Below are 56,705 nucleotides of genomic sequence, written 5' to 3' on the forward strand. Positions count from 1 at the left end.
GTGTCGGGATGCATGGGCCCCGTCCTTGCCACGCTGCATGTCGGCCAATTGGGCCCGAACATCAAGCCCGGCGCAAATCTACTTGCCCCAGCGCCAACGCGGGGGCTCGCCCTTGAGCCAGCAGACCGCAACCAGAACCAGTATCACGCCCCATGTGCTGATCATGAATGCCACAAGATCGGTGGCTGGCGGAAATACGAACCACAAGGAAATCAGAAGGACCAGGGCGACACCGTAAACGAGCCAGCCTTGCCACCTGACAGGCAAGCCCCAACCCCATCCATACGTCTTTGACGGGAACCAGTATTCATCCTTTTGCATGATTCCTCCTTTGGCGCCTGACATCTCAACACGCCACCATCAACCGTGGAAATATCCCTCGGCAATCGCATCGTGCAGTGCGCCCAGCCGCTGCTGGATATCGTCCATGAAGGCCGCCGGATTCTTCTCGGCCAGTGCGGCCGGGTCGGCATTGCGGATCAGGCCCATGATCCGGTTCAGATGACGATCCACCGCCGGTCGCGGCGGCAGCGTGGGCAGCACGCGCTGGGCGCGTACCAGACAGAACTGCACGCTGCGCGGGAATTCGTTGTTCTGCAGCAGGAAGCGCAACGCCAGTTCGGCGGTCACCCGCTGGCGCACGTGGCGGCGGAACATCTGGTAGGCCGCCAGCGAACGCAGCACCGCCATCCACTGCATGTTGCGGAAGGTCTCGCGGTCCTCCTCGTTGCGCGGACGCACCAGGCCGGAAGCGCCGGAGTCCATGATGCGGGTGGTCATGTCCGCCTGCTCCAACGCGGTGCCCAGGCGCAGGAACTGGAAGCCGACATCACGGCTGACGTTGGCGGTCAGCAGCCCGGATACTTTCAGGCAGCCGTCGATCATGCGGTTGAGGAAATCGACCCGGTAACGACGCTGGATGCCGCGCTCGCCGTTGGCGTCGATCTCCAGATGCAGGTCGTTGACCACTTCCCACACTTCCTGCGGCAGGCTGTCGCGGACACTGCGCAGGATCTCGCGCGCGGCATCGACCGAACTGCGCAGCGACGACGGATTGCGCTCGTCCAGCAGCAGGAAGCGGTTGACGTCGGCATCGCTGACGTCGTCGCCGAGCTCGGGGAAATGTTCATCGAACAACTCGCCGGCGCCGACCGTGTCGATCATCGGCCGCCAGGTGAAGCGCACGCTGCGCGGCAGGTCCAGCTGCAGCTGGCTGCCGACGCCGACCAGGCGCGCGGTGTTCTCGGCGCGGCGCACATAGCGGCTGAACCAGTACAGGTTGTCGGCAACGCGCGAAAGCATCAGCCGCCCTCCTCGTCCGCCATGTCCACCACCCAGGTGTCCTTGGCGCCGCCGCCCTGCGAGGAATTGACCACCAACGAGCCCTTCTGCATCGCCACCCGGGTCAGCCCGCCAGTGGTGACGTAGATGTCCTGGCGGGTCAGCACGAACGGGCGCAGGTCCAGGTGTCGCGGCGACGGCCCCTTCTCGGTGATGATCGGCGCGGTCGACAGCGACAAAGTCGGCTGCGCCATGTAGTTGCGCGGGTTGGCCTGGATCAGCTTGTGGAACTTGTCGCGCTGGCGCTTGGTCGCGCGCGGGCCGATCAGCATGCCGTAGCCGCCGGACTCGTTGGCCGGCTTGACCACCAGCTTGTCGAGGTTGGCCAGCACGTAGTCGCGATCCTTCTTGTTGTGGCACAGGTAGCTGGGCACGTTGGGCAGAATGGCCTCCTCGCCCAGGTAGTACTTGATCATCTTCGGCACATAGGCGAAGACCACCTTGTCGTCGGCCACTCCTGCGCCGGGCGCATTGGCCAGCGCTACCTTGCCGGCGCGCCAGCTGCGGATCAGCCCGTGTACGCCCAGCACCGAATCCGGATGGAACACTTCCGGATCAATGTACATATCGTCGACCCGGCGATAGATCACGTCCACCCGCTGCGCGCCGTGGATGGTGCGCATGTAGGTGCAGTCGTCGTCGGCGACGAACAGGTCGCTACCTTCCACCAGCTCGATGCCCATGGCCTGGGCCAGGTAGGCATGTTCGAAATAAGCACTGTTGAACACCCCCGGTGTCAGCAGCGCGATCACCGGCTGGTCACCCGGACGCGGCGACAGCGCGGCCAGGGTGTCGTACAGCTGACTCGGGTATTCGTCCACCGGCAGGATCGAGCTGGTCTCGAACAGTTCCGGGAACACCCGCTTGGCGATCATGCGGTTTTCCAGCATGTACGACACGCCGGAAGGAATACGCAGGTTGTCCTCCAGCGCGTACAGCGTGCCGTCGCCGTCGCGAACCAGGTCCGAACCGCAGATGTGCGCCCACACCCCCAGTGGCGGCTTGATGCCGACGCACTGCGGGCGGAAGTTGACCGAATCCTTCAGCAGCATGGCCGGGAACACCCGGTCCTTGACGATCTTCTGCTTGCCGTAGATGTCGCCGATGAACAGGTTCAGCGCCTGCATGCGCTGCTTCAACCCGGCTTCGGTGTGCTCCCATTCGGTGCGCGGGATGATCCGCGGGATCATGTCGAACGGCAGTGTGCGGTCGACGTTGCGGCCGTCGGAATAGACGGTGAAGGTGACGCCCTGCACCCGTGCCACCACGTCGGCGGCAAGCTGGCGTTCGGCGATCTCGCGGCTGGACAGGCCGGCCAGGTATTCGACCAGACGTTTCGCAGCCGGGCGCGGCTGACCGTCCGCCTGGATCAGCTCGTCGTAGGTCGGGGTTCGGTACTTCGCCCAGTCCATTCCAGCCCTTCTGCTGCCCTGCATTCCAGTCCGCGCAAGGCCTTGCACCGCAACATGCCCGTATCCGCCGGAGGCGTCAAGCGCACTTCGAAGGGGATCGCGGGAAATCGCCGGCTTGCACCAAACGGGTGCTCTTGTGGGCCGGCGATACGTCACAATGCCGCCGAACCCGCGTAAGGATGTGCGCATGAACCCGCAACGCCGCATTGCCCTGGTCACCGGCGGCGCCCGCCGCATCGGCGCGGCCATCGCCCGCCAGCTGCACGCGCAGGGCTATGACCTGGCGCTGCATTACCGCCATTCGGCGCAGGACGCCCGCGCGCTAGCCGCCGAACTGGAAGCTGCCCGCGCCGACAGCGTGCTGCTGCTGCAGGCCGATCTGGACGCCTTCGACCGCCTGCCGGAGCTGGTGGCCGCCACCGTCGGCCGCTACGGCCGCCTCGACGCGCTGGTCAACAACGCTTCGGCCTATTACGCCACCCCGTTCGGCCAGGCCGCGCCGCAGCAGTGGGACGAGCTGTTCGCCTCCAATGCACGCGCGCCGTTCTTCCTGTCGCAGGCCGCCGCGCCGCACCTGCGCGCCAGCCGCGGCGCCATCGTCAGCATCACCGACATCCATGCCGAACGGCCGCTGCCGAACCATTCGATCTACTGCATGGCCAAGGCGGCGCTGGTGATGATGACCAAATCGCTGGCACGCGAACTGGCGCCGGACGTGCGGGTCAACGCCGTCGCCCCAGGCAACATCCTGTGGTCGGACAATCCGGTGAAGGCGGAAACCGCCGAAGTATTGCGCCAGCGCGTGCCGCTGCAGCGGCAGGGCCAGCCCGAGGACATTGCCTCGGCGGTGCTGTGGCTGCTGCAAGGCAACGACTACGTCACCGGCCAGGTGCTGGCGGTCGACGGCGGCCGCTCGGTGTTCATGTAGCGCGCCGGACCTGTTCGGCCAGTTCGCGGAACAGCGGGTGCTCCAGTTTGCCTGGGTTCTCCCACTGCAATTCCCCGTCTGGCCCGCATTCGCCGGCCAGATCGATGTCGATGATGCAGGGGTCGTCCTGCGGCATGCGCCCCAGTTCCTGCTCCAGCGCCTTCAGCCATAGCATGAAGACATCGCGCGGCAGTTCACTGGCGTACAGCAGGGCCTGGTTGACGTAACGGTGCGCATCGCCGGGCACCACGCTGGACGCATGCACCACCTGGCTGCGGGCGAGGATCTCGCCCTGCTGCGCCAGCGCGGCACTGGCGCGGCGCAGGCGCATTTCCTCGTCGGTGCCGCTGCCCAGCAGCAGCACGTAACGGTACGACGTCATTCCGCCGCCGATGCCTGCAACCGCGACATCGACCCCAGCGCGACCCGCATGTCGGCGCCGGCCGGTTCCTGGAACACCCGCAGGCCGAATTCCGGCAGGATCGACAACAGGTGGTCGAAGATGTCGGACTGGATGTTCTCGTAGGCCGTCCACTGCACGGTATTGGTAAAGCAGTAGATCTCCAGCGGCAGGCCGGTGGCGGCCGGCGGCAACTGGCGCACCATCAGCGTCATGCCCTGGTGGATGCCCGGATGCGCACGCAGGTAGCGCTCCACATAGGCGCGGAAGGTGCCGAGGTTGGTCATCCGGCGCTGGTTCACCGGCTCCTCGCGGCGCACGCCGGAACTGCTGTTCCACTCCTCCAGTTCCTGCCGCTTGTGCTGCAGGTACGGCGCCAGCAGATGGAAGCGCGACAGCCGTTCGGCTTCATCGTCGGCGAGGAAGTGCACGCTGTTCTGATCCAGGTACAGGGCGCGCTTGATCCGGCGCCCGCCGGACTCGCTCATTCCGCGCCAGTTGCGGAACGACTCGCTGATGAACTTCTTGGTCGGAACCGCCGAAATGGTCATGTCCCAGTTCTGCACGGTGATCGTGTGCAGGGCGATGTCGCGCACCTCGCCATCGACGCCTTCGCTGGGCATCTCGATCCAGTCGCCGCGGCGCAGGCGGCCGTCGGTGCTGATCTGCACGCTGGCCACGAACGACAGGATGGTGTCCTGGAACACCAGCATCAGCACCGCGGTGGCCGCGCCCAGCCCGGTCACCACGTGCAGGAACTTGACCCCGAACACGGTGGCCGCAATCGACAACCCGGCCAGCACGAAGACGACGATCTTGGCCACCTGCAGGTAACCCTTGATCGGCTTGTTGCGCGCGTCGGCGCGTTTCTCATAGGCCTCGTTGACCAGATCCAGCGCGCGCGAAACCGCCAGTGCCACGGTGAAGATGATGAACACCTCGCACAGCACCTTGACGACCGACACCACGCTCGGTTCCAGGTCCGGCACCACGCTGACGCCGTGGTACAGCACCACCGCCGGCACCACGTTGGCCAGCCGCGGGATCACCCGCAGCTGCACGTTGTTGCCATCGTGCATGTGCGCCACCAGCGGACTGAGCCGGATCAGTTTCCTCAATCCGCGCAGCAAGACCCGTTTGGTCAGCCAGTTAGCCAGCCAGGCCGCCAACAGCAGCACGGCCACCACCAGCGCGGTATAGGCCCAGGGATACGGCGCCATCGCGCGTTGCAGGCTTTCCAGTTGCGGCAGCATGGCATCCATCATGCCGAAGCCTCCCGCGTGCGCTCGATCTGCACGCCGACGCCCTGTGCGGCCCGCACCGCGTCGGGCTTGGTCACCCGCAGCCGCAGCCACTGCACGTCGAAACGCTCCAGCACTTCCGCCGCCAGCTTCTCGGCCAAGGCTTCGACCAGCCGGAATTGCGATTCGGCGCACAGCGCAATCAGCGTTTCGGACACGTTCGCATAGTCGATGGTATCGGCGACATCGTCGCTGGCCGCCGGCACCCGGTTGTCGAAGCCCATTTCCAGGTCCAGGCGCAGCGCCTGCCGCTGCAGGCGCTCCCATTCGTAGACGCCGATGAGGGCGTGCGCCTCGAGGCCCTGGATGAATACGATATCCATGCGTGGATCTTGCAATTCCGGTGAGTTCGGCGGTACAGCCTAACTGCTTGCGGCCTGATTCACATTGGACAGTGTCGCCATGTCCCAGCGTGGCGTGACCTTGACCTGCGCATCGTCGTGCTGACCGGCCTGCAGGCGCAGGGCGCCGGCGAAGGCGATCATGGCGCCGTTGTCGGTGCACAACTCCGGGCGCGGGAAGCAGACCCGTCCGCCGCGCTTTTCGGCCATCTCCTGCAGGCGCGCGCGCAGGCGGCGGTTGGCGCCGACGCCGCCGGCCACCACCAGGGTGTCGCTGCCGGCCGCCTCCAGCGCGCGCGCGCACTTGATCGCCAAGGTGTCGACCACCGCGTCCTCGAAGCCGCGAGCGATGTCGGCACGGGTCTGCTCGCCCTGGTCGCTGTCGCGCCAGGTCAGCAGCACCTGGGTCTTCAAGCCGCTGAAACTGAAATCCAGGCCGGGGCGGTCGGTCATCGGCCGCGAGAACACATAGACACCCGGCCGGCCCTGTTCGGCCAACCGCGCCAGTTGCGGGCCGCCCGGATATGGCAAGCCCATCAGCTTGGCGGTCTTGTCGAAAGCCTCGCCGGCGGCATCGTCCAGGGTTTCGCCAAGCAAGCGGTAGCGGCCGATCGCCTCCACCGCCACCAGCTGGGTGTGGCCGCCGGAGACCAGCAGGGCCACGAACGGGGGTTCGGGAGGGTCGTCCTCCATCAACGGCGCCAGCAGGTGGCCTTCCATGTGGTGCACGCCCACCGCCGGCCGCTCCAGCGCCCAGGCCAGCGCGCGCGCGGTGCCGGCGCCGACCAGCAGGGCGCCGACCAGACCGGGACCGGCCGTGTAAGCCACCCCGTCCAGGTCGGAGGGCGTCAGCCCGGCCTCGGCCAGGGTCTGCCGAACCAGCGGCAGCAGCTTGCGCACGTGGTCGCGGCTGGCCAGCTCGGGCACCACCCCGCCGTACTCGGCGTGCAGGGCGATCTGGCTGTACACCGCATGCGCGCGCAGGCCGGCCGCCCCCGCCAGGGCGGTGTCGTACACGGCCACCCCGGTTTCGTCGCAGCTGGTTTCGATGCCCAGAACACGCATGCAGAGCTATCTCCCTGATCGGGAAGGAAAATCCCGGCTTGCAGAATGACCGGGCGGGCCATTATAATGCGCGGCTCACCGGGCCTACCCCGGTTTTTGTACCCCGGAGATTCCATGCCCAGCGTCAAAGTCCGCGAAAACGAGCCGTTCGAGTTTGCCCTGCGTCGCTTCAAGCGCACCTGCGAGAAGGCCGGCGTGCTGGCCGAAACCCGCAAGCGCGAGTTCTACGAGAAGCCGACCCAGGAGCGCAAGCGCAAGGCCGCCGCCGCGGTGAAGCGCCAGATGCGCCGCAGCTCGCGCGACGTCACCAAGCGTCAGCGCCTGTACTGAGCACGTCCTGAGCGCGCTGCCCGCGCCCCAGGCGCGGCATCGTCGCCGACAGCGGTCAATCGAAGCCGGCACGCGCAAGCGTTGCCGGCTTTTTCCGCTTCTGGCGGTCTCGACACCCCAATCCATCCCGATTCCCGAAAGGTCCCGACGACCATGACCCTGAAAGAACAACTCACCGCCGACATGAAGGCCGCGATGAAGGCCGGCGAAAAGGACCGCCTGAGCGTAATCCGGCTGATCAACGCCGCGATCAAGCAGCGGGAAGTCGACGAGCGCATCGAGCTGGACGACGCTGCGGTGCTGGCCGTGCTGGAAAAGATGGTCAAGCAGCGCAAGGACTCGGTAAGCCAGTACGAAGCCGCCGGCCGCGAGGACCTGGCGGCCGTGGAGCGCGCCGAAATCGCGGTGATCGACAGCTACCTGCCGGCCAAGCTGGGCGAAGCCGAGATCCTGGCCGCGATCGACGCCGCCATTGCCGGCACTGGCGCCACCAGCCCGGCCGACATGGGCAAGCTGATGGGCGTGCTGAAACCGCAGTTGGCCGGACAGGCCGACATGGGCCTGGTGTCGAAGCTGGTGAAGCAGAAGCTGGCCGGCTGAAAGCGCAGACAGCCATCGTCGACAAGCCTCATCGTTTTTGCCCGGAAGGGCTTTGAAGAAGGAGGTGCACCATGAAACGTTTCCTCTCCGATGACTGCTTTCGAGGTCACGAGTAAGCGTCGCAAGGGTTATCCGTCCGAAACCCGCGTCAAGCGAGGGTATCGCGTGGTCGGCACGGACAAGGAATTGCGCGAAAAGCTCGGACGCAATGATCCGTGTCCCTGTGGCTCGACTCGGAGGTTCAAGGAACTGTTGTCTGTCCGACGGCCGTTTTGAGGGCTCCGAGCGCGATCACTACTTTAGAGAGTAACCATCAGCGCCCTCTCCGTTCAGGAGAGGGCGTTTGTGCATAGAATCCACGCACATGAACAATATCGCCCTCCGCCCTGCCATCCGCGAGGACGTGCCACAGATCCTGGCCTTCATCCGCGAGCTGGCCGTCTACGAGAAACTCGAACACGAAGCCGTCGCCGATGCCGGCGACATGACCGAACACCTGTTCGGCCACCCGCGCTATGCCGAGGTGCTGATGGCCGAGGTCGATGGCGAACCGGCGGGGTTTGCGCTGTTCTTCCACAACTACTCCACCTTCCACGGCAAACCGGGTATCTATCTGGAAGACCTGTACGTGCGTCCGGCCTTCCGCGGCCTGGGCGTGGGCAAGCGGCTGATCGCACGGGTGGCAGCGCTGGCAGTCGAGCGCGGCTGCGCCCGCTTCGAATGGTCGGTGCTGGACTGGAACGAACCGGCGATCCGCTTCTACCGCAGCCTCGGCGCGGTCGGCATGCAGGAGTGGACGGTGCAGCGGCTGGATGGCGAAGCGTTGCGGCAACTGGCTGTGCAAGACGCTTGAGCCGCGACCTCAGGTCGGTGCGCTCCAGTCGCGCCGTTTCGAGGTCTGGCCGATGCCGGGATTGAAGCTGTTGCTCGGATCCAGTTCGCGATAGAACGCGACCAGTTCCGGCTTGGCGCGATACAGGTGGCCGACGTTGTGCTCGGCCGGGTACTCGGCGCCGCGCGCATCGAGCAGCTTCCACATCCGGTGTTCGATGGCCAGCGGGTCGGCACCCTTCTTCACGATGTAGTCCTGGTGGAACACGTGACAGAAGAAGTGGCCGTAATACAGCTTGGCCACCAGCGCATCATCCAGATCGCGCGGCAGCGTCTCGACCCAGTCGTGGTCGTCGCGGCGCAGGGCGATGTCCAGCGCCACGATGTCCTGAACCGTGCGGCGATGGGTTTCGCGATAGCGCACTGCGGCGCCGGCCACGGCGAAACGGTGCAGGAAGGCCTTGCGGCCTTCGTCGGCATCGCAAGCGAAGAAGTCGCCTTCGCGAGCGGCAAAGAACTCGCGCAGGAACTCGCCGGTGGCGGCTGCATCCTGCGCCGATACCTTCAGCAGCAGATGGTGCTGGTAGCGATCGCGATATTCGCGCAAGCGCGGCGGCAGGTGGTCGGGCAACAGCGCCATCAGGCCCTGCATGACCTTGCCGACCACCCCGTGCAGGCCGATGCGTTCGAACATGCCATCGATGCGGCTTTTCAGCGCGAACGCCGCCGGCACCTTGTCGGTGCCGAAACGGTCGATCAGCAGGAAGGTGTCCTTGCCGTACTTGTCGCCAATGTCGAAGGCGTCGCGATGGATGTATTCACCCGAGATCGGCAACCGCTCCGAGGTGGCCAGCAGGTGCCGGCGCACGCCGGTCAGGTCGTCCGGGTCGTTGCTGCCGAGGTAGAACACCGCCGCGTCTTCCTTCGGGAAGGTATCCAGGCGCACGGCGAACACGGCCAGCCGCCCGGCGCAGCCGGAGGCTTCGTGCAGGCGTGCCGGGTCGGCGTTGTAGCGCGCCGGCGTCGGCGCATCGATCTTGCGCACGTGCGCCGCGTAACCATGGTCGCAGGCGGCGCGCGCCGGGTTGTGGACGATGTCCGTCGCCGTGTAATCGCCGGCCTGCAAGCGGGTCAGGACGGTTTCCGGGGCGTCGCCCAGTTCGATGCCCAGATGGTTGACCAGTCGCAGCTGGCCATCGGCGCCGCGCTGCGCGTACAGCGCCAGCTCGGTGTAGGCCGGGCCGCGCCGGACCAGGGCGCCGCCGGAGTTGTTGCATACGCCCCCCAGCACCGAAGCGCCGATGCACGAGGAGCCGATCACCGAATGCGGCTCGCGCCCCAGCGGCGCCAACGCCTTCTCCAGCGCGTCCAGGGTGGCGCCGGGCAGGCACACCACTTGGCGGCCGTCGTCGATCAGCTGCACGCCGGTCAGTCGCAGCGTGCTGATCAGGACGATGCCGCGATCGTAGTCGTCGCCGTCGGGCGTCGATCCGCCGGTCAGGCCGGTGTTGGCCGCCTGCATCAGCACGATGCGGCCGGCCGCCAGCACCGCCTGCAATACCCGCCACAGTTCCAGCAGGCTGCCGGGGCGGACCACGGCCAGCACCTGTCCCGTGCCGAAACGGTAGCCGGTGCGGAAGCGGCGGGTGTCGCGCGGACGGGTCTTCACCTGGGCCGTACCCACCGCCTCGCGCAGCGCCGCCAGCAGGGCCGCATCGGTGGTGTCGGCAGCGGACGGCAACGGGCTGGCCATCCGCGCATGGTACCCCGCCCGGCCGATGCGCCCGGCATGGCATCCTATGCGACCCATGGCACGCATCCCCGACGCATTCATCGACGACCTGCTGGCCCGGACGGACATCGTCGAGGTCATCAATCTGCGCGTGCCGCTGAAGCGCCAGGGCAAGGAGTACGCCGCCCGCTGCCCGTTCCACGACGAGCGTTCGGCCAGTTTCACCGTCTCGCCGACCAAGCAGTTCTACCACTGCTTCGGCTGCGGCGCGCACGGCACTGCGATCAGCTTCCTGATGAACTACGACCGGCTGGAATTCCTCGACGCGGTCGAGGAACTGGCCAAGCGGGTCGGGATGGAAGTGCCGCGCGATGCCAGTCCGCGCGGGCAGGACAACGACAGCCGCGACCTGTACGCGGCGCTGGATGCCGCGGCGAAGTTCTTCCAGCGCCAGCTGGCGCACAGCGACAAGGCACGCGCCTATCTCGACGGCCGCGGTGTGGACGGACCGATCCGCGAACAGTTCGCCATCGGTTACGCGCCGGAAGGCTTCAATGCGCTGAAAGACGCACTAGGCACCGACGAGCGGCGGATGAAGTTGCTCGACCGCGCCGGGTTGTTCTCCAAGAACGACAGCGGACGCGTCTACGACAAGTTCCGCGACCGGGTGATGTTCCCGATCCACGACCGTCGCGGCCGGGTGATCGCCTTCGGCGGACGCGTGCTGGAAAAGGACGACGGCCCCAAGTACCTCAACTCGCCGGAAACCGCGCTGTTCCACAAGGGACGCGAACTGTACGGCCTATGGCAGGCGCGCCAGGCCAACCAGAAGCTGGAGCGGCTGATCGTGGTCGAGGGCTACATGGACGTGGTCAGCCTGTTCCAGTTCGGCGTGACCCAGGCGGTGGCCACCCTCGGCACGGCGACCACGCCGGACCATGCCGAACTGCTGTTCCGCAACGCACCGGACGTGTATTTCTGCTTCGATGGCGATGCCGCCGGCCAGCGCGCCGGCTGGCGCGCGCTGGAATCGGTGCTGCCGCGCATGCGCGACGGCCGCCAGGCCTTCTTCCTGTTCCTGCCCGACGGCGAGGACCCCGACACCATTGTCCGCCACGAAGGCGCGGAAGCGTTCGATGCGCGATTGCGGCAGGCCACGCCGTTGTCGCAGTTCTTCTTCGACGAGTTGTCGAAGGAGGTGAATCTGTCCACGCTGGACGGCCGCGCACGGCTGGCCGAACGCGCACGTCCGCTGCTGGCGCAGATCCCCGACGGCGCCTTCGGCGACCTGATGCGGCAGCGGCTGACCGAAGTCACCGGCGTCGGCGCGCAAGCCTCCACGCCCACCAGACCGGCCGGCACGACGCGCCGGCGCGACGACGGCCACAACCGCCCAAGCCTGGTGCGCAGCATCATCGTGCGCCTGCTGCACCAGCCCGCGCTGGCGCTGGAAGTGGAGCCGCCCTACGCCTTCTCCGGCCTGCGCCTGGCCGGGGTCGAATTGCTGATCGAGCTGCTCGGCATCGTGCAGGCGCGTCCGGACATCAGCACCGGTGCCCTGCTCGAGCATTTCAACGAACGCGAGGAACAGGCCGCGCTGCAGAAGCTGGCGATGCAGGAGCTGCCCGGCGAGGAAGCGCACTGGCGCGCCGAATTGCTGGACGCGGTGGCCCAGCTGGGGCGCCAGACCCTGCAGCAACGGCTCGACGAATTGCAGAAAAAGCAGCGCGAGATCGGTCTGGACGAAGCCGACAAATACGAACTGCGTGCCCTGCTGCAGGCGCGGCTGGGCTGATCGGCATCACATGTGGCCACTCGCAACTCTTGATGCACTGATTCTTCTTCCGACTGCCGCTTTGGCTGTGGCAGCCATTGCATTGCCATCCAATCGCCGCCTGCGCATTGTGTCTGTTCTTGCGCTAGTCGCTGTCGCGTTCGGTTACACGATTCTTCGGCCTACTGCGCGATCTGCCTTGGCTTACCATGAGAGCACCGGGGGCGCTTGGTCAAAAGACTGGCTCGCCGGCGTTGAGTCTGTTCTTGCAGTTACTCGCCACCTTCCAACAGTCGTCCTTGTCGCAGCATTGCTACTCGCGGCAATCGCGTTGCGTTCCAAGTAGTCGGGCATCGTCGTGTGATGCCTAACAATTCATTCAAGCCGAACCCGCTTCGCGGGCCGGCTTGATTCAGGCGATCGGCCCCGCTTGCAGACACAACTGCCCCCTCAAGCATTCGTGTAACAATCAGCCCAGCGGTACCACGTCCACCGCCTGACAGGCTTCGTGCTCGCCGGTGGTGCGCAGCACGCCGGCGATCGGCGAGATGTCGCCGTAGTCGCGGCCGTGGCCGAGGGTGATGTGGTCGTCGCCGGCGGGCATGGCGTTGGTCGGGTCGAATTCGCGCCAGCCCATCTGCCGTCCGCACCAGGCGCGCACCCAGGCATGGGTGGCGTCGGCGCCTTCCAGCCGCTTCGCCCCGGCCGGCGGGATGGTGCGCAGGAAGCCGCTGACGTAGCCGGCCGGAATGCCCAGGCCGCGCAGCCCGGCGATCATGATCTGGCTGAAGTCCTGGCAGACCCCGGCGCGCATGTCGAAGGCCTGGCCCAGCGGCGTATCCACGTCGGTCGCTTCCGGGTCGTAGGCGAAGTCGCCGCGCAGGCGCCGGCCCAGGTCCTGCACGATGTCCAGCGCACTGCTGCCCGGACGCACGCTTCTGGCCGCGTAGGCGGTGATGCGCTCGAACAGCGGCACGTGCGGGCTGGGTGGCAGGAAGTGGCACGGTGCGTCGGCCGCCAACAAGCCGGTTTCGGCCACTTCCGCGCGCAGGCCCTGCAGGTCCGGCGAGAGATCCAGTTCCGGCGGTTGGCGTTCGACCTGCACGCGCGCGCGCATCTCCAGCGCCAGCGTCCGGTGCGGCGCGCGCAGCACGATCTCGGTGACGCCGTTGCCGAAGAAGTCGTCGAAGCCGCTGCGTTCCTCCGGCCACGGCTCGATCTTCAGCTTCGCTTCCTGCACCTGCTGTATGCCCGGCAGGGCGCGCGGCATCACCCGCAGCAGATGCCGGGCATCGGCCACCGGATGCTGGTATTCGTAGTTCAGTTGCAGGCGGACGTCGTACTGCATCGCACTCAATCGAAATAGGTCGCAGACAGCTGGTCGTACAGGCGGGCGACGCCGGCCGACAGCGCGAACAACGCATCCGCATCCCAGTTGCCCGCCTCGCGCACGCACAGGTCGGCGTGCAGGTCCATCGCCTGGCGCACGAAATCCGGATGCCGCTGGCGCGCGTCGCGCACCGGCAGGCGGGCGAACTCGGCCTGCAGGACTTCCACCTGGAACAGCACCGAGCGCGGATTCAGCGGGTCCAGCGCCAGCAGGTCGATCACGCTGGCGGTGCCGGCATGCACGCCGTAGCGGTTGCGATGGGTCATCACGCTGTCGCCGATTTCCAGCACTGCCTGCTGCAAGCCGCCCGGCGCTTCGGCCCGCGCCAGCTGCGAGAGCAGTCGCGCAATCTGGACGCCGCGTTCGATGCGGCGGCCGATTTCCAGGAAACGCCAGCCGGTGGAGCGGTACATGTTTTCATGCAACAGGCCGGAGAAGCCGGCCAGCTTGCGCAGCAGCACCGTGACCGCGCGGCTGGCGTCGTCGCCGGCCGAGACCTGTTGGGCGAAACGGCGCGCGGTCTTGGACAGGTCGTGCAGCGCCGCCCAGCCATCCGGCGAGAAGCGGTCGCGGATGCGCGCGGCGCTGGTGCCGGCGCCGTCGATACTGAGCAGCAGGCCATCGGGCACCGGCTGCGCCACGTCGACTTCCAGACCCTGCAGATACTCGGCCAGATCGTGCAGCAGCGGCGTCGGCCGCTCGAGATTTTCGGCCAGGCGCACGTGGTAGGCGCGCAGCACGCGGGCGATGCTCTCGCTGCGCTCGCAATAGCGGCCCAGCCACAACAGGTTCTCGGCGGCACGGCTGGGCAGGGCCGGCGCCGCCATGCGCGGCGCGGCTTCGGTGTCGGGCAGCAGGCTGTCCAGGCTGACCGGCGCATCGCTGACCACCCAGACGTCGGCCGCCTGGCCTCCATGCTGCATGGCGATGGCGCGGGTATCGGCATGCGCGCCGATGCGTGCGAAACCGCCGGGCATCGCCTCCCAACCATCGGCGGTGCGGGCGACGAACACCCGCAGCACGAACGGCCGCGGTTCCAGCCGGCCGTCGACCCAGATCGGCGTGGTCGACAGCGTGACCGCTTCCTGCGCCACCCAGTTGGCGCCTTGCGTGCGCAGCAACTGGCGCAGGCGCGCCGATTCGTCCGGGTCCAGCCGCCCGCCGAGCAGGGTCGCCTGCGGATCCTCGTACGGCAGCCGGGTCGAACCGGCCGGGCCCAGCATCATGTGTTCGAACTGTTCCAGCACTTGTTCGCGCGCCTCGGCCTGGCCGCACCACCAGGTGGCGATCCCCGGCAGTTGCAGCTCGTCCATGCCCAGCGACTCGGCGATACCGGGCAGAAAGGCCTGCAGCGCGCGGGTTTCCAGCAGGCCCGCGCCCAGCGCATTGACCATCGACAGGCTGCCGCGGCGCAAGGCGCCGACGCTGCCGGGGGTGCCGATCCACGAGTCCGGTCGCAGTTCCAGCGGGTCCATGAAGGCCGCGTCCATGCGCCGCCACAACACCCCCAGCGGCTGCAGGCCGGAGACCGTGCGCACCCACAGGCGACCGTCGCGCACGCTCAGGTCCTCGCCTTCCAGCAACAGCGTGCCCAGGTAGCGCGCGATCCAGGCGTGTTCGTAGTAGGTTTCGTTGTTCGGACCAGGGGTCAGGATGGCGATGTCGCCGCCTTCGGCCAGTCCGGCCAGCGCATCGCGGAAGCGGCGGAAGAAGCCGGCCAGCCGGTGCACGCGCAGGCCTTCGTCGAGGTCGGGGAAGGCGCGCAACGTGGCCACCCGGTTTTCCAGCGCGAAACCGGCGCCCGACGGCGCCTGGGTGCGGTCGCCCAGCACCCACCAGCGCCCGTCCGGACCGCGGCCCAGCTCGAAGGCGCAGAAGTGCAGAAAGTGGCCGTCGCGCGGACGCACGCCGGACAGCGGCCGCAGGTATTCCGGACTGGCGGCGATCAGCTCGGCCGGAATCCGTCCCTGCCGCACCAGCTCGCCGGGGCCGTACAGGTCGGCGGCCACCCGTTCCAGCAGTTCCGCGCGCTGCACCAGTCCGGCCGAGATCTGCGCCCATTCGCCGCCGTCGATCAGCACCGGCAGCGGCGACAACGGCCACTCGCGCTCGCTGGCGCCGGCCGGGTCGTAAACCCGGTAATACACGCCGGCATCGCGCATGTACTGGTGCGCGCGGGCGAAACGCACCGACAGCTCCCCGGCCGGCATCGACTCCAGCTCGGCGACGAAGCCCTGCCACGCGGCGCGCAACCGACCGTCGTCGGCCAGCATCTCGTCGACCCCGCCGGACAGCGTGCGGTAACGGGACACCAGCGATTCTCCGGAGGCAGGCATCGACAGCGGCGGAACGGCGGACATGACGGGCAGGTTACACGGGGCGGCGCAGGTCGAGGGTGTGCGGAAACTCCGGCGACGGCCGTTCCGGCTGCAGCGCGTAGCTGCCCGGGGTATGGCCGTCGGCCTGGAAGCGTGCCAGACGGCGCGCTTCGGCTTCGTTGCCGTTGACCGGGAAGGTTTCGTAATTGCGCCCGCCCGGATGCGCCACATGGTAGGTGCAGCCGCCGACCGCACGGCCGCTCCAGCGGTCGTAGACGTCGAAGGTCAGCGGCGCGTCCACCGGCAGCACCGGATGCAGGCCGCTGGCCGGCTGCCAGGCCTTGTAACGCACCCCGGCCACCGCCTGGCCGGCAACGCCGGTGGCGACCAGCGGCAGTTCGCGGCCATTGCAGGCCATCGCATGCCGCTGCAGGTTGACGCCGTCCAGCTTGACCTGCAGCCGTTCGACCGAGGAATCGACATAGCGCACGGTGCCGCCGATGGCGCCCTGCTCGCCCAGCACGTGCCACGGCTCCAGCGCCTGCCGCAGCTCCAGCTGCACGCCGTCGTACTGTACCTGGCCACAGAACGGGAAACGGAATTCCAGCTGCGCCGCGAACCATTCCGGCCGCAGCGGGAAGCCGTGCCGCGACAGGTCGTCCAGCACCTCCAGGAAATCGGCCCAGACGTAATGCGGCAGCATGAAGCGATCGTGCAGCGCGGTGCCCCAGCGCACGCAACCGCCGTCCAGCGGCGCGTTCCAGTAACGCGCGATCAGCGCGCGCACCAGCAATTGCTGGGCCAGGCTCATGCGCGCGTTCGGCGGCATTTCGAAGCCGCGGAACTCGACCAGGCCCAGGCGCCCGGTCGGACCGTCCGGCGAGAACAGCTTGTCGATGCAGATCTCGCTGCGGTGGGTATTGCCGGTGACGTCGACCAGCAGGTTGCGGAACAGGCGATCGACCAGCCACGGCAGCGGCGCTTCGCCTTCACCGGGCAGCGGCACTTGCGCCAGCGCGATCTCCAGTTCGTACAGGCTGTCGTGGCGCGCTTCGTCGATCCGTGGCGCCTGGCTGGTTGGGCCGATGAACATGCCCGAAAACAGGTAGGACATCGACGGATGCCGCTGCCAGTGCAGCAGCAGCGACTTCAGCAGGTCGGGCCGGCGCAGGAACGGGCTGTCCATCGGCGTGGCGCCGCCGACCACCACATGGTTGCCACCGCCGGTGCCGGTGTGGCGGCCGTCGATCATGAACTTGTCGGTACCCAGCCGGGTCTGCCGGGCTTCCTCGTAGATCGCCCCGGTGGTGGCCACGCATTCGCGCCAACTGGCCGCCGGATGGATGTTGACCTCGATCACGCCCGGGTCCGGCGCCACCCGGATCACGTTCAGACGCGGATCGTGCGGCGGCGCATAGCCTTCGATCTGCACCGGCAGGCCCAGCCGGCGCGCCGCGTCCTCGGCCGCGGCGACCAGTTCCAGATAGTCCTCCAGCGCTTCCACCGGCGGCATGAACACGCTCAGGTGGCCGTCGCGCGGTTCCACCGACAACGCGGTGCGGACCACGCCGTCGATGTCGCTGATGACCTGTTCGACCCGTTCCTGCTGCTCGCCGTCGGCGCTGGCGAACGAGGCCACCGCCTGTTCCGGCGTCTGCGCCGGCCGCAATGCGGCATCGTCGGTCTCCGGTACGGCGATCCGCGGGTGCAGGCGCGAGGCCGGCGGCAACGGCGCGCGGTCCACACTGGGATCGACCGGCACCACGTAGGGGTAATCGACCGGCTTGACGTGCGGCAGCGAACCCAGCGGCAGGCGATAACCGACCGGCGAATCACCCGGCACCAGGAACAGCCTGCCGCGGCGGGTCTTCCACTTCTCACTGCGCCAGCGTCCGGCCGGCCGGGACTGGCTGTTCCAGCGCTGCACCGGCAGCACGTAACCGGACGGCTCGGTCAGCCCGCGCTCGAACACCTTGGCCATCCGCGCGCGCGCTTCCGGATCCTGCAGCTCGGAATTGGCCGGGTCGACGTTGTCCGGCAGGTTGCCTTCCTTCAGCAGCCACTCGCCGGGGTCCTCGTAGGCCGGCGACACATAGTCGGTGCCGAGGCCCAGGTCGTCGGCAATGGTCGCCAGCAGGGCCTGCGCATCGCCGGCGGCCAGCGGCCGCGCACTGTCCTCGCGGGCGATCAGGTCCGGGTCCTGCCAGATCGGTTCGCCGTCCTTGCGCCAGTACAGCGAAAACGTCCAGCGCGGCAGCGACTCCCCCGGATACCATTTGCCCTGGCCGTAGTGCAGGAAGCCGCCGGGCGCGAAGCGATCGCGCAGGCGCCGGATCAGCGCATCGGCCTTGGCGCGCTTGGTCGGCCCGACCGCGTCGGTGTTCCACTCGCCGGATTCGAAATCGTCGATCGAGATGAAGGTCGGTTCGCCGCCCATCGTCAGCCGCACGTCCTGCTCGCGTAGCGCGGCGTCGACCGCCTCGCCCAGCGTGTCCAGCGCCTGCCACGATTCGTCGGAGAACGGCCAGGTGATGCGCGGGTGTTCGGCGACCCGACGCACCTGCATGTCGAAGGCGAAGTCGGTCTGGAACGGGCCGTCGGCGCTGATCGTGCCGCTGATCGGCGCGGCATTGCGGTAGTGCGGAGTGGCCGCCAGCGGGATGTGGCTTTCGCCGGTCAGCAGGCCCGAGGTCGGGTCCAGACCGATCCAGCCGGCGCCGGGCAGGTAGACCTCGGCCCAGGCGTGCAGGTCGGTGAAGTCGTGGTCGGTGCCCGGCGGGCCGTCCAGCGACACCAGATCGGGCTTGAGCTGGATCAGGTAGCCGGAGACGAAGCGCGCGGCCAAGCCTAGGTGGCGCAGCGCCTGCACCAGCAGCCACGAGGAATCGCGGCACGAGCCGGACTTGCCGGTCAGCGTTTCCTCCGGCGTCTGCACGCCCGGCTCCATGCGGATGACGTAGCCCACTTCCTGCTGGATGCGCGCGTTCAGCGCGACGATGAAATCGACCGTGTTCTGCGGGCTGCGGTCGAGGCTGTCCAGCAAGGCCAGCAAAGCCTGTCCGGCCGGCTCCGGACGCCGGTAGACCTCCAGGTCCGGGGCGATCTCCTCCGGATACGCGAACGGCCACTGCTCGGCGATCTCCTCGACGAAGAAATCGAACGGGTTGTACACCGTCATGTCGGCGACCAGATCGACCTCGATCTTCAGCTCGGTCACCGGTTCCGGGAACACGAACCGCGCCAGCCAGTTGCCGTAGGGATCCTGCTGCAGGTTGACGAAGTGATTGGACGGGCTGATCCGCAGCGAATGGCTGAGCACCGGGGTGCGCGAATGTGGCGCCGGCTTCAACCGGATGACCTGCGGGTTCAGCCGCACCGGCCGGTCGTAGCGGTAGTGGGTCAGGTGATGGATCGCCGCGTGTATGGCCATGCTGTTCCCGTGGGCCGGCGGGTGGGGTCACCGGCGCCATCGCAGGTTACCCGCTGCGCGGCCGCGCGATCAAACCGTCAGCCCGGGTGGCCGACCGTGGACCAGTATTCCATCACCGGCAGCCACGGCAGCAGCCAGTGGTCCAGCAGCAGGAAGGCGAACAGCGCCATCAGGTAGACCACCGAATAGTGGAACACGCGCATCGCGAAGAACTCGTCGGGCGGGTCGAGCAAGCGCCAGGCGTGCCACAGGAACACCAGCCCCAGCACCAGCGCGCCGCCCAGGTAGAAGCCGCCGCTCATGCCGACCACGTACGGCAGCAGGGTCACCGCCAGCAGCAGCCCGGTGTACAGCAGGATCTGCCAGCGGGTGTACTCCACCCCGTGGGTCACCGGCAGCATCGGCACCAGCGCGCGCGCATAGTCGTCGCGGCGGAAGATCGCCAGCGCCCAGAAGTGCGGCGGCGTCCACACGAAGATGATCAGCACCAGCAGCAAAGCGTGCGCCCAGTCCCACTGCCCGCGCATGCCGGTCACCGCGGCCCAGCCCAGCAGCGGCGGCGCCGCGCCGGCGATCCCGCCGATGACGATGTTCTGCGGCGTGGCGCGCTTCAGGTAGCCGGTATAGACGATGGCGTAACCGATCAGCGAGGCGAAGGTCAGCAGCGCGGTGACCGTGTTGACCAGCCCGACCAGGATCGCCATCGACAGCGCGCCAAGGAAGATGGCGAAGGCCAGCACCTGCGCCGGCTTCAGCGCACCGGTCGCCAGCGGCCGGTCGGCGGTGCGCGCCATCAGCCGGTCGATGCGCTGGTCGATCAGGTGGTTGATCGCCGCCGCCGAAGCCGCCGCCAACCAGATTCCGAGCAGGCCGAACACGGTTTCGCGCAGCGGCGGCAGTCCCGGCACCGCCAGGAACATGCCGACCAGCGCAGTGAACACGATCAGCGCCACCACCCGCGGCTTGGTCAACGCCCAGTACTGGCCGAAGCCTCCCTTCATCGCCCGGTCCTTCAGTCCGGCGCGCGCAGCCGCGCCAGCAGCGAGACCAGCACGAACAGCAACATCGCGGCGCCGGCGTTGTGCAGCACCGCCACCGGCAGCGGCAGTGCCAGCTTGACGTTGAGGATGCCCAGCGACACCTGCGCCAGCAGCAGCACGACCAGCGCCGCCGCCCAGCCGCGCAGACCGGGCGTGCGCAGCAGGCGCGTGGCCAGCCACAGCAGGTAGCCGAACACCGCCAGCGCCATCAGCCGGTGCGCCATCTGGATCGCGATGCGCGAAGCGCCGTCGAGCACGCCGCCTTCGTAGTCCACGCCGATCCCGCGCCACAGTACGAAGCCTTCGCGGAAATCCGCCGGCGGCCACCATTGGCCAACGCACTGCGGTAAGTTCTGCACACCCCAGCTGCCGGCGCCGCAGGATAGCGCCGCGTAGTTGGCGCTGACCCAGCCGCCGAGCGCGATCTGCACCCCCAGCAACAGCAGGCCCAGCAGCACCCAGCGCTTGAGCGTGCCGACCCCGGCCAGGTGGATCGGCAGGTTGGTGGCGCGCCAAGCCATCCACACCAGCAGGGCGAAGGTGGTCAGCCCGCCCAACAGGTGGCCCATCACCACCACCGGCTTCAGCAGCCAGGTCACCGTCCACATGCCCAGCAGGGCCTGGAAGATGATCACCGCCAAGGTCAGCGCCGCCGCGCGCGCCAGGTCCAGGTTCGACCAGCGCAGCGCCGCCGCCAACAGCACAGCCTCACCAAGCACGGCCAGCACCGAGGCCGCCGCGTGTTCGCCCTGCATGTACAGCGGGATGGCCACCCCGACCAGGCCCGCGGCCAGCAGCACCTGGGCCAGGCCCCAGCGGCGCCGACGCGCGGCCAGCAAGGCGATGACCAGCACCAGCACGCCCAGCGTGCCGGCCAGCATGCGATGCACCTGTTCGCGCCAGGCCTTGTGGGTTTCGAACGGGCGGATCGCCGAGGCGGCGTGGTCGCTGACCTCCTGCGCCGCCTGCGGCCAGGTCGCGCGGCCATAGCAAGTCGGCCAGTCGGGACAGCTCAATCCGGCATCGGACAGGCGCACGAAGGCGCCGAACACGATCACGCACAGCGCCAGCAGGGTCGCCAGCCAGGCCAGCCGGTGCAGGTGCCGGTACATCACCGGCGGCTGGACGTTTTCGACGGGTTCGCTCATCGCCGCTCGGGCCTCACATCAGTTTCAGCAGCCGAGCCATGTCGGCCCGCAGGTCGGCCGGATCGAAGCCGGGCGCGTAGCGCAGGATGACGAAGCCATTCGGATCGACGATGTACACCGGCACCCCGGCCGTTTCGCCGGTGCGCGGAAGTTTCTGCAGCCAGTCGGCATCGGCCGGCAGCGAACGCCAGGCCTCCGCCGAAGCGCCGCGCGGGTCCGGCAACGGCCCGGTCCACAGGATGTGCACGCGATCGGCCTCGCGCCCGAACAGTTGCCAGACCTTGTCCAGGTCGGTGGCGGTCGCCCGGCAGCCGGCATCGCAATCGGCCGGGGCCAGCGCGACCAGCCGCCACAACCGCTGCTGCGGCTGCCACGGATACTCGCTGCCATCGGCCAGCCTGGGGGTTTCGGCACGCAGGTCGAGATAGGGCTTCAGCCATTGGCCCTTGTTGCGGGTGCCTTGCGGCGCCATCTGCAACCAGCCCAGCACCATCGCCAGCAGGATCGGACCAAGGAACAGGGCGAGCAGGGCCAGCAGGCCCCAGCGCCCGCGGCGCCGTCCGGCCGCAGCATCGGGAGTCGAAGTCATGGCGGCATTTTCTCATGCCTGCCGCGGCCCCGCAGGCTCAGCAGCAAGGCGGTGACCAGCACCGTCAGCGCCAGCCCGAACCACTGCACCGCATAGCCCAGGTGCCGCTGCGGCGGCAATGTGTTCGGCAATACGTCCAGATCGCGCGCATAGCCCAGCGGCAGCGTTGGATCCAGTCGCAAGACCCGTGGCGGCAGCGCCGGCACGCCCAGCGCGGCCGGCAGGCCGGGCGCCGTCAGGCTGGTGGCCAGCCACTGGCCGCCGGGCTGGGCGTCGGCGACCGCACTGGCGATGCCGGCCGACGGCGGCGGCAACAGCAGGCCCGCCAGCCGCTGCGCACCGGCTGGTCGCGCGATCTCGGGCAGCTGACGGTCGGCCGGCAATGGCAGCCAGCCCAGTTCCACCAAGAGTGGCGTCCCGACATCGGGCACGAACAACCGGTAGGCGCGCACACCGGCGCGGCCTTCGCGCAACTGGTTGTCCAGCAGCACGGCCGGCGCGTCGGCGAAGTGCCCGTTGCCCGCGACCCAGTCGTACTCATGGGCACGGACAGCATCGGCCGCCAGCGCCATCGGTTGCGGCCGGCGTTCGGCCAGCACCTGCTGCACTGCCGCCAGCATCGCTTCCTTCTGCTTCGCCCGGCCCAGTTGCCAGATGCCGAGGCTGCAGAACAACGCGATGCCCGCCAGCGCCAGCATCCAGCCGAACCACAGGCGGCTTCGGTGCCCGCTCACGCCGCGCTTCCGGCAGGCTGCAATAATGGCGTCACACGCACCGGCAGCCGAGGCACGATGACACCATGAGCGATTCGCTGAAAACACTGCTGATCATCGCCTTCCTGATCCTGATCGTCTGGAACCTGGGTGCCGGCCTGTACTACCTGCTGGTCGACAAGGGCCAGAGCAAACGCACCGTCAATGCACTGACGCGCCGCATCGCGCTGTCGGTCGGACTGATCCTGCTGGTCATGCTGGGCATCTGGAGCGGCTGGATCAAGCCGCACGGCATCGGCGGCTGATCCGGTCGCGGGGCCCGCAGACGCAACGGGCCGGCTAGGCCGGCCCGTCGTGCGCGGCGGAATCGCCGGCTTACAGGACGTAGACAAACAGGAACAGGCCCAGCCAGACCACGTCGACGAAGTGCCAGTACCAGGCCACCGCCTCGAAGCCGAAGTGGTTGTCCTTGTCGAAATGACCGCGCGCGCAGCGCAGCCAGATTATCGCCAGCATGATCGTGCCCAGGGTCACGTGGGCGCCGTGGAAGCCGGTCAGCATGAAGAAGGTGGAACCGTAGATGCCCGAACCCAGGGTCAGGTTCAGCTCGTGGTAGGCGTGGATGTACTCCTCGGCCTGGAAGTACAGGAAGGTGCAGCCCAGCAGCACCGTGGCGCCCAGCCAGAACAGCAGCTTGCCGCGCTCGCCCGCCTTCAGCGCATGGTGGGCGATGGTGATGGTGACGCCCGAGGTCAGCAGGATCAGGGTATTGATCAGCGGCAGGCCCCACGCCGGGATGGTCTGAAAGTGGCCGCCGATCGAGCCCGGGCCGTTGCTCGGCCACGCATTGCTGAAGCCCTGCCACAGCAGGTCGTTGGTCATCACCCCGTCGCCGTTCCCGCCCAGCCACGGCAACGCGAACTGGCGCGCGTAGAACAGCGCGCCGAAGAACGCGGCGAAGAACATCACCTCGGAAAAGATGAACCAGACCATGCCCATGCGGAAGGACACGTCCACCTGCTTGTTGTAGTTGCCCGAGACCGATTCGCGGATCACGTCGCCGAACCACATGAACAGGGTCGCGATCATCATCAACGCGCCGGCGAAGAACACCCACTTGCCCCAACCGGTCTCGTTGAGCCAGCTGGCCACGCCGATCATGGTGGTGAACAGGGCGATGGAGCCCACGAACGGCCACTTGCTGCTGTGCGGCACGAAGTAGATGTTGGCGTCGGTGGAATGCGTTTGGGCCATGACGGGTTCCGGGTGCGGGTTCGGTTACGGTGCCGCGTGCGGCGAAGCAGTCGACGCGCCGGCGCCCGCGTCCAGGCGCGAGGTCAGCGTGTCGTTCTTGTAGAACATGTAGGACAGGGTGACGGTATTGACGTCGGCCGGCAGATCGCGGTCGATCATGAAGCGCACCGGCATGTCGCGGGTTTCGCCGGCCTGCAGGGTCTGCGCGGTGAAGCAGAAGCACTCGGTCTTGATGAAATGCCCGGACGCGCGCGCCGGCGCCACCGAGGGCGTGGCGCTGCCGACGATGGCGCGGTCGCTGTCGTTGTGGGCGTAGTAGGTAGTCTCGTACAGCTCGCCGACCTTGACCTGCATCCGCGTCTGGTTGGGGTGGAACGACCACGGCAGCTTCGAGTTGACTCCGCTGTCGAATTCCACCGTCACCATGCGCTCGGCCGGGACCGCCGCAGCCAAGCCCGCGGCATCGGCTGCGGTGTTGTCCAGACGGATGCCGAACACCTTTTCGCAGGCGATGCGGTACAGCGGCACCAGCGAAAAACTCAGCACGAACACGCCCAGCGCAACCGCCACCAGCCGGCCCAGCCCCGCAGTATTGGCGCGAACCTCGCTCATGCGCCCAGCACCCCCGAGAGGATGAAGGCCAGGTAGATTCCCACCGCGATCGCGCCGACGACCAGCGCGGTGCGCACCGCGCGCTTGCGGCGCACGGCCAGATCGTCGTCGGGGCGCACGGGTGCGGTCATCGCCGGATCAGTGGCCGGCGTCGCCGTGGGCCAAGTCGCCTTCGCGGATCACCGGCGGAGTGCTGAAGGTGTGGTGCGGCGCCGGCGAAGGCACGGTCCACTCCAGCCCGCGCGCGGTCTCCCACGAGCGCGCCGGCGATTTCTCGCCCGAACGCAGCGACCACCACAGGATGCCGGCCATCATGAACGGGGTCAGGAACATGCCGAACGCGCCGATCGAGCTGACCAGATTCCACTCGGCGAACACCGGGTTGTAGTCCGGGATGCGGCGCGGCATGCCGGCCAGGCCGAGGAAGTGCTGCGGGAAGAACAGCAGGTTGACGAACACCACCGTCCACCAGAAGTGGAACTTGGCCGCCTTCTCGCTGTACATGCGTCCGGTCCACTTCGGCCACCAGTAGTACACCGCAGCGATGATCGAGAACAGCGCGCCGGTCACCAGCACGTAGTGGAAGTGCGCGACCACGAAGTAGGTGTCGTGGTACTGGAAGTCGGCCGGGACGATGGCCAGCATCAGGCCGGAGAAACCGCCGATGGTGAACAGGATCACGAAGGCGATCGCCCACAGCATCGGCGCCTCGAAACTGATCGACCCCTTCCACATCGTGCTGACCCAGTTGAACACCTTCACCCCGGTCGGGATGGCGATCAGCATGGTCGCGAACATGAAGTAGATCTCGCCGCCCAGCGGCATGCCCACCGTGAACATGTGGTGCGCCCAGACGATGAACGACAGGAACGCGATCGACGCGGTGGCATAGACCATGGCCTGGTAGCCGAACAGCGGCTTGCGGCTGAAGGTCGGGATGATCTCGCTGACCACGCCGAACGCCGGCAGGATCATGATGTAGACCTCGGGATGGCCGAAGAACCAGAAGATGTGCTGGTACATCACCGGGTCGCCGCCGCCGGCCGCGTTGAAGAAGCTGGTGCCGAAGAACTTGTCGGTCAGCAGCATGGTCACCGCGCCGGCCAGTACCGGCATCACCGCGATCAGCAGGAAGGCGGTGATCAGCCAGGTCCAGCAGAAGATCGGCATCTTCAGCAGGTCGATGCCCGGCGCGCGCATGTTGAGCACGGTGGCAATGATGTTGATCGCGCCCATGATCGAGCTGATGCCCATCATGTGGATGGCGAAGATGGTGAAGGCGACGTTGGCGCCGCCCTGCAGCGACAGCGGCGGGTACAGGGTCCAGCCGCCGGCCGGCGCGCCGCCCGGCAGGACCAGGGTCAGCAGCAGCAGGGTGAAGGCGAACGGCATGATCCAGAACGACCAGTTGTTCATCCGCGGCAGCGCCATGTCCGGCGCGCCCACCTGCAGCGGGATCATCCAGTTGGCCAGGCCGACGAAGGCCGGCATCACGCCGCCGAAGATCATCACCAGCGCATGCACCGTGGTCATCTGGTTGAAGAACTCGGGCTTGACGAACTGCAGCCCCGGCACCGCCAGCTCGGCGCGGATGATCACGCTCATCGCCGCGCCGATGATGAACATGACGAAGCTGAAGATCAGATACAGCGTGCCGATGTCCTTGTGGTTGGTCGAGAAGAACCAGCGCTCGACGAAGCTCTGCTTGTGGCCATGGTGATCGTCATGGTGGTCGACGGATTCGGGATGGGTCGCGGACATGGGCGGCTACCTCTGTATGTGCGTTCGATCAGCCGGCCGAAACGGCGGCGGCGGGGGCCTGCTGCGCGGTCGGCGCAGCCTCGGTCGGTGCGGCGGATTCCTCGGCGGGCGCGGGCTCGGCGGGAGTTTCGGGAACGGGTTCGGCGGGCGTAACCGGCTTCTTCGATGCCAGCCACTGCTCGAATTCGGGCTTCGGCACGGCCTTGACCACGATCGGCATGAAGCCGTGATCCTTGCCGCACAACTCGGCGCACTGGCCACGGTAGATCCCCGGCTCGAGGATGTCGGTCCAGGCTTCGTTGATGATCCCGGGAATGGCGTCCTGCTTCCAGCCCAGCGCCGGCACCCACCAGGAATGGATCACGTCGTCGGCAGTCAGCACGAAACGGACCTTGGTGTTGACCGGCAGCACCAGCGGATTGTCCACGTCGAGCAGGTAGTGCGGGTTGCCTTCCGCGTCGGGCTGCTCGCCGCTCTGGCGGATGCGGTCGGATTCGCGGTCCAGGCGGCTGGTGAAGGCGACGCCCTCGCCCAGGTATTCGTACTTCCACATCCACTGGTAGCCGGTGATCTTGACCGTCATCTCCGACTCGCGGGTATCGTACATGGCGATCAGCTTGGCCGTGGCCGGCCAGGCCATCACCACCAGGATCAGTACCGGGATCACGGTCCAGATGATCTCGGCGGTGGTGTTGTGGCTGAACTTGGCCGGCGTCGCGCCCTTGGAGTGGCGGAACTTGTACATGGCATAGGCCATGGCGCCGAACACGATCAGGCCGATCACCACGCAGACCCACAGGGTGATCATGTGCGCGTCGTAGGCGTGCCGCGAGGACTCGGTGACGCCGCGGCCCATGTTCAGCTGCCAGGGCTTGGGATCGGCCGACTGCGCCCATGCCAGCACCGGCGCCAGCAGCAGCGAAACTGCTGCCATGCCTTTCGACCACATCTTGACTGCTTTCGATTGCCTCATTGCCTAGACCCTGTACGCTGTGTCATCGGTTGCGGCCGCCAGCGGCCGCCAGTAGTTCCTGCAATCGCGCCGCCAGTTCGCGGCGTTCGCCGGCGCCCAGGAATGCGCCGACCTCGACCTGTTTTCCGCGGCTGGACAGCACGACCTGCTCGCCGCTCCGTCCAGCCCCCAACCGCACCCAGTACGGGTGCGCATGGAACGCCGGGGCGGAGGACGCGGACCCCCGCACCTCCACCTGTTCCGGGCCGATCACGATGACCTCGTCGCGCTCGCCAGCGCGCCACAGCCAACGCAATGCAGCCGCCACCAGCGCGGTATGCAGCAAGGCGAACACGGGGGCGAAGGCGTTTCCGGCCAGCCATCCCAGTCCGGCCACCCCCCACATCACCCCGGCCAGGCCGACGAACAGCGCCTTGAACTGGTGGGCCGTCAGCGCCCGCGGCGGACGCAGGCGTATCTGCGTACCTGCTCCCTCGGGACCTGCCGGAACCACTTCGATCATGTCGCCACCCGCGCCGCCGCCATCGCGGAAACACCTGAATGGTAGCCGGCGGCCACAGCCGGCAGCAAGCCGCACTGATCTGACGCAATGCACCATACCGCTTGCTGAACGCCCGTCAAGCACACTGGCATTACAATAGCGCGCTCCCGGATTTGCCGGTAACGGGTACATGACCGCCACTTCTCCCGCCAGCCCCGATCCCGGGACAGGTGACTCCCTGTTTTGGCCCGAACCGCCGTTCGCCCCCTTGCGGGCGGCGATCACGGCCGGCTGGGCGCTCGACGAGGCCGCCCACGTCCGCAGCCTGCTCGCCACCGCCCGCCAGCCGGCCCCCAGCTGGGGCGATGCCGACCGCACGGCGATCCGCGCCACCGCAACCGAGCTGGTGCAGCGGGTCCGCGCGCGGGCGCAGGACCAGGGCGCGATCGAGGCCTTCATGCAGCAGTACGACCTAGGCAGCGAGGAAGGCGTGCTGCTGATGTGCGTGGCCGAGGCCCTGCTGCGGATCCCCGACCAGGACACCGCCGACAAGCTGATTCGCGACAAGCTGGGCGAAGCCGACTGGGAGCGGCACCTGGGCCAGAGCGAATCGGTGCTGGTCAACGCCTCCACCTGGGGCCTGATGCTGACCGGCCGTCTGGTCGGCCTGAACGACCTGACCCGGGCCGACGTGCCGGGCGCCTTCCGCCGTCTGGTCGGCCGCATCGGCGAGCCGGTGGTACGGCTGGCCGTACGCCAGGCCATGCGGATCATGGGCCACCAATTCGTCATGGGCCGCAGCATCGGCGAAGCGCTGGCGCGCAGCCGCAAGGGCGGCAACGCCGCCTATCGCTATTCGTTCGACATGCTCGGCGAGGCGGCGCTGACCCGGCGCGACGCCGACCGTTATTTCAAGGCCTATACCGACGCGATCGACGCCATCGGCGGCAGCGGCCGCGCTCCTGGCCAGCACGCTGCCGACGAAATCACCGCACCGTCGATCTCGGTCAAGCTGTCGGCGCTGCATCCGCGCTACGAGCACGCCAAGCGCGCGCGGGTGCTGGCCGAACTGGCCCCGCGGCTGCTGCAGCTGGCGCAGCAGGCCAGGCGCCACCACATCGGCCTGACCGTGGATGCCGAGGAGGCCGACCGGCTGGAACTGTCGCTGGACGTGATCGAGGCCGCTTGGGGCGATGCCTCGCTGGCCGACTGGAACGGCTTCGGCATCGTCGTGCAGGCCTATCAGAAGCGGGCGCCGTTCGTGATCGACTGGATCGCCGACCTCGCCCACCGCCACGGCCGCCGCATCCCGGTGCGACTGGTCAAGGGCGCCTACTGGGACGCCGAGGTCAAGCGCGCCCAGGTCGACGGCCTGCCGACCTACCCGGTGTTCACCCGCAAGCCCAATACCGACGTCAGCTACCAGGCCAACGCCGCGCGCCTGCTGTCGAACACCGATGCGATCTACCCGATGTTCGCCACCCACAATGCGCAGACCATCGCCGCGATCCACCGGATGGCGAACGCACTGCTCGGGCCGCGCGAGACCGGGACGCCGCACCGCTTCGAGTTCCAGAAGCTGCACGGCATGGGCGACGACCTGTATGCCGAGGTCATTCCTGCCGACCGCCTGGACGTGCCCTGCCGCGTGTATGCGCCGGTCGGCTCGCACGAGGACCTGCTGCCGTATCTGGTGCGGCGGCTGCTGGAGAACGGCGCCAATTCCAGCTTCGTCAACCGCATCAGCGACGAGGACGTGTCGATCGACGACCTGGTCCGCGATCCGGTCGAAGTCGTGTCCGGCTTCGAATCCATCCCGCACCCCCGCATTCCGCTGCCGGTCGATCTGTACCGCAGTTTCGGCCTCGACAGGAGCAACTCCATGGGCGTGAACCTCGCCAACGACGACCAGCTGCGCGCGCTCGCCGAACAGATCGGCGCCGTCGCCAGCGACTGGCGCGCCGCGCCGCTGGTACCGGGCGCGATCATCGACGGCCCGGCGATCGCCGTGACCAATCCCGCGGACCGCCGCCAGCGCGTCGGCCAATGGCAGGCCGCCGATGCGGCCACGGTCGAGAAGGCGCTGCAGAACGCGGTCGCCGCGCAGCCGGGCTGGGACGCGACCCCCGCGGCCTCGCGCGCGACCATCCTGGAACACGCCGCCGACCTGCTGGAGCAGCGCATGCCGCAGTTCATCGCGCTGTGCACCCGCGAAGCTGGCAAGACCCTCCCCGACGGCGTCGCCGAAGTGCGCGAAGCGGTGGATTTCCTGCGCTACTACGCCGGCCAGGCGCGCGCGGAGTTCGGTGCCCCGACCGTGCTGCCCGGCCCGACCGGCGAGTCCAACGCCCTGCAACTCGGCGGCCGCGGCGTGTTCGTCTGCATCAGCCCGTGGAATTTCCCGCTGGCGATCTTCGCCGGCCAGATCGCCGCCGCACTGGCTGCCGGCAACAGCGTGATCGCCAAGCCGGCCGAGCAGACCAGCCTGATCGGCCATCAGGCGGTGAAGCTGCTGCACGAGGCCGGCATTCCGCCGGCGGTGCTGCAGTACCTGCCCGGCGATGGCGCGACCGTCGGCGCCGCCCTGACCGCCGATCCGCGCGTCGCCGGCGTCGCCTTCACCGGCTCCACCGAGACCGCGCGCGCGATCAACCGCGCGCTGGCCGGACGCGACGGCGGCCCGATCGCGGTGCTGATCGCCGAGACCGGCGGCCAGAACGCGCTGATCGCCGATTCCTCCGCACTGCCCGAGCAGCTGGTCAAGGACGCGCTGGCCTCCGCCTTCACCTCGGCCGGCCAGCGCTGCTCGGCCGCGCGCGTGCTGTACGTGCAGGACGACATCGCCGACAAGGTGATGACCATGCTGGCCGGGGCGATGGCCGAACTCGCGGTCGGCGATCCGGGCCTGCTGTCCACCGACGTCGGCCCGGTGATCGACGACGATGCGTTGCAGATCCTGCAGGCGCATGCCGAGCGCATGGATCGCGAAGCCCGGCCGATCGCCTGCGCCGAAGCCGGCGAGGCCACCGCGCACGGCAGCTTCTTCGCCCCGCGCGCCTACGAACTGGCCTCGCTCTCGCAACTGCAGCGCGAAGTGTTCGGCCCGGTCCTGCACGTGATCCGCTGGAAGGCCGACCGCCTCGATGCGGTCATCGACGCGATCAACGCCACCGGCTACGGCCTGACCCTGGGCGTGCATTCGCGGATCGACGAGACCATCGAACGGATCGCCGCGCGGGTCAAGGTCGGCAACGTCTACGTCAACCGCAACCAGATCGGCGCCGTGGTCGGCGTGCAGCCGTTCGGCGGGCAGGGCTTGTCGGGCACCGGTCCCAAGGCCGGCGGCACGCACTACCTGCACCGCTTCGCCACCGAGAAGACGCTGACCGTCAACACCACCGCGGCCGGCGGCAACGCCTCGCTGCTGACCCTGGGGGACTGAGGTTTGAACACGGCGGAAGAACTTCGCATGCCATCGACGCCTTCCCTGCCGCGTTCGTTCGGCGGCTAGGACGCCGCTTCATGGACATGGACTGCCATCGATGACCACCGATTTCTACGCGCTGCTGTTCAGCGACAGCATCCTGGCGCTGTTGCTGCTGGGGCTGTTCCGCTACGTGGCCCACGTCGCCCAGGGCCAGCACGGCATCACCCTGTGGGGATTCGGCCACCTGCTGTACACGCTGGGAGCGACCCTGCTCGATGGCGTCGCCGAACTGTTCGTCCAGCTCGGCGACCCGCAGGCCGCCTACTGGGCCACCAATGTCGGCGGCGTGATGGCCTGCATCGGTCTGGCCCTGCTGGCCGGCTCGATGGCGCAATTCGTGCAGCAGCGCGGCACCCGCCGCCAGGACCTCGCGCTGGTCCTGGTCTGCACGGGGTTCTCGGTCGCGGCCTGGTTCGCCTTCGGCGGCAGCACCGATGCGCAAGGTGCAGCGATGAGCGCCGCCGAACTGCTGGCGCTGAGCCTGATCATCTGGCAACTGCGGCGAATCGATGCGCCGCCCGGGCGGCTGCCGGCGCGGCTGATGATGGCCGGTTGCGCGATCCTGCTGTGGCTGTACGGCAACGACCTGTACCGTGCGTTCGCCGGCACCTACGGCCCCAACCAGGACTGGGTCAACATCGATCTGGCCACCTGGTACATGCTCAACTTCTGCATGCTGATGCTGTCCAGCTTCCGCGCCGCCGAGTCGCTGCGGCGCAGCGCCCTGTTCGACCCGCTGACCAATTCGCTGAACCGGCGCGGCCTGACATCGCGCCTGCAGGATCACGTGCCGCTGACGATCAAGTCCAACGGGATGGCGGTCATCGCCCTGGACCTGGACCATTTCAAGCAGATCAACGACCGCTACGGGCATCAGGCCGGCGATACCGTACTGCGCGCCTTCTCGGACGCCGTGCTGTCCTGCATCCGCAACGACGACCTGTTCGCGCGCGTCGGCGGCGAGGAGTTCGTGGTGGTGTCGCGCAACATCAGCGGCGAGTACGCCCAGGTGCTGGCCGAACGGATCCGGCGCACGGTGGAGAAGTTGGAACTGGCGGAAATCAGCCCCGAGCGGATCAGCGTCAGCCTGGGCCTCGGCGTCTCGTCCGGCTCGCGTTCGACCGAAGCGCTGATGCAGGTGGCCGATGACGCCTTGTACGAAGCCAAGCGTCTGGGCCGCAACCGGGTGGTATTGCGCCGGCTGTAACCCGCCAGCCGGTTCCCGCACGGACATACGAAAAACCCCGCCGAAGCGGGGTTTTCGCGAGAACGAAAGCGGCGATCAGAACTTGTAGTTGACCGACACCGCCAGGATGTCGCCGCCGACGTCGAAAGCGCCAATCATGTGGTTGGCGGTCGACGAGGTGGTGCTGACGTTGGCGTCGTTGACGAACAGGTGGGTGTAGCCAACGTTGTATTCCATCGACTCCGACGGCGTCCAGCTCAGGCCCAGCGACAGCCACTTGCGGGTTTCGTCCGGCACCCGCACGTCGCGGTGCGCGTACGAGGTCGGGGTTTCGTCGTAGGCCACGCCGCCGCGGAAGGTCAGCGTGTTGCTGTAGCGGTATTCGGCACCCAGCGAGAAGAACGTGGTGTCGTCGTAGCCGAACTCCAGCACGGTGTCGTCCTGCTGCGAGGCGTAATCGACGATCACCGTGTCGAAAGCCGGCTTCCACGCCGTGCGCGACAGGTCGCCCATCACCGACCACTTGTCGTTGACCTTGTGGGTCACGCTCAGGGTGGCCACCGCCGGCAGGGTCACCGTGGCGCTGCCGCCGGCATCGACGAACCAGCCCGGGCGCACTGCGGCCAGCACCGCCGCGGCGTTGGCCGGAACGGTGAAGTCGGCCTTGCCATCGTCGATCTCGTGCTCGACCTTGGAGCGGTAGCTCAGGCCGATCTGGGTGTCTTCGCTCGGGCTCAGCAAGGCGCCGATGGTGAAGCCGATCTCGTTGTTGGAGCCCTTGATGGTGGCGTAGCCGTCGGCGTTGCCGGGCGCGAAGCCCAGCTGGGCCGCACCGCCGGTGTACAGGATGGTGCCGAAGTCGACCGCATTGGCCAGCTCGATGCTCAGGTGCTCGACGAACACCGACGCGCCGAAGGACACGTAGGGGTTGACGTCGTAGGAGAACGCCACGCCGAGGTCGACGGCTTCCAGTTCGGTCTTGGTGGCGTTGTAGCGGCCGATCCAGTCGTTGTCGTATTCGGTGGCGAAGCCGAACGGCGCGGTCAGCGACATGCCGAAATGCATGTTGTCGTCTTCACCGAACGGCACGTGGAAATAGGCCGCCGGCACCGGTGCGACCTTGCCGGCGTCGCCGCCGTCGCTGCCGCCGATCGGGCCGCCGAAACCGTTCAGATAGCTGCCTTCGCCCTCGAAATCGGCGCTGAAGCTGATCACGCTGAGGTCGGCCTGCACCTGACGGCCGTCCAGACCGCTCATCGCGGCCGGGTTGGTCGCCACCACCGAGGCATCGCCCGGCGCGCTGATCGAACCGGCAAAGGCGCGGCCCAGGCCCTTGGCGCTGTTTTCCTTCAGCTGAAAGGCGGCGGCGTGCGCCTGACCGCAGGCCAGCGCGCCGGCAATGCCGACCGCCAACAGGGAAACGCGGGAAATCGTGGTTGCGAACTGCATGGAAACTCTCCGGAATTTTGATGTGGAACGACCACGTCTGGGGCCGGAGGCGATGTCCGCATCCCTGTCCCTGCCGGAAGCCCCTCCCGACATACGACGCCGTATGCCAGTATACCCCTTCCTGCTAACGCAACAATAACAATCGCAGCTAAATGCCTGAAAGACAGTGGTTTCACGACAGGCATCACACCCAACGGCTACAGTTCCCGCATGTTCGTTTCGTTGCCATCCCGCAACAAACCCTCGATCCGCTGGGCCACGCCGCTCCTGCTGGTGCTGTTGTGGGCCGCCTTCCTGTGGGGACTCACGCGCTCGCAGCAAATGCGGTCGGACCTGCTGCTGGACTGGGGGGTGCTGTCGGGCGTACAGCCGTCCTGGGACGCCTGGCGCGCCTCGATCCACGACGGCAGCGTGCTGCGCCTGTTCACCGCACTGTTCCTGCACGCCGACTGGGCCCACCTGCTGGGCAACCTGGTGTTCCTGCTGATCTTCGGCCTGCCCGCCGAGCGGGTGATGGGCGCCTGGCGCTACCTGCTGCTGTTTCTGCTGGGCGGGGCCACCGCCAACCTAGCGGCGGTGCTGACGGTCGGCGCGACCGCGCCCGACCAGGTCATCATCGGCGCCAGCGGCGCGGTTTCGGCCATCATCGGCGCCTACCTGGCGCTGTTTCCCGGCGCCCGGCTCGGCGTGGTCCTGCCGCTGGGCCTGTTCCTGGAGTTCGTCCGTGCCCCGGCTTCGCTGCTGATCGGCATCTGGGCCTTGCTGCAGGTGGTATTCGCCTACATCGGCCCGGCCTTCGGCGCGGTGGCGTGGTCGGCACACATTGCCGGTTTCCTGTTCGGCGTGGTGTACGCGCTGTTCGTGCGCGCGGCCATTGCCCGCCGCCTGCGCAAGCAGAAGGGCTACTGAACCGGATCCGGCCGAGGTCCGGCCGGCATTGCATCCGCGGCCACGTGCCCCAAAATGCCAAGGCATTCCACCATCGCATCATTCACTGCGTCGCATCCTTCATGGCCAAGTCCCTGTACAAAGTCACCTTCTTCAACGCCGGCAAGATCTACGAGCTGTATGCCCGCCACATCGGCGCCAGCCACCTGTGGGGTTTCACCGAAGTCGGCGAACTGGTGTTCGACGTGCACGACGGGGTGGTGATCGATCCGACCGAGGAACGCCTGCGCGACGAGTTCGCCGGTACCCGCGTGCTGCACCTGCCGATGCAGAGCATCGTTCGCGTGGAAGAAGTCGAACGCAAGGGCCAGGCGGTGATCCGCGATGCGCAAAGCGGCGAGAAAGTGGTTACGCCGTTCCCGTTGCCGGCCAAGCCGCGCTGAGCTTCGGACGCTCCACACATCCGGCAGGGAGCCGATCGCATGCACAGACCCACGATTCTCTTCTTTGTTGCAGGCATGCTTGCCATGAGCGGCTGCGCGTCCTCGGGCGGCAAGGCGGCCAAGGACGCCGCCAGTGCGCCATTGAACGATCTGAACCTGCTCAATGACGAAATACCGTCGGTCCTGCTGGCCGCGCGCCAGGCGCCCTATGCCCTGCCTGCCGATACCGATTGCGCCGCGCTGGCGGCGAGCATCGCCGAACTGGATGAGGCACTGGGACCCGACATCGATGCCCGCATCGAACACGGTGACGGCAATGCACTGGGCGAGGCGGCCAACGACGCCTTGCTGCGCACGGCCGAAGGCGTAGTACCGTTCCGCAGCTGGGTACGCAAGCTGTCCGGCGCCGAGCGGCACGCGAAGAAGGTGGCTTCCGCCGTGGCTGCCGGCAGCATGCGCCGCGCTTTCCTGAAGGGCGTGGCGGCCACGCAGGGCTGCGGCTTGGCCGCGACCGAGCCCGCGCCGCCGCAGTGAGGGCAGCCGGTCAGGGGTTTGTCGTGACCGGCTTCTTCAACTCGGCCAGCGCCTGGTCGATGAATTCGTCGCCGTCCAGCACGTCGCCGACGCGATAATCATCGACGCCCTCCTCGTCGCCGTGCAGGTGCCCGGGCAGCGCCGCCTCGCTGTATTCGATCAACGACGCCGGCGCGTCCTCCTGCTCGGGCCTGAACGGCACGTCCGGGGTCAGTCCGCTGGCCTGGATCGAGCGTCCGCTGGGCGTGTAGTAGCGCGCCGTGGTCAGCTTGACCATGTCGCCGTTGCCCAGCGGCAGCACGGTCTGCACCGAGCCCTTGCCGAAGGTGCGGCTGCCGACCAGCCGCGCGCGACCGTTGTCGCGCAGCGCGCCGGCCAGCACTTCCGACGCGCTGGCCGAGCCGGCGTCGACCAGCACCACCACCGGCGCGCCGTGCAGGCGATCGCCCGGAGTGGCGTCGTAGGTCGCGTCGCTGATGGCGATTCGGCCACGGGTGGAAACGATATTGCCCTTCTCCAGCAGGTCGTCGGCCACCTGCACCGCGGCGTTGAGCATGCCGCCGGGATTGCTGCGCAGATCCAGCACCAGTCCCTTCAGCCGTCCTTTCGCCTGCAGCTCGTCCAGCGCCTTCTGGAACGCGGCGCCGGTATCGACCTGGAACGCGCTGATGCGGATGTAGCCGTAACCCGGTTCCAGCAGCTTGCCGCGCACGCTGGCGATGCGGATGACCTCGCGCACCAGTTCCACGTCGAACGGTTTGGCCTTGCCTTCGCGGACCAGGCTCAGCTTGACCTTGCTGCCGGGATCGCCGCGCAGCGGCGCCATGCTGTCCTGCTCCGGCAGCGGCTTGCCGTCGATGGCGATGATGACATCGCCAGACTTGATGCCGGCGCGCGCAGCCGGGGTATCGTCGATCGGCGACACCACCAGCAAGGTGTTGTCCGGCTGGGTCAACAGCTCGACGCCGATGCCCGCATAGCTGCCGGTGGCCTGCTCATCGAATTCCTGCGCGTCGGCGCGGTCGAAATACACGCTGTGCGGGTCCAGGTCCAGCAGCAATCCGCGCACGGCCGAGTGCATCAGCTTGTCGTCCTCGACCGGCTCGACATAGGCTTCCTTGACCGCATTGAACACGGTGACGAAGCGCTGGATCTCGTCCAGCGGCACCTGCGAGGGCCGGTTCTCGACCGCGTCAGGGTCGTCGCTGGAGGCGACTGCCGGCGCTTTCGCCTCCTGATCGGCCGCATCCTGGGCAAACGCGTGCGCGGACAGCGCGAGCAGGACCAGCAGGCAGGCACGACGCATGCACTAACTCCGAGGTTGAACAGGATGCGGAACCCGATTATGCGCGAGCCGCCGCCGGGCACGCAGGAATCCCGGCGCCGGCATCATCACCGGTTCAGCGCCGCTGCAGCCAGCTGGCGGGATCGACCGGCTGGCCGTTGCGGCGCAGCTCGAAGTACAACGCCGATGTGCCCTGCCCACCGGAACTTCCGACCCGGGCCACCGCATCGCCGCGCTTGACCGTATCGCCGGCGTCGCGCAGCAGGGTTTCGTTGTGCGCATACAGGCTCATGTAGCCGTTGCCATGGTCGATGATCAGGATCAGCCCGTAGCCGGTCATCCATTCGGAAAACACCACCGTGCCGTCGGCCACCGCGGTCACTGGACTGCCTTGCGGCGCCCCGATCAGCAGGCCGGTGCTGTTGCGTCCGTCGGGCATGCGTGCGCCGTAGCGCGCCAGCAGGCTGCCCGACAGCGGCCAGCCCAGCCCACCGACCTTCGGCGCCGGCGCGCTGGCGACCTTCGGCGGCACCTTGGTCGCCGGCTTGCCGCCGGCCTCGGACGCCGGCGATTGTGCGGCGGCACGCTCGGCGGCGCGACGCTCGGCCTCGGCGCGCGCCGCCGCCGCGCGCAGGTTGGCCAACAGCCGTTCCAGCGAACGCGCGTCCTGACCCAGCGCTTTCTCGCGCTGCTGGCGGTCGCGGTAGCGCTGGTCCAGGTCGCCGACCAGGCTCGCGCGCGCCTTGCGATCCTTCTCCAGCTCGGTCGCCTGCCCGCGCTGGCGCTGGCGGATGGTTTCCAGTTCGGCCTGCCGCGATTCGATCTCGGCCTGCAGCGTCTGCACGTCCTGCAGCTGTCCGGTCAGCGCGGCGATCTGCTGGCTGCGATCGCGCTGCAGATAGCGGTGATAGGTCAGCACGATGCCGGCATCGGCGACCGTGTCCTGCGAAAGCAACGCCTTCAGCGCCGGATTGTCGCCCTGCATGTAGGCCGCGCGCACCAGGGTAGCCAGTTGCGCGCGCTGCAATTGCAACTGGCCCTGCAACCGTTCGCTGCGCTCTCGTGCTTCGTCCAGCGCGACCTGTTCGCGACGCAACGCCGCTTCGGTCTCGGCCAGGCTGCGCGCTGATTTGCCGACCTGCTCGTCAAGCCGGCGCAGTTCGCGCGCGGCCTGGCCGCGTTCGCCTTCCAACTTGCGGCGCTCACGGGCGATGGCATTCAGCTCGCCGCGCACGCGTTCGAGCTTCTTCTGGGTGTCGCGCGTGTTCTGCGCCGGTGCCACCCACGGCGCGGCCAGCGCAATCGCCAGCAGCGCCAGGCACACGCTGCGGGCGCAGGACCGGGTCATTGCCCGGCGAACAGGCTGTCGCCGCTCATGTCGGCCGGCTTCGGCAAGCCCAGCAGGTCGAGCAGGGTCGGCGCCACGTCGCGCAGCGCGCCGCCGCCGCGCAACTGCGCGCCAGCGCGCTCACCGACGTAGACGAACGGCACCGGGCCGACCGTGTGCGCGGTATGCGACTGCCCGGTCTGCGGATCGCGCATCATTTCAAGGTTGCCGTGATCGGCGGTGATCAGCAGTGCGCCGTGCGTCGCGCGCACCGCCTGCACGATCGCGCCGATCGCCGCATCGACCGCCTCGGCGGCGCGGATGGCCGCTTCCAGCACGCCGCTGTGGCCGACCATGTCCGGGTTGGCGATGTTGCAGACGATGGCGTCGTAACGGCCCGAACCGATCGCCTCGACTAGCCGTGCAGTCAGTTCCGGGCAACTCATCTCCGGCTGCAGGTCGTAGGTGGCGACCTTGGGGCTGGGAATCAGGATACGGTCCTCGCCTTCGAACACGTCCTCGCGGCCACCACTGAAGAAGAAGGTCACGTGCGCGTATTTCTCGGTCTCGGCGATGCGCAACTGCTTCAGCCCGGCCTCGGCCAGCACCTGGCCCAGCGTATGCCGCAGGTCGTCCGGCGGGAACGCCACCGGCGCCGGCAGTTTGGCGTCGTATTCGGTCAGGCAGACGAAACGCGCCAGTTGCGGGCGCCGCGCCTGGAAACCGTCGAAGCCGGGATCGACGAAGGCGGCGCTGATCTGGCGGGCGCGGTCGGCACGGAAATTCATGAACACCACCGCGTCGCCGTCGCGCATCGGCTGCGCGCCGTCCAGCACGGTCGGCAGCACGAATTCGTCGTTCTCGCCGCGCGCGTAGGCTTGCTGCAATGCAGTCAGCACATCGGGGGCATGATGCTCGGCCTGCGCCTCAACGATCGCGTCCCAGGCCTTGCGCAGGCGGTCCCAGCGCCTGTCACGGTCCATCGCGTAGTAACGCCCGCCGACGCTGGCGATGTGCGCGTTGCCCAACCGTTCGCACTCGGCCTGCAGCGCACGCAGGCTGGCTTCGGCCGAACGCGGCGGCGTGTCGCGGCCATCGAGGAAGGCGTGCACGGCGACCTTCGCCACGCCGCGCCGCTGCGCCAGTTCCAGCATGGCGAAGATGTGGCGCTCGTGGCTGTGAACACCGCCGGGCGAGAGCAGGCCGAACAGGTGTAGGGTGCCGCCGTCGGCCTTGACCGCCTCGCAGGCGGCGATCAGTTCGGCATTGCCGAAAAAGCTGCCGTCCTCGATGGCGGCGTCGATCCGGGTCAGATCCTGATAGACGATGCGGCCGGCGCCCAGGTTCATGTGGCCGACTTCCGAGTTGCCCATCTGCCCGTCCGGCAGGCCGACGAAGCGGCCTTCGGTATGGATCAGCGTGTGCGGGCAGCTCGCCAGCAGTTGCCGCCAGTTCGGCAGGTCCGCCAGCGCCAGCGCGTTGTCGGCCGGATCCTCGCGGTGGCCCCAGCCGTCCAGGATCAGCAGAACAACGGGCTTGGGGCGGGCAATACTGGCGGCTGGCACGGTCGGCAATCCATCGATTCGGTGACCCGACCGATTGTAGCGAAGCCGCCGCGACCGGGCTTAAACCCTGCGCCCCGCCGCCGCATCCCAATCCCATACCACCCTTCGCGAGAACCGGACCATGCGCATCACTCCCAACGCCCTGCTGCTGACCCTAGCCCTGGCCGCCACCCCGGCGCTGGCCGCCCAGGACATCTCCAAGGTCAACGGCAGCATCACCGCCGAGGCCGGCCAAAGCTATGGCGACCTGGAAACGGTCAACGGCAGCATCCGCATCCAGGATGGCGCCGTGGTCGAGGACGCCGGCACCGTCAATGGCAGCATCACCGTCGACGCCAAGGCCACCACCGGCGACCTGGAAACGGTCAACGGCAGCATCCGCCTCGGCGAGCATGTCACCGTGCGCGGCGGCATCGATACCGTCAACGGCGCGGTGTTCATCGACCGCGGCGGCGAAGTCAAGGACGGCGTGGAAACGGTGAACGGCGCCATCGGCCTGGTCGCCACTCGCGTCGGTGGCGGCATCGAGACGGTCAACGGCGACATCACCGTCGGCATCGATTCGCACGTGCGCGGGGGTATCACGGTCGAAAAGCCCAATTCGCGGTTCGGCTTCAAGCCCAAGCGCGATCCGCGGGTGGTGATCGGTCCGAACGCGGTGGTCGAGGGCCCACTGGTGTTCGAGCGCCCGGTAGTGCTGTACGTGCACAAGAGCGCGCGCACCGGTCCGGTTCGCGGCGCCACCGCCAGGGTCTTCGAAGGCAATACCGCGCCGCAGGATTGAATCGTGCCGGCGGCGGGCGACCAGCCCGCCGCTTCCGGGACTACAATCGGGATTCTTTGCCGTTTTTCGAGGACTCCCGATGTCGCGCAAACTGCTGCTGTTGCTCGCTGCCACCACCGTACTGGCGGCGTGCAAGCCCGAAACCCAGGCTCCCGTTGCGACGGAAACGCCGTCCACGCCAGCTTCCACCCACGAATTCTCGCCGCAGATCGACGAAGGCGACTACAAGGAGCTGGTCAGCCGACTGGCTTCGGACGAGTTCGAAGGCCGCGCGCCCGGCTCGGTCGGCGAAGACAAGACCGTCGACTACATCGCCGCACAGTTCCAGCGCATCGGTCTGCAGCCCGGCGCCGCCGACGGCTCCTGGTACCAGCCGGTGCCGATGATGGAAACCACCGCCGACGAATCCACCGTGCTGCACGTGACCGACGGCGACAACGTCCGCGACCTGGCCTTCGGCACCGACTTCGTGCTCGGCACCCGTACCGGGCAGCCGGAAGTGAAGGTCGACGACAGCGAACTGGTGTTCGTCGGCTACGGCGTCAACGCCCCCGAGCAGGACTGGAACGACTACGCCGGCCTCGACGTGAAGGGCAAGACGGTGGTGATTCTGGTCAACGATCCCGGCTTCCACGCCAAGGACGAGTCGCTGTTCGAAGGCCGCAAGATGACCTACTACGGCCGCTGGACCTACAAGTTCGAGGAAGCCGCGCGCCAGGGCGCCGCCGCCGCGCTGATCGTGCATGACACCGAAGGCGCCTCCTATGGCTGGGACGTGGTCAAGAGTTCGTGGTCGGGTCCGCAGTTCGACCTGCTGGCCGCCGACGATCCCGATCCGCGCCTGCCGGCGCAGGGCTGGATCACCGGCGACGTCGCCACCCAGTTGTTCGCAGATTCCGGCCTGGATATCCAGCAGATGTACGCTGCGGCCAACCAGCGCGGCTTCAAGGCCGTGCCGCTGAAGGGCAAGGTGTCCTTCGACCTGAAGAGCAGCATCAGCGAAAAGGCGTCGCGCAACGTGATCGGCGTGCTGCCCGGCACCGACCTGTCCGACCAGGCCGTGCTGTACATGGCCCACTGGGACCATCTCGGCAAGCACGAGGGCGAAGGCGACGTCATCTTCAACGGCGCAGTCGACAACGCCACCGGCGTGGCCGGCATCATCGAGATCGCCGGCCAGTTCGCCGCTGCCGATCCCAAGCCGCGCCGCTCCGCCGTGTTCGTGGCGGTGACGCTGGAGGAATCGGGGCTGCTGGGTTCCAAGTACTACGTCGCGCACCCGACCTTCCCGCTGGACAAGATCGCCGGCGTGGTCAACATCGACGCGATGAGCGTCGCCGGCCGCTCGCGCGACCTGGTCGTCACCGGCCTGGGCAGCTCGCAGTTGGAAGACATCCTGAAGACCTACGCCGACCAGCAGGGACGCACCCTCACGTCGGAGGACAATACCGCCGCCGGCTACTACTTCCGTTCCGACCACTTCAACTTCGCCAAGGCCGGCGTACCGGCGCTGTACGCCGACGGTGGCCGCGATCTGGTCGAAGGCGGCGTGGAAGCAGGCAAGGCGGCTGGTGCGGAATACGCCAAGTGCTACCACCAGGCCTGCGACGAAGTCCGCGACAGCTGGAAGTACGACGGCATCGTGCAGGACCTGGAGGCGCTGTACGGCGTCGGTGCGACCCTGGCCGGCAGCGACCAGTGGCCGAACTGGTACGACGGCAATCCGTTCAAGGCCGCGCGCGATGCAATGATGCAGGCCGAGTCGGCGAAGTAGGTTTCGCCCCCCTGGTTCGAGCGACGGCGCCGCAAGGCGCCGTCTGCTTTTCCGGTCGGCAATTTCGGGTAGGCTGGCGCCTTTCCCGGGAGGAACTCCATCATGTCGACCGCTTACTGGTGCGTGCTGATCGCCGCCGTGCTGCCCTATGTCTGGGTGTTCTTCGCCAAGGCGCGGCCCGGCTACAACAACCGCAACCCGCGCGCCTGGGTCGCCAAGAGCGACAACCATCTGGTGCAACGCGCCAACGCCGCGCACCTGAACGCCTTCGAAGCCTTTGCCCCGTTCGCCGCCGGCGTGCTGATGGCGCAACTGGCCGGCGTCCCGGCCAGCACCATCAACCTGCTGGCAATGGCCTTCGTCGCCAGCCGCATCCTGCACGGCCTGTTCTACCTCGGCAACCTGGCGCCGCTGCGCAGCCTGTCATGGCTGACGGGTTTCGTCTGCATCGTGGCGTTGATCGTGATGGCGGCGCTGAAGATTCACTGACCTGCCGTCGCCGCCAGCGGCCAGCTCAATGCCCGAGGATCCATATCAATCGCCGCAAGCGGAATTGGGCGCGACAACCCGACCGATCTCGCCGCGTGCAAGGTTCTGGACCTGCTGCCTGTGCGAGTTCATCACGGCACCAGCAACCATCCTGATCGCATCGTTTGAACGACGCTCGATATTTTTTATTGGTTGGCCTAGTGGTCACCTAGCTCACCGCCATCGTCTGGGTGTTGTCCGGTTATTTCAACCTTGTCCGAGCACGATGCAGTGCCATCGGCTCCATCATCGTGGCGCTCGGCCTCAGCTTCGCGCTGGCGCTTGCCTTCATCTCCGGCATCTTTCTTTCCTTCCTTGTTCGTTCCGTCTTCAATAGCACTTTCCGCCAATCGTTGTCCGGCTGATCGTGCCCGATACGCGCTTCACCCGGCGAACAGCTGCAGCAGATGCCTGCCGAATTTCCCGGAAGGGGTGGCGGTCACGACGAGAATCGCATAGGCGAAGATCGCCCCGACGAACACGAGCGCGCCCACTGCCACCCATTGCTGCCCACGCGGCAGGGTAATACGCCTGTGCTTGTTGCGGATGAAGAACTCGGCGACCAGCAGGTTCGGCACGAAGAACAGGTAAAGAATCGCGTAGTCGAACGGACCGACAACGCTTCCTTCGCCTATCCACATCCCGCCTGTCAGGTCCTTCCACGCCCGGATCTCGATATCGAACAACCAGGAACCGAGTACCATCGCGAACAGGCGGATGGCCCAGGCCCGATGCAGATCGAATCGCTTCGCCCGCGCATGGACGTAGGCCATGACCGCGCACGCCATCATCGCCGCACCCCAGATGCCGAACGCGACCGACGCTGCCCGGATATACGCGCCGTGGGCGAGGATGAACGACATGCCGCCGACGCCCGCAAGGAAGCCTGCCGTCACGTAGATCCGCCCGGTCCAGCGATGCACCGCGCGATGACGGTTGCGCATCCGACTTGAAAACAGGATCGGCCAGGCCAGCACCAGTATCGTCCCCATGACGAAGTGCATGCCGATTCCCAGATTGGCGATCCAGTCGGCGGCCGTCGGCATCGGCAAGCCCTGCACCAGATTGCGCCACTGCTCGAAGTTGCTGGATGTCGCGCCGCTCGCCCGCAGGACGATGTAAACGCCGAATGCCCCCAACCCCGTCAACGTCACCAAATGGAAGAACCGGCCGATCCACCGCAGGCCGCGCTCCGCGCCCGGAATCGGCGACCGGCCAACTGGACGATCCACCGCCACCCCTGCCTGCTTGCTCATGACGCTACCCCAACCGATGACCGACACCGGAGGTTTCCGGCGCGGCCAGCGTGCCGCCGGAACGCGGACGGATCCTGAGGAAAATCGCAGGTTCTGCTGAGGAATCGCTCAGAAGCGCCTCGGCGCGGCCGCAGACAAGCCTGCCCCTATAATCCGCCCGGGATTTCCTGCCGGGGGCCGCGTGCCTCAAGTCGAACCGCCCAACCTTGCATTCGACGACGTGGTCATCGACTTCGCCGGACGACGACTGCACCGCGGTGGCGTGGAGCAGGCCCTGGAACCCAAGGCCTTCGCGGTCCTCGAGTTGCTGGCCGGATCCCCCGGCCGTGCATTCACCCGGGACGAAATCCTGGATGTCGTCTGGGGTCATCGGCACGTGACCCAGAGCGTGCTGAACCGGGTCATGAGCCTGTTGCGCCAGGCGCTTGGCGAGGACGCGCGGCACCCGCGTCTGCTGCATACGGTGCATGGCACCGGATATCGTTTCGACCTGCCGGCTCCGGCAACTGTCGCAAGCCAGCGCACCGCATCGCCGCCTTCCACGACGCCGGCTCCGAAGCGCCGGCCCTGGCTTGTCGTGCTGGCGGCCTGCGCCATGCTGCTGGCCGTCGCCGGCTGGTGGCTGTCCCACATGCAAGCGGACCCGCCGAAGCCATCGGCCGCCGACGCCCGGGCCCGGCCCGCGTTGGCGGTACTGCCATTCGCCGATCTGTCGCCCACAGGTGACCAAGGATACCTTGCCGATGGTCTGGCCGAGGATATCCTCGACCAGCTGGCGCAGGCCCAAGGGTTGCGGGTCGTGGGCCGCACCTCGAGTTTCTCGTTCAGGGGCAGCAGCGAAGACCCGCACAGCATAGGCCGACAGCTTGGCGTCGCCTACCTGCTGGAAGGCAGCGTGCGCAGGGACGGCGAGCGGCTGCGCATCGTCGTCCGACTGGTCGGCAGCGATGACGGCAGCCGCGTGTGGTCGAGAACCTACGATCGCGAGCTTCGCGACGCGCTTGCGGTGCAGGAGGAGATCGCGCGCGACGTGGCGCGGGCGTTGAGCGTGAAGCTGGACGTGGCGACCTTCAACCGCGAACAGGGCGGCACCACGAACGTCGAAGCCTACGAGCGCTATCTGCGCTACCGCAGCACGATGATGCTGGAGTTGTTCGATTACGAACACGACCGCGAACGCCTGCAACTGGCCCGGGAAATGGTCGCCCTGGACCCTGGATGCGTGCTGTGCCGCGATGCGCTGGCCAGTGCGCTCAAGCGGATGGCTGGCAACATCGGCGGCGAGCAGGCGGCCCGGTTGAATGCGGAGAGCGTCCAGGTTCGCGAGCAGATCGCCCGCATGGCGCCGGACAGCTGGGTGGCCAAGCGCGACCGGTCCAATGCAATGTGGCGCGAAGGAAAACGTGCCGAAGCCCTCGCGTTGGCAAGGAAAATCGCGGACACGGGCCCACCCAGCAAGGAGCGAGTGTGGGACTACGCCTACATGCTCTACGCCATGGGACACCTGAACGAGACCATCGCTCTGGTCGAGCAGGTTCGCGCGGTCGAACCGCTGGCGCTGTTCCTGTCCCGCGACCTGCAGTACGACTACACCGCCGCGCGTCGCTACGAGGATGCCGAGGCCGAATACCAGCGCGGCCTTGGCCTAGAAGGAAGCCAGGTCGAGCCGACCTATGTCGCGTTCATGCGCCAGCTGGCCGGAAAGCGCGCGGGAGGACCTGAAGAGTTGCACCAGTTGCATCGGCAGTTACAGCAACAGGGAACTCCTTTCGACACGCCATTCTTCCGCGACCTGGGCAATGCACTCGACCAGCGTGCCGCGATGCTCGCGCTGGTCCGCAGGGCGCTCGCCGACGATGCATATGGCGGCGTCGATGCGGCATACGTGCCGAGCAACGTGGCCGACGCCCTGGGCGATACCGAGCTGGCCGTGGCCGGCCTGCGCAAGGAGCTGCACGCGCAGGCCGGCTTTGCCGACCACACGATGCCGCAGTATCTATTCGTCGCCTTCTGGAATCTCCCATATTCGAACGCGCGCTCGCACCCCAGTTTCAGGCAATTGCTGATCGAGGGCGGCGTGGTCGATTACTGGCGGCAGACCGGCAAGTGGGGGGACGGGTGCGAGCCGGTGGGCGCTGATGATTTCCGGTGCCAGTGACGCGTCAGTTGTCGGCGTCCCATCCGAACAAGTCGAACACCTTGCGGAATTCCGCGTCCAGCGGCGCGGTGACATCCACCCGTTCGCCGGTCGAAGGGTGATCGAAGGACAATCGCTGCGCGTGCAGCAGCATGCGATGCACGCCATGCATGCGGAAGTTGCGGTTGTGGCGGCCGTCGCCGTGGCTGGTGTCGCCGATCAGGTGGTGGAACGCGTGCTTGAGGTGGCGGCGGATCTGGCGGAAGCGGCCGGTCTGCGGCCGGCAACGCAGCAGCGCGTAGCGCGAGGTGGGAAAGCCGGCCGACGGCAACGGCAACTCGCCGGTCGCCAGCCGCACGAACGCGGTCTGCGCCGGCTTCTTCTCCGGCTTGCCGGGCCCGCCGTCCAGCGGGTGGTCGATGAAAAATTCGGGCTCCGGCCAGCCGCGGCACACGGCCAGATAATCCTTCTCCACCGCGCGCGACATGAAGTCCTTGCCCAGCGCGCTGGCGGTATCGCGGTCGAAGGCCAGCAACAGACAGCCGCTGGTGGCGCGGTCCAGGCGATGGATCAGGAAGATCGGTCGGCCGAAATGTTCGCGCAGGCGGTCGGCCAGAAACTCGGTTTCACCGCCGGCCAGCTTGCTGTCGTGGACCATCAGCCCGGCCGGTTTGTTCACCACCGCCAGTTGTGCATCGGCATGCAGGACGAACAGTTCCGGCAACGTTGCGTCGGTTGCCGTAGCCCCGTCCGGATTCAGCGCCGCGGCCATGCCGCCAGCAGCGCCCACACGCCGCCGACTCCGGCGATCCACGACGAGGCCGGCACGCCCCACCATTGCGGGCCGCCGGCATCCAGCCCGTACAGCACCGCAGCCACGATCAGCAGCGCAGCACCGAGGATGGCGGCGACGGTGCGGCGCTGCATGCCCTTCATCGTCTGCGCCAGTTCTTCCAGGTCCTTCGAGCGCATCGACAGCTCGTGGCGGCCTTCCACCTGCTGTTGCAGCCAGGCATGTACCAGCCCGGGCATGTCCGGCGTGCGGGTGACGATGGCCGGCAACCGTTGCCCGAATTCGCGCAGCAGTCGGCGCGGGCTGTAGCGCTGCCGCAGGATGCGTTCCAGCACCGGCCTGGCCACCGCCCAGATATCCAGCTGCGGGTCGAGCTGGCGGCCCACACCCTCGATGTTCAGCAGGGTCTTCTGCAACAGGATCAGTTGCGGCTGCAGGGTCAGTTCATAGCGCTGCGCGGTGCGGAACAGCTTGACCAGCACCTCGGCCAGCGAAATCTCCGACAACGGGCGGGTGAAGTACGGCTCGCACACCGCGCGCGCGGCCGCTTCCAGTTCGTCGATGCGCACCGTTGCCGGCATCCATCCGGCCTCGACGTGCAATTCGGCGATGCGGCGATAGTCCTTGTTGAAGATGGCCATGAAATTCTCTGCCAAGTAGTACTGGTCCTGCGCCGAGAGCTGACCCATGATGCCGTAATCGAGCACGACGAAGCGCGGGTCCTGCCGGCGCTGCGGATCGACCCAGATGTTGCCGGCGTGGGCATCGGCATGGAAGAAGTTGTCGCGGAACACCTGGGTGTAGAACACCCGCACGCCCTTGGCCGCCAGCGCCTTGCGGTCGATGCCGGCGGCGTCCAGCGCGGCGATGTCGTCGGACGGAATGCCGGACACGCGCTCCATCGTCAGCACCCGCTCGGCGGTGTAGTCCCAGAAAATCTCCGGCACGTACAGGTCGGGCGAATCCTTCCACAACCGGCGCATCACGCTGGCGTTGGCGCCTTCGCGCTGCAGGTCCAGTTCGGCCGCCAGCGTGGTCTCGATTTCGGCCACCACCTCGCGCGGCCGGATCTTGTCGGCATTGGGATGGGTGCGCTCGACCACCGCGGCCATCGACTTCAGCAAGCCGATGTCGGCGTCGATCTGCTTCTCGACCCCGGGACGCAACACCTTGACCACCACTTTGCGGCCATCGTGCAGGGTGGCCGCGTGCACCTGGGCAATCGAAGCCGAGGCCAGCGGCACGGTGTCGAAGCCGGCGAAGGCTTCGTCGATGCGGCGATCCAGTGCCTGTTCGACGATCACGCGCGCCTGCTCGCCGTCGAACGGCTTGACCTGGTCCTGCAGCTGGGCCAGTTCGTCGGCGATGTCCGGCGGCACCAGGTCGCGGCGGGTCGACAAAATCTGCCCGAACTTGACGAAGATCGGCCCCAGTTCCTGCAAGGCCAGCCGCAGCCGCGCGCCGCGCGGCTGTGCGGCGATGTCGGCCGAGGCGCGCGGCACGAATGGCCGCATCAGGCCCAGCCAACGCCGCGCCGCAGTGTCTTCCAACAGCTCGTCCAGCCGGTAGCGCAACAGCACGCGACCGATACGGCTGGCACGCACGGCCGAGCCGATGCCGCTCATGCGCTGCGCTCCAGCCGCGCGACTCGTGCGGCCAGCCGTTCGACATCGTCGCGGATCGCATCGACGTCGTCGCAATACGCGCCCAGTTCACTGCGACCGATCACGTCGCGCGATTCCTCGGTGACGAACTCGGCGGCGTTCTGCGCCAGATTGGCGCCGGCGCTGCGCAACTGGCGCAAGCCGTCGCGCACGGCCTGCGCGATCTGCACGCCGATCACTTCGCCGAACATGGCCACGAACGGCTGCTGCCAGTCCGGATCAAAACGCCCGGCCATCTGCTGCAGGCGCCGCGCCAGTTCGGCATCGCCGGATACCCGCAACTTGCCAACCGGCGGCGCATCGTCGCGGCGCAGGAACGGCAGCTGCGCCAGCAACCCGCCCAGGGTGCCGCGCACGGCCAGGTCGGGTTCGACCTGCGCATCGGCCGGACCGACCCGCAACGCATCGCCATCCACGCGGATCTCCAGCGCCAGCGGCGGTGCCTCCAGCGCCAGCGCGATGCGCCGCTCCTGCAGCGACCGCAGCGCATCGCGGGTATCCGGATCCAGCGCCAGCGCGCGGTTGAGCGCGCTTTCCAGCGCGCGCCCGGCCAGGGGCTTGAGGCGATCGAACGGGGTGGACGTCATCCGTGCATTCTAGCCGTTGCCATCTGCTCAGCCGCGCAGCGAGGCGGCCAGTCGCTGCAGGCCTTCCTGCATGCTCACCTTCGGCACGTAGCCGAAGTCGCGCCGGGCCGGGCCCATGTCGTACCAGTGCGCGGTGCTGAGCTGCTCGGCGAGGAAACGGGTCATCGGCGGTTCGCCCTTCAGCGGCAACGTATTCCACAGCGTTTCGCAGACCGCACCGATCCGGTACGCCGCCTTGAATGACAGGTGCTTGTCCACCGGCGGCGCGCCGGCCGCCTGCAGCAACGCATTGAGCAGCCGGCCCATCGGCCACGGCTCGCCGTTGGAGATGAAATAGGCGCGCCCGGCACAGGCCGCACCCGGCGCCAGATGATCGAAGGCGTCGAAGTGCACCTGCGCGGCATTGTCGATATAGGTGGTATCAACCTTGTTGTTGCCGTCGCCGACGATGCGCAGGCGACCGGCGCGGGCGCGCTCGACTAGTCGCGGCAGGATCTGTGCATCGCCCGGCCCCCAGATCAATCGCGGCCGCAGCGCGACCACCGCCAGCTGCGGGCCGTTGGCGGCCAGCACTGCCTTTTCGGCAATCGTCTTGGTGGTTGCGTAAGGTGCCTGGAAATTCTCTCCGTAGGGAACCTGATCCGCACCCAAACCCTCGACCGGATGGGTGGCGCGGTGGGTCACGCTGGGCGTCGAGGTATAGACCAGCCTGCCGATGCCATGCGCACGACAGGCGTCCAGCACATTCTGCGTGCCGGTCACGTTGGCCGAGTGATAGCTTTCGTAACTGCCCCAGGCACCGGCCTTGGCAGCGTTGTGGAACACGGCCTCGACGCCGGCGAAGGCTTCGCGCACCGCCGCCGCATCGGCCAGGTCGCCGCGAATCTGGCGCACGCCCATCGCCGCCAGTACCGGATAGTCGCCGCGCTGGAAGCTGGCCACCTCATGACCGCGCTCGACCAGCCCGCGGCACAGGGCCTGTCCGAGGAAACCGCCACCACCGGTCACCAGAATCTTCATGCGCCCGTCTCACGCTGCGTGGCCGCCCATGCCGCCAGTTTCTCGCGACCGATCTTGGCATTGTGGCGGATATCGACCGGGAACCCGGGATGGAACAGGAAGCGTTCGATCCGCGCCGTGTGCAGATGCTTCGCGCCAATGGTACGCAGCGCTTCCAGCACCGCGGCCTGTTCGCCACGCGGCACGCCAGCATCCAGTTCGACGCACAGCACCGGCTGTTGCGCGCCGGATTCGCCGACGCCAACCAGCGCCGTGCGCCGCACTTGCGGACAGACGTTGAACACCGGTTCGACCTGCTCGGTGTACAGCGGGCCGGCAGCGGTTTCGACCCGGTGCGACTTGCGCCCGCAGAACCACAGGCGACCGGCTTCATCGAAATAGCCGACATCACCCATGCGGTGGACGATGCGCTCGCCGCCGTCGGACAGGCGTTCGCGGATCTTCGCCAGCCGGGTCTGCGCCTCGCGGTTGAAGTAGGCGTCGGTGGCGGTGGGGCCAGCCACGGTGATCTCGCCGACCTGGCCCGCTTCGACCTGCAGCGCGTCCGACCATTCGGCGATGGCGTCGTCGCCGATACCGATGATGCGCACCTCATTGGGGGATACCGGACGACCGACGCAAGTGCCGGCACCGTGCTCGGTACGTTCGCGCAGGGCGAGCAGTTCGCGGCCGTCGATCACCGCCACCGGCAGGCATTCGGTGGCGCCATACGGGGTCCAGAAATTCGCGTCGTCCGGTAGCAGTTCGAGCATCTTCGCCACCACCTCCGGCGGCACCGGCGCGCCGGCCGAGGTCACCCGCTTGACCGTCGGCAGCGGTTGCCCGAATTCGGCCAGTACCCGCATCAGCGCCGGCGAGCCGAACAGCTGGTCTGCGCCGAAGCGGGCGATGGCGGCGTGCAGCTTGCGCGGATCGGCCTGCACCGGCCGGGTCGGGTCCATGTCGGGGATGATCGAAGTCAGCCCCAGCGCCGGATCAAACAAGGCGAACGGCGGGAAGGTCGGCAGATCGACGCCGCCGGCCTCGATACCGAAGGCCCGGCGCAGCATGTCGATCTGGGCGACGAAGTGCCGGTGCCGGTACACCACGCCCTTCGGCACCCCGGTCGAGCCGCTGGTGAACAGGATCGCCGCGACGTCGTCGCCATCGGTGTCCGGCCGCTGCGGCCCGGCATCGGCGCCCTCGCGTTCAACCTGCGCCAGCGTCGCATCGGCCAGCCAGGCGCGGCCGCCGGTGGTGATGCGCACCCGCGCCGATTTCGCCCAGCCCAGCAGCACGCGAGCGAACTGCGCCAGCGGGATGCCGATGAAGGCCTCGGGCTGCGCCTCGTCCAGGCACTGCTTCAGCGCACGCTTGTCGATGCCCGGATCGACCAGCACCGGCACCGCCCCGGCTTTGAACAGCGCGAACATCAGCAGGAAGAACTCCGGCGTCGGCCGCACCATCACCACCGCACGGCTGCCGCGGACGATCCCGCGCCGCGCCAATCCGGCGGCGATGGCGTCGCTGCGCGCATCCAGTTCGCCATAGCTCAGGCGCAAGCCGTAGCCGCCGTCGCGACCCGGGCAGTGCATGGCGATGCGTTCCGGCGCTTCGGCCGCCAGCCGCGGCAGCGCGACGGCGATGTTGCAGGGTTCGCTCATCCCCAGATTATCGCCGATCGGCCGCGCCGACCGCCCTCTTGCGCGCGGCCGTGGTTCGGGCAGAATCCGTGCACCCTCCGCTTCCGCCGCGCGTCGCCCGGTTCCCCATGCATCCCTGCCTGAGCTGCGGCGCCTGCTGCACGATGTATCGCGTGGCCTTCCACTGGATGGAATCGGATCGGGCCACACCGGACGGCGTGCCCTCGGAACTGACCGAAACGCTGGACGCGCACCGGCTGTGCATGCGCGGGACCCGTGCCCCGCCGATCCGCTGCATCGCCCTGGACGCCGAGATCGGCGTACGCTCGCGCTGCAGCATCCACCCGCAACGACCCGGCGTCTGCCGCGAGGTAGACGCCTCGTGGGAATTCGGCCGCGCCAGCGAGCAGTGCGACAAGGCCCGCCTAGCGCACGGCCTGCCGCTGCTGACCGCTGCCGACTGGCGCTGGCGCGACGATGCCGACAACGACGGCGAACATCCCGACGATCATGACCGCACGCCGCCGACTCCGCGGCTGCCGCCGGTCGCGGCCTGAGCCTTCAGCCCGCCAGCGGGTGACGGTCAAGGAAATCGCGGATTCGCGGTACCAGGATCTCGTGCTTGTCTTCCAGCACGTAATGGCCGGCGTCTTCCCAGGTGTGCACCTCGGCCTGCGGCAACGCGGCACGGAAACCGTCGAGGAAGTGATGGTCGAAGACGAAGTCCTTCAGCCCCCAACCCAGCAGCGCCGGACGGTCGGCGAACCCCGGCAACGCCCTGCCGGCGGCTTCGACCAGCGGCCAGGCCTTGTCGCCCGGCGCCAGCGGGATGTCCTGCATGAAGCGGATCGTCGAAATCCGGTTCGCCCACGAATCGTATGGCGCCACATAGGCGCGACGCACGTCGGCCGGCATCCGCCGCTCGACCCCGATCCATGAGGCCCCGGCCGAGAACGCGTTGAAGCCTCGAATCACCCATTCGCCGATCTTCCAGTCGCGGCCCAGCGCGATCTGCCACGGCAGCGCCTTGGCCGCCGGCATCGGGAAGGCGGCGGTATTGGTGACCACCAGCCGTTTGACCTGCGCGGCGTGCGCCAGCGCCCAGCCGAAGCCGATCATCCCGCCCCAGTCGTGCACCGCCAGCGTGACAGGCGCGTCATCGCCGATGCCGGCGTGACGCAGCAGCGCCTCAAGATCATCCACCCGCGACTGCAGCGTGTAGTCGTAATGCGCATCGTCCGGCTTGTCCGACAGGCCCATGCCGATGTGGTCGGGCACGATGCAGCGGTATTTGTCGGACAGCCCAGCCACCAGCGTGCGCCAGTAGTAGCTCCACGACGGATTGCCGTGAACCATGACCACCACCTCGCCATCGCGCGGACCTTCGTCCAGATAACTCAGGGACAGGCCGGAACGCACGCCGAATCGATGCGGGCTAAATGGATAATCTGGATAGATCATGGGAACTGCAATTGCTCCACGCTGAAGGCGCCCGCGCTTTGCAGTTTTCCGCCAAGATCGCGCAGGAACATGAAATCACGCTCGCCGCGCTTGCGGCCAACCATATAGACCCGGCCATAGTCGGAATGTACCGCAGAGGCTTTATCGACTTCACTATCCTTGCCAGAAAGGAAATCGCCTTTCACCTCTAGCAAGGCGATGCCGTTGCCCGAACGCGCTTCCAAGCACACCACAAAATCCGGATAGTAACCGGCACCTTCGTCCCAACGATAAAGACCCACACCGGTCTTCGAGGGATTACGATGCCACCACTTCACTAGGCGACTGCTATCGAGCAATTGCGCCACCGCGAATTCGTCCGGGTTCATGCCAGGCGGAAACACACCGTAGAGATTACGCCCAGCGGTCGGCAGGCGCTGGCTGGATTCGATGGCGCCCGGCAAAGGTACGTCGATGTCCATGACACTCTGCAACCGCAATGACTTGTAGGCGGCGCGCAAAAGCAGTGGCCGCCTTGCGAGGACCAGCTCCAGTTGCTGCGCAAGCTCTTCTTCATCCGCGGGAGGCTCAGCCCCCATTCCGACGATGGCGCTCTCGAAGCGCTCCAGTAGGCGCCGCTGCAGTTCACGGTCATTGGCTTCGCCCAAGCGCAGGCGAATTTGTTCGGCACGCGCGGCGATGGCTTCCACCGACACGCTGGCCCAGATATCTTCCGTCGACTCCGCTATCGACTCGCCACCAGAGAACAGATCGGATTCCGCACGCTGTACTTGCACACGGTTGCGCTGCCGGTCGGCCAGCACCAGGGGCGAGAAATCAACGTGTGCGGCCACGCCCGCTTCGAAGTCGTCGGCAGCCGGCGGCAGTTTCTCACCGCGCAGCGTCGCTGGTGCGTGGGCTACCCGTGGGTATTCATACGGCTTTACCACGGCCTGTGCATACGTGGCCATGAGCTGATCAAGCGGTCGCGGCGCGCCGCCTTCACCGGCCGGCATGGACAGCGTGGCCTGGGTCGCGGCGCCGAAACCGGCGAAACCCGCCGCTTCCAGAGCCGTATCCAATGCCGCAACACTCTCGCCCGAGAGTGGCTGCACCTGCGTGGGGTCGCGACTGTCCACGATGCTGGCGCCGGAGGAGGACACCAGCAGGCTCAACGGCTCGCCGCTCCGCACCACCTGTACCTGTGCGGCATCGCCGATGACGGTGACCACGGTCTGCGTGCCCAACTCGGGGGCCTGGGTGGTCAGGGCGTTGATTTGCTCGCCGGCTTGCAACAAGCCTTCCTGCGATTCGGAATTGGCCAGGAACACATAGCCTTGGTCCAGCAACGGCGGCAGGTCATCGCGTGCCTGCAGCAAGACATGCCTGCGCACGATGCGGCCGATCACCTGTACACCAAAGCTCACATCGCGGGCACCGCGCAAGGCCGCCAGGGTGAACGCGCGCGGCGCATCGAAGCCCAGCGCCACTGCCATTTTGAAGATCAGCACTTCGACGTTCGGGTCCTGCGCCAGCGCCAGCAGATCGGGATCAGGTTCGTCCGCCGTATGCACGCGAACGGCGGAGGCATCGAACTTCAGCTCTTCTACCAAATATTTCTGCGCGGCTTCCTGGGCGGCTTTGCCGTCCGGCACCTGCACCAGCATCAGTGGAGTCAGCGACACGCCTGCATCGCTCAGCGTCTGACGGAGATGGCGGTGCATCGCCGCGCATTCGCGCAGGGCCAAATGTTCGAAATCCACCAGTTGCGCGGTATCACCGTCGCGGGCGATGAAACGCACCATGCGCACGCCCCGCTTGAGCAGCTTGGCCTCGACCGCATCGAAGCGGCTGACCGAGGCCCAATCCGGCGGATCGCCCACGGTGTAGCCGGTGGCACGCTCGAATGCAGCCATGTCGGCATCACGCGGGGTGGCGGTCATCAGCAAGGCGTAGTCGGGTTGCAACACGTCGCTGAAGAAGGCCCGCGCCTGCGCAGCACGCTGGAAGCCATGATGCGCCTCGTCCACTACACAGCCAATACGCACGCCCTCTTCCCGTACCAGGGCGATCAACTCGTCGATGGCCAGGCCGGCATCGCCGGACTGGCGTGCGCGCTTGCTCTCTGCGCTGCGTGCCGCCAGTGAGGCCCAGGTGACGACGAATACACCGCCACCGCGCACCGCATCCAGTTGGCGGTCGGCTTGCAGGTCGAACAAGACCAGCTCGGGCCCCTGTGCGGCAATGACTTTTCGCGACTGTTCCACCAAGCCGGTGAACGGGGCGAACCAGAACCACAGGATCGGCTCCTGCGCGGACAGGCGACGTATGGCCTCCACTGCGATCAGGGTCTTGCCGGCGCCGGTGGGCGCCTGCAGTACCAGGGCGGCATCCCGCTTTCGCGCTGCGTCGAGCCGCGCCGGCGCACTTGCGGACAGCTGCGCGTACAGCGCGCGCACGTTTTCGAAGCGGGCGACGATGCCGGCGCAGACCTCTTCCTGGAATTTCCTGAGGGTAGCTGCCATGTCAGCGTCCGAAGCGTTCGCGCAGGTGTTGCGGGATGGGGCGCCAGTCATGTGGCGAATCGGTGGTGCGATAGCGCTCCGGCGCCCAACTGTAGACCGTCGCCGCCTGCGTGCCGCGCTGCGCCAGCCATTCGTCCATGCGGGTCTTGCTGGCGGGATAAGCATCGGCGAGATACGCGATGGCACTGCCATCATCGGCCTCGTCCACGGCAAAGCCGCCGTCTTGCCATGGTGTGAGCGGATGGCCATGCAGCAGTTGCAAGGCGTTCCAGATCTCGGGATGGTCCAGCTTCAGCGACAGCCGGTGCTTGGGGATGCGGCGCGCGCGCAGGTAGGCGAAACCGCCGCCCAATCCCGCCACCGCTTCGCCCTTGGCATTGGTGTAACCGCCCAGCACCCGGCGCACGCGCTCAGCGCAGACATCGCGGCAGAGATTCTTGCCGGGATTGTCTTCGGTGGCTTCGGTGCTGCTGACCAGGATGAACTTACGGTTGCCGCCATCTTCGGCGTTGAGTTTGGCCACGGCGTGCGCGGTGGTGCCGGAGCCGGCGAAGAAGTCGAGTGCGATATCGCCGGGCTTCATTGAAATTCGCAGCACGCGTTCCATCAGGCGTACCGGTTTCGGCGTGTCGAACGCAGTTTGCGTG

50 protein-coding genes and 1 pseudogene (2 of these 51 running past the window's edge) are annotated in these 56,705 nt (G+C 67.5%); 16 read left to right on the top strand and 35 right to left on the bottom strand.

Annotation, left to right across the window (positions count from 1 at the left end; genetic code table 11):
* From CSC70_RS01015 to CSC70_RS01025, 3 genes are all read right to left on the bottom strand, one after another.
* Positions 1-14: the 5' end (the start) of a DUF1801 domain-containing protein gene (locus tag CSC70_RS01015; protein WP_162454775.1), read on the bottom strand. 388 nt of this gene lie to the left of the window's left edge; 14 of the gene's 402 nt are visible here — the first part of the coding sequence; its start codon is at positions 12-14; its stop codon lies beyond the left edge, outside the window.
* Positions 15-360: 346 nt separating this feature from the next.
* Positions 361-1,302 carry an alpha-E domain-containing protein gene (locus CSC70_RS01020; RefSeq protein WP_162454776.1) on the bottom strand — a complete coding sequence of 314 codons (942 nt, stop codon included), beginning with the start codon at positions 1,300-1,302 and terminating at the stop codon, positions 361-363.
* Complete coding sequence (locus CSC70_RS01025) at positions 1,302-2,753, bottom strand: circularly permuted type 2 ATP-grasp protein (RefSeq protein WP_162454777.1); 1,452 nt, start codon at positions 2,751-2,753, stop codon at positions 1,302-1,304. The genes CSC70_RS01020 and CSC70_RS01025 overlap by 1 nt, the downstream gene beginning before the upstream one ends.
* A gap of 187 nt (positions 2,754-2,940) precedes the next feature.
* Here CSC70_RS01025 and CSC70_RS01030 point away from each other — a divergent pair, with 187 nt between their 5' ends.
* Positions 2,941-3,681: a pteridine reductase gene (locus tag CSC70_RS01030; protein WP_162454778.1), complete on the top strand. Its 741-nt coding sequence runs from the start codon at positions 2,941-2,943 to the stop codon at positions 3,679-3,681.
* Here CSC70_RS01030 and CSC70_RS01035 read toward each other — a convergent pair.
* Genes CSC70_RS01035 through tsaD form a run of 4 tightly spaced genes read right to left on the bottom strand, consistent with a single transcriptional unit; the run spans position 3,674 to position 6,788 of the window.
* Positions 3,674-4,063, bottom strand: a complete 390-nt coding sequence (locus tag CSC70_RS01035) for a 2-amino-4-hydroxy-6-hydroxymethyldihydropteridine diphosphokinase (RefSeq protein WP_162454779.1) — start codon at positions 4,061-4,063, stop codon at positions 3,674-3,676. The two genes, CSC70_RS01030 and CSC70_RS01035, sit on opposite strands and share 8 nt — an antisense overlap.
* Positions 4,060-5,346, bottom strand: coding sequence for a mechanosensitive ion channel family protein (locus CSC70_RS01040; RefSeq protein ID WP_162454780.1), 1,287 nt, complete (start codon positions 5,344-5,346; stop codon positions 4,060-4,062). Before CSC70_RS01040 ends, CSC70_RS01035 begins: the two co-directional genes overlap by 4 nt.
* A complete protein-coding gene (folB, locus tag CSC70_RS01045) occupies positions 5,343-5,705 on the bottom strand; it encodes a dihydroneopterin aldolase (RefSeq protein WP_162454781.1) in 363 nt (120 codons plus the stop codon). The genes CSC70_RS01040 and folB overlap by 4 nt, the downstream gene beginning before the upstream one ends.
* A gap of 39 nt (positions 5,706-5,744) precedes the next feature.
* On the bottom strand, positions 5,745-6,788 hold the full coding sequence (tsaD, locus tag CSC70_RS01050) for a tRNA (adenosine(37)-N6)-threonylcarbamoyltransferase complex transferase subunit TsaD (protein ID WP_162454782.1): 1,044 nt from the start codon (positions 6,786-6,788) through the stop codon (positions 5,745-5,747).
* 114 nt (positions 6,789-6,902) lie between these two features.
* On the opposite strand from tsaD, the gene rpsU reads away from it, so the two are divergent.
* The 4 genes from rpsU to CSC70_RS01070 all read left to right on the top strand — a co-directional run bounded on the left by rpsU (position 6,903) and on the right by CSC70_RS01070 (position 8,571).
* Positions 6,903-7,118, top strand: coding sequence for a 30S ribosomal protein S21 (gene rpsU, locus CSC70_RS01055; RefSeq protein WP_057637008.1), 216 nt, complete (start codon positions 6,903-6,905; stop codon positions 7,116-7,118).
* Between the two features lie 153 nt (positions 7,119-7,271).
* Positions 7,272-7,718, top strand: coding sequence for a GatB/YqeY domain-containing protein (locus CSC70_RS01060; RefSeq protein WP_162454783.1), 447 nt, complete (start codon positions 7,272-7,274; stop codon positions 7,716-7,718).
* Between the two features lie 90 nt (positions 7,719-7,808).
* Positions 7,809-7,994 (top strand): SEC-C metal-binding domain-containing protein, encoded by a 186-nt coding sequence (locus CSC70_RS14880; RefSeq protein WP_162454784.1) that lies wholly within the window; start codon positions 7,809-7,811, stop codon positions 7,992-7,994.
* A gap of 88 nt (positions 7,995-8,082) precedes the next feature.
* Positions 8,083-8,571, top strand: coding sequence for a GNAT family N-acetyltransferase (locus CSC70_RS01070; RefSeq protein WP_162454785.1), 489 nt, complete (start codon positions 8,083-8,085; stop codon positions 8,569-8,571).
* Between the two features lie 9 nt (positions 8,572-8,580).
* Here CSC70_RS01070 and dld read toward each other — a convergent pair whose 3' ends face one another.
* Positions 8,581-10,302: a D-lactate dehydrogenase gene (gene dld / locus CSC70_RS01075; protein ID WP_162454786.1), complete on the bottom strand. Its 1,722-nt coding sequence runs from the start codon at positions 10,300-10,302 to the stop codon at positions 8,581-8,583.
* Between the two features lie 55 nt (positions 10,303-10,357).
* Here dld and dnaG point away from each other — a divergent pair, with 55 nt between their 5' ends.
* Positions 10,358-12,076, top strand: coding sequence for a DNA primase (dnaG, locus tag CSC70_RS01080; RefSeq protein WP_162454787.1), 1,719 nt, complete (start codon positions 10,358-10,360; stop codon positions 12,074-12,076).
* Between the two features lie 448 nt (positions 12,077-12,524).
* Here the strand turns inward: dnaG and CSC70_RS01085 are convergent, their stop codons facing one another.
* From CSC70_RS01085 to CSC70_RS01115, 7 genes are all read right to left on the bottom strand, one after another.
* On the bottom strand, positions 12,525-13,403 hold the full coding sequence (locus tag CSC70_RS01085; protein ID WP_162454788.1) for a transglutaminase family protein: 879 nt from the start codon (positions 13,401-13,403) through the stop codon (positions 12,525-12,527).
* Between the two features lie 5 nt (positions 13,404-13,408).
* Positions 13,409-15,805 carry a circularly permuted type 2 ATP-grasp protein gene (locus CSC70_RS01090; protein ID WP_162454789.1) on the bottom strand — a complete coding sequence of 799 codons (2,397 nt, stop codon included), beginning with the start codon at positions 15,803-15,805 and terminating at the stop codon, positions 13,409-13,411.
* A 10-nt stretch (positions 15,806-15,815) separates the two neighbouring features.
* Positions 15,816-19,193 (bottom strand): transglutaminase family protein, encoded by a 3,378-nt coding sequence (locus CSC70_RS01095; RefSeq protein WP_162454790.1) that lies wholly within the window; start codon positions 19,191-19,193, stop codon positions 15,816-15,818.
* Between the two features lie 77 nt (positions 19,194-19,270).
* Positions 19,271-20,194 carry a heme o synthase gene (gene cyoE / locus CSC70_RS01100; protein ID WP_162454791.1) on the bottom strand — a complete coding sequence of 308 codons (924 nt, stop codon included), beginning with the start codon at positions 20,192-20,194 and terminating at the stop codon, positions 19,271-19,273.
* Between the two features lie 11 nt (positions 20,195-20,205).
* Positions 20,206-21,381, bottom strand: a complete 1,176-nt coding sequence (locus CSC70_RS01105; RefSeq protein WP_162454792.1) for a COX15/CtaA family protein — start codon at positions 21,379-21,381, stop codon at positions 20,206-20,208.
* 13 nt (positions 21,382-21,394) lie between these two features.
* The gene (locus CSC70_RS01110) at positions 21,395-21,970 is read right to left on the bottom strand and encodes a hypothetical protein (protein WP_162454793.1); all 576 of its coding nucleotides are present in this window, start codon (positions 21,968-21,970) and stop codon (positions 21,395-21,397) included.
* A complete protein-coding gene (locus CSC70_RS01115) occupies positions 21,967-22,668 on the bottom strand; it encodes an SURF1 family protein (protein ID WP_162455309.1) in 702 nt (233 codons plus the stop codon). Before CSC70_RS01115 ends, CSC70_RS01110 begins: the two co-directional genes overlap by 4 nt.
* A gap of 101 nt (positions 22,669-22,769) precedes the next feature.
* On the opposite strand from CSC70_RS01115, the gene CSC70_RS01120 reads away from it, so the two are divergent.
* On the top strand, positions 22,770-22,988 hold the full coding sequence (locus CSC70_RS01120) for a twin transmembrane helix small protein (protein WP_162454794.1): 219 nt from the start codon (positions 22,770-22,772) through the stop codon (positions 22,986-22,988).
* A 70-nt stretch (positions 22,989-23,058) separates the two neighbouring features.
* On the opposite strand, the gene CSC70_RS01125 is transcribed toward CSC70_RS01120, so the two are convergent.
* From CSC70_RS01125 to CSC70_RS01145, 6 genes are read right to left on the bottom strand one after another with little or no spacing between them, the layout of a single operon-like run.
* The gene (locus CSC70_RS01125) at positions 23,059-23,937 is read right to left on the bottom strand and encodes a cytochrome c oxidase subunit 3 (protein WP_162454795.1); all 879 of its coding nucleotides are present in this window, start codon (positions 23,935-23,937) and stop codon (positions 23,059-23,061) included.
* Positions 23,938-23,961: 24 nt separating this feature from the next.
* On the bottom strand, positions 23,962-24,549 hold the full coding sequence (locus tag CSC70_RS01130) for a cytochrome c oxidase assembly protein (RefSeq protein ID WP_162454796.1): 588 nt from the start codon (positions 24,547-24,549) through the stop codon (positions 23,962-23,964).
* Positions 24,546-24,680, bottom strand: coding sequence for a hypothetical protein (locus tag CSC70_RS14795; RefSeq protein WP_281349572.1), 135 nt, complete (start codon positions 24,678-24,680; stop codon positions 24,546-24,548). The genes CSC70_RS01130 and CSC70_RS14795 overlap by 4 nt, the downstream gene beginning before the upstream one ends.
* A gap of 7 nt (positions 24,681-24,687) precedes the next feature.
* Positions 24,688-26,310 carry a cytochrome c oxidase subunit I gene (gene ctaD, locus CSC70_RS01135; protein ID WP_162454797.1) on the bottom strand — a complete coding sequence of 541 codons (1,623 nt, stop codon included), beginning with the start codon at positions 26,308-26,310 and terminating at the stop codon, positions 24,688-24,690.
* Positions 26,311-26,338: 28 nt separating this feature from the next.
* On the bottom strand, positions 26,339-27,259 hold the full coding sequence (gene coxB, locus CSC70_RS01140; RefSeq protein WP_425501506.1) for a cytochrome c oxidase subunit II: 921 nt from the start codon (positions 27,257-27,259) through the stop codon (positions 26,339-26,341).
* A gap of 46 nt (positions 27,260-27,305) precedes the next feature.
* Positions 27,306-27,785 (bottom strand): DUF2244 domain-containing protein, encoded by a 480-nt coding sequence (locus CSC70_RS01145; RefSeq protein WP_162454799.1) that lies wholly within the window; start codon positions 27,783-27,785, stop codon positions 27,306-27,308.
* A 169-nt stretch (positions 27,786-27,954) separates the two neighbouring features.
* Between CSC70_RS01145 and putA the strand changes: the two genes are divergently transcribed.
* Both putA and CSC70_RS01155 read left to right on the top strand, forming a co-directional pair.
* Positions 27,955-31,206: a bifunctional proline dehydrogenase/L-glutamate gamma-semialdehyde dehydrogenase PutA gene (gene putA / locus CSC70_RS01150; protein ID WP_162454800.1), complete on the top strand. Its 3,252-nt coding sequence runs from the start codon at positions 27,955-27,957 to the stop codon at positions 31,204-31,206.
* Between the two features lie 100 nt (positions 31,207-31,306).
* Positions 31,307-32,458 carry a GGDEF domain-containing protein gene (locus CSC70_RS01155; RefSeq protein ID WP_162454801.1) on the top strand — a complete coding sequence of 384 codons (1,152 nt, stop codon included), beginning with the start codon at positions 31,307-31,309 and terminating at the stop codon, positions 32,456-32,458.
* A 75-nt stretch (positions 32,459-32,533) separates the two neighbouring features.
* On the opposite strand, the gene CSC70_RS01160 is transcribed toward CSC70_RS01155, so the two are convergent.
* Positions 32,534-33,886 carry an OmpP1/FadL family transporter gene (locus tag CSC70_RS01160; RefSeq protein WP_162454802.1) on the bottom strand — a complete coding sequence of 451 codons (1,353 nt, stop codon included), beginning with the start codon at positions 33,884-33,886 and terminating at the stop codon, positions 32,534-32,536.
* Positions 33,887-34,096: 210 nt separating this feature from the next.
* On the opposite strand from CSC70_RS01160, the gene CSC70_RS01165 reads away from it, so the two are divergent.
* Both CSC70_RS01165 and CSC70_RS01170 read left to right on the top strand, forming a co-directional pair.
* A complete protein-coding gene (locus tag CSC70_RS01165) occupies positions 34,097-34,795 on the top strand; it encodes a rhomboid family intramembrane serine protease (RefSeq protein WP_162454803.1) in 699 nt (232 codons plus the stop codon).
* Positions 34,796-34,896: 101 nt separating this feature from the next.
* Positions 34,897-35,217, top strand: coding sequence for a DUF1820 family protein (locus CSC70_RS01170; RefSeq protein ID WP_162454804.1), 321 nt, complete (start codon positions 34,897-34,899; stop codon positions 35,215-35,217).
* 382 nt (positions 35,218-35,599) lie between these two features.
* Here CSC70_RS01170 and CSC70_RS01180 read toward each other — a convergent pair.
* The 3 genes and pseudogenes from CSC70_RS01180 to gpmI form a co-directional block, all read right to left on the bottom strand.
* A pseudogene (locus tag CSC70_RS01180) lies at positions 35,600-37,057 on the bottom strand (S41 family peptidase); the annotation flags it as partial.
* 94 nt (positions 37,058-37,151) lie between these two features.
* Positions 37,152-38,384, bottom strand: a complete 1,233-nt coding sequence (locus tag CSC70_RS01185; RefSeq protein WP_162454806.1) for a murein hydrolase activator EnvC family protein — start codon at positions 38,382-38,384, stop codon at positions 37,152-37,154.
* The gene (gene gpmI / locus CSC70_RS01190) at positions 38,381-39,928 is read right to left on the bottom strand and encodes a 2,3-bisphosphoglycerate-independent phosphoglycerate mutase (protein ID WP_170293792.1); all 1,548 of its coding nucleotides are present in this window, start codon (positions 39,926-39,928) and stop codon (positions 38,381-38,383) included. Before gpmI ends, CSC70_RS01185 begins: the two co-directional genes overlap by 4 nt.
* Before the next feature lie 127 nt (positions 39,929-40,055).
* On the opposite strand from gpmI, the gene CSC70_RS01195 reads away from it, so the two are divergent.
* From CSC70_RS01195 to CSC70_RS01205, 3 genes are all read left to right on the top strand, one after another.
* Positions 40,056-40,712, top strand: a complete 657-nt coding sequence (locus tag CSC70_RS01195; RefSeq protein ID WP_211369406.1) for a DUF4097 family beta strand repeat-containing protein — start codon at positions 40,056-40,058, stop codon at positions 40,710-40,712.
* A 79-nt stretch (positions 40,713-40,791) separates the two neighbouring features.
* Entirely contained in the window at positions 40,792-42,486 is a 1,695-nt protein-coding gene (locus tag CSC70_RS01200; RefSeq protein WP_162454808.1) for a M28 family metallopeptidase, read from the top strand.
* 102 nt (positions 42,487-42,588) lie between these two features.
* Entirely contained in the window at positions 42,589-42,975 is a 387-nt protein-coding gene (locus tag CSC70_RS01205; protein WP_162454809.1) for an MAPEG family protein, read from the top strand.
* 197 nt (positions 42,976-43,172) lie between these two features.
* Here the strand turns inward: CSC70_RS01205 and CSC70_RS01210 are convergent, their stop codons facing one another.
* Complete coding sequence (locus tag CSC70_RS01210; protein WP_162454810.1) at positions 43,173-43,364, bottom strand: hypothetical protein; 192 nt, start codon at positions 43,362-43,364, stop codon at positions 43,173-43,175.
* A gap of 33 nt (positions 43,365-43,397) precedes the next feature.
* Positions 43,398-44,270, bottom strand: coding sequence for a DUF2306 domain-containing protein (locus CSC70_RS01215; RefSeq protein WP_162454811.1), 873 nt, complete (start codon positions 44,268-44,270; stop codon positions 43,398-43,400).
* Between the two features lie 220 nt (positions 44,271-44,490).
* Between CSC70_RS01215 and CSC70_RS01220 the strand changes: the two genes are divergently transcribed.
* Positions 44,491-46,428: a winged helix-turn-helix domain-containing protein gene (locus CSC70_RS01220; protein ID WP_162454812.1), complete on the top strand. Its 1,938-nt coding sequence runs from the start codon at positions 44,491-44,493 to the stop codon at positions 46,426-46,428.
* Positions 46,429-46,432: 4 nt separating this feature from the next.
* Here the strand turns inward: CSC70_RS01220 and CSC70_RS01225 are convergent, their stop codons facing one another.
* The 5 genes from CSC70_RS01225 to oleC are packed head-to-tail and all read right to left on the bottom strand — an operon-like array spanning position 46,433 to position 52,114.
* Positions 46,433-47,179 (bottom strand): pseudouridine synthase, encoded by a 747-nt coding sequence (locus tag CSC70_RS01225; protein ID WP_162454813.1) that lies wholly within the window; start codon positions 47,177-47,179, stop codon positions 46,433-46,435.
* Positions 47,164-48,825: a ubiquinone biosynthesis regulatory protein kinase UbiB gene (gene ubiB / locus CSC70_RS01230; protein WP_425501495.1), complete on the bottom strand. Its 1,662-nt coding sequence runs from the start codon at positions 48,823-48,825 to the stop codon at positions 47,164-47,166. Before ubiB ends, CSC70_RS01225 begins: the two co-directional genes overlap by 16 nt.
* Positions 48,822-49,451: a ubiquinone biosynthesis accessory factor UbiJ gene (locus CSC70_RS01235; protein ID WP_162454814.1), complete on the bottom strand. Its 630-nt coding sequence runs from the start codon at positions 49,449-49,451 to the stop codon at positions 48,822-48,824. The genes ubiB and CSC70_RS01235 overlap by 4 nt, the downstream gene beginning before the upstream one ends.
* A gap of 27 nt (positions 49,452-49,478) precedes the next feature.
* On the bottom strand, positions 49,479-50,471 hold the full coding sequence (oleD, locus tag CSC70_RS01240; protein ID WP_162454815.1) for a 2-alkyl-3-oxoalkanoate reductase: 993 nt from the start codon (positions 50,469-50,471) through the stop codon (positions 49,479-49,481).
* Positions 50,468-52,114, bottom strand: a complete 1,647-nt coding sequence (gene oleC / locus CSC70_RS01245) for an olefin beta-lactone synthetase (RefSeq protein ID WP_162454816.1) — start codon at positions 52,112-52,114, stop codon at positions 50,468-50,470. The genes oleD and oleC overlap by 4 nt, the downstream gene beginning before the upstream one ends.
* A 107-nt stretch (positions 52,115-52,221) precedes the next feature.
* Here oleC and CSC70_RS01250 point away from each other — a divergent pair, with 107 nt between their 5' ends.
* Positions 52,222-52,650, top strand: a complete 429-nt coding sequence (locus CSC70_RS01250) for a YkgJ family cysteine cluster protein (RefSeq protein ID WP_162454817.1) — start codon at positions 52,222-52,224, stop codon at positions 52,648-52,650.
* A 4-nt stretch (positions 52,651-52,654) separates the two neighbouring features.
* Here CSC70_RS01250 and CSC70_RS01255 read toward each other — a convergent pair whose 3' ends face one another.
* The 3 genes in view from CSC70_RS01255 to CSC70_RS01265 are tightly spaced (at most 1 nt apart) and all read right to left on the bottom strand, a layout consistent with a single transcriptional unit that may run on beyond the window.
* Entirely contained in the window at positions 52,655-53,554 is a 900-nt protein-coding gene (locus tag CSC70_RS01255; protein ID WP_162454818.1) for an alpha/beta fold hydrolase, read from the bottom strand.
* Positions 53,551-56,058 (bottom strand): DEAD/DEAH box helicase, encoded by a 2,508-nt coding sequence (locus CSC70_RS01260; RefSeq protein ID WP_162454819.1) that lies wholly within the window; start codon positions 56,056-56,058, stop codon positions 53,551-53,553. Before CSC70_RS01260 ends, CSC70_RS01255 begins: the two co-directional genes overlap by 4 nt.
* A gap of 1 nt (position 56,059) precedes the next feature.
* Positions 56,060-56,705, bottom strand: partial view of a site-specific DNA-methyltransferase gene (locus CSC70_RS01265; RefSeq protein ID WP_162454820.1) — the final stretch only. Its footprint extends 977 nt past the window's final position; only the last 646 of its 1,623 coding nucleotides appear in the window; the start codon falls outside the window, past its right edge — the gene reads right to left on this strand; its stop codon occupies positions 56,060-56,062.

The sequence above is a fragment of the Pseudoxanthomonas kalamensis DSM 18571 genome (assembly GCF_010211745.1).
GTDB lineage: Bacteria > Pseudomonadota > Gammaproteobacteria > Xanthomonadales > Xanthomonadaceae > Pseudoxanthomonas_A > Pseudoxanthomonas_A kalamensis.

Bases quoted from the DNA above. Each gene is read 5' to 3' on its own strand.
- CSC70_RS01020 (WP_162454776.1), bottom strand. From the start codon at position 1,302: ATGCTTTCGCGCGTTGCCGACAACCTGTACTGGTTCAGCCGCTATGTG.
- CSC70_RS01025 (WP_162454777.1), bottom strand. From the start codon at position 2,753: ATGGACTGGGCGAAGTACCGAACCCCGACCTACGACGAGCTGATCCAG.
- CSC70_RS01030 (WP_162454778.1), top strand. From the start codon at position 2,941: ATGAACCCGCAACGCCGCATTGCCCTGGTCACCGGCGGCGCCCGCCGC.
- CSC70_RS01035 (WP_162454779.1), bottom strand. From the start codon at position 4,063: ATGACGTCGTACCGTTACGTGCTGCTGCTGGGCAGCGGCACCGACGAG.
- CSC70_RS01040 (WP_162454780.1), bottom strand. From the start codon at position 5,346: ATGATGGATGCCATGCTGCCGCAACTGGAAAGCCTGCAACGCGCGATG.
- folB (WP_162454781.1), bottom strand. From the start codon at position 5,705: ATGGATATCGTATTCATCCAGGGCCTCGAGGCGCACGCCCTCATCGGC.
- tsaD (WP_162454782.1), bottom strand. From the start codon at position 6,788: ATGCGTGTTCTGGGCATCGAAACCAGCTGCGACGAAACCGGGGTGGCC.
- rpsU (WP_057637008.1), top strand. From the start codon at position 6,903: ATGCCCAGCGTCAAAGTCCGCGAAAACGAGCCGTTCGAGTTTGCCCTG.
- CSC70_RS01060 (WP_162454783.1), top strand. From the start codon at position 7,272: ATGACCCTGAAAGAACAACTCACCGCCGACATGAAGGCCGCGATGAAG.
- CSC70_RS14880 (WP_162454784.1), top strand. From the start codon at position 7,809: ATGACTGCTTTCGAGGTCACGAGTAAGCGTCGCAAGGGTTATCCGTCC.
- CSC70_RS01070 (WP_162454785.1), top strand. From the start codon at position 8,083: ATGAACAATATCGCCCTCCGCCCTGCCATCCGCGAGGACGTGCCACAG.
- dld (WP_162454786.1), bottom strand. From the start codon at position 10,302: ATGGCCAGCCCGTTGCCGTCCGCTGCCGACACCACCGATGCGGCCCTG.
- dnaG (WP_162454787.1), top strand. From the start codon at position 10,358: ATGGCACGCATCCCCGACGCATTCATCGACGACCTGCTGGCCCGGACG.
- CSC70_RS01085 (WP_162454788.1), bottom strand. From the start codon at position 13,403: ATGCAGTACGACGTCCGCCTGCAACTGAACTACGAATACCAGCATCCG.
- CSC70_RS01090 (WP_162454789.1), bottom strand. From the start codon at position 15,805: ATGTCCGCCGTTCCGCCGCTGTCGATGCCTGCCTCCGGAGAATCGCTG.
- CSC70_RS01095 (WP_162454790.1), bottom strand. From the start codon at position 19,193: ATGGCCATACACGCGGCGATCCATCACCTGACCCACTACCGCTACGAC.
- cyoE (WP_162454791.1), bottom strand. From the start codon at position 20,194: ATGAAGGGAGGCTTCGGCCAGTACTGGGCGTTGACCAAGCCGCGGGTG.
- CSC70_RS01105 (WP_162454792.1), bottom strand. From the start codon at position 21,381: ATGAGCGAACCCGTCGAAAACGTCCAGCCGCCGGTGATGTACCGGCAC.
- CSC70_RS01110 (WP_162454793.1), bottom strand. From the start codon at position 21,970: ATGACTTCGACTCCCGATGCTGCGGCCGGACGGCGCCGCGGGCGCTGG.
- CSC70_RS01115 (WP_162455309.1), bottom strand. From the start codon at position 22,668: ATGCTGGCGCTGGCGGGCATCGCGTTGTTCTGCAGCCTCGGCATCTGG.
- CSC70_RS01120 (WP_162454794.1), top strand. From the start codon at position 22,770: ATGAGCGATTCGCTGAAAACACTGCTGATCATCGCCTTCCTGATCCTG.
- CSC70_RS01125 (WP_162454795.1), bottom strand. From the start codon at position 23,937: ATGGCCCAAACGCATTCCACCGACGCCAACATCTACTTCGTGCCGCAC.
- CSC70_RS01130 (WP_162454796.1), bottom strand. From the start codon at position 24,549: ATGAGCGAGGTTCGCGCCAATACTGCGGGGCTGGGCCGGCTGGTGGCG.
- CSC70_RS14795 (WP_281349572.1), bottom strand. From the start codon at position 24,680: ATGACCGCACCCGTGCGCCCCGACGACGATCTGGCCGTGCGCCGCAAG.
- ctaD (WP_162454797.1), bottom strand. From the start codon at position 26,310: ATGTCCGCGACCCATCCCGAATCCGTCGACCACCATGACGATCACCAT.
- coxB (WP_425501506.1), bottom strand. From the start codon at position 27,259: ATGTGGTCGAAAGGCATGGCAGCAGTTTCGCTGCTGCTGGCGCCGGTG.
- CSC70_RS01145 (WP_162454799.1), bottom strand. From the start codon at position 27,785: ATGATCGAAGTGGTTCCGGCAGGTCCCGAGGGAGCAGGTACGCAGATA.
- putA (WP_162454800.1), top strand. From the start codon at position 27,955: ATGACCGCCACTTCTCCCGCCAGCCCCGATCCCGGGACAGGTGACTCC.
- CSC70_RS01155 (WP_162454801.1), top strand. From the start codon at position 31,307: ATGACCACCGATTTCTACGCGCTGCTGTTCAGCGACAGCATCCTGGCG.
- CSC70_RS01160 (WP_162454802.1), bottom strand. From the start codon at position 33,886: ATGCAGTTCGCAACCACGATTTCCCGCGTTTCCCTGTTGGCGGTCGGC.
- CSC70_RS01165 (WP_162454803.1), top strand. From the start codon at position 34,097: ATGTTCGTTTCGTTGCCATCCCGCAACAAACCCTCGATCCGCTGGGCC.
- CSC70_RS01170 (WP_162454804.1), top strand. From the start codon at position 34,897: ATGGCCAAGTCCCTGTACAAAGTCACCTTCTTCAACGCCGGCAAGATC.
- CSC70_RS01185 (WP_162454806.1), bottom strand. From the start codon at position 38,384: ATGACCCGGTCCTGCGCCCGCAGCGTGTGCCTGGCGCTGCTGGCGATT.
- CSC70_RS01200 (WP_162454808.1), top strand. From the start codon at position 40,792: ATGTCGCGCAAACTGCTGCTGTTGCTCGCTGCCACCACCGTACTGGCG.
- CSC70_RS01205 (WP_162454809.1), top strand. From the start codon at position 42,589: ATGTCGACCGCTTACTGGTGCGTGCTGATCGCCGCCGTGCTGCCCTAT.
- CSC70_RS01215 (WP_162454811.1), bottom strand. From the start codon at position 44,270: ATGAGCAAGCAGGCAGGGGTGGCGGTGGATCGTCCAGTTGGCCGGTCG.
- CSC70_RS01225 (WP_162454813.1), bottom strand. From the start codon at position 47,179: ATGGCCGCGGCGCTGAATCCGGACGGGGCTACGGCAACCGACGCAACG.
- ubiB (WP_425501495.1), bottom strand. From the start codon at position 48,825: ATGAGCGGCATCGGCTCGGCCGTGCGTGCCAGCCGTATCGGTCGCGTG.
- CSC70_RS01235 (WP_162454814.1), bottom strand. From the start codon at position 49,451: ATGACGTCCACCCCGTTCGATCGCCTCAAGCCCCTGGCCGGGCGCGCG.
- oleD (WP_162454815.1), bottom strand. From the start codon at position 50,471: ATGAAGATTCTGGTGACCGGTGGTGGCGGTTTCCTCGGACAGGCCCTG.
- oleC (WP_162454816.1), bottom strand. From the start codon at position 52,114: ATGAGCGAACCCTGCAACATCGCCGTCGCGCTGCCGCGGCTGGCGGCC.
- CSC70_RS01250 (WP_162454817.1), top strand. From the start codon at position 52,222: ATGCATCCCTGCCTGAGCTGCGGCGCCTGCTGCACGATGTATCGCGTG.
- CSC70_RS01255 (WP_162454818.1), bottom strand. From the start codon at position 53,554: ATGATCTATCCAGATTATCCATTTAGCCCGCATCGATTCGGCGTGCGT.
- CSC70_RS01260 (WP_162454819.1), bottom strand. From the start codon at position 56,058: ATGGCAGCTACCCTCAGGAAATTCCAGGAAGAGGTCTGCGCCGGCATC.